This is a genomic window from Microbacterium sp. KUDC0406 (assembly GCF_021582875.1).
In the GTDB taxonomy this organism is placed as follows: Bacteria; Actinomycetota; Actinomycetes; order Actinomycetales; family Microbacteriaceae; genus Microbacterium.
Window position 1 is genome coordinate 2441049 of the sequence record NZ_CP091138.1, and the last position, 55758, is coordinate 2496806.

Annotated in this window: 54 protein-coding genes and 4 pseudogenes (1 of these 58 cut by a window edge); 25 read left to right on the forward strand and 33 right to left on the reverse strand. The window is 69.2% G+C overall.

Features of this window, described 5'->3' with window-relative positions; all coding sequences use genetic code 11:
• Together L2X99_RS12185 and L2X99_RS12190 are read left to right on the forward strand one after the other, a co-directional pair.
• Positions 1-227: the end of an Rv2578c family radical SAM protein gene (locus L2X99_RS12185; RefSeq protein WP_236126501.1), read on the forward strand. Its footprint begins 817 nt before the window's first position; 227 of the gene's 1044 nt are visible here — the last part of the coding sequence; its start codon lies off the left edge, out of view; it ends in the stop codon at positions 225-227.
• Between the two features lie 19 nt (positions 228-246).
• Positions 247-786 carry a YaeQ family protein gene (locus L2X99_RS12190; RefSeq protein WP_236126500.1) on the forward strand — a complete coding sequence of 180 codons (540 nt, stop codon included), beginning with the start codon at positions 247-249 and terminating at the stop codon, positions 784-786.
• 212 nt (positions 787-998) lie between these two features.
• Here the strand turns inward: L2X99_RS12190 and L2X99_RS12195 are convergent, their stop codons facing one another.
• On the reverse strand, positions 999-2588 hold the full coding sequence (locus tag L2X99_RS12195; RefSeq protein WP_236135173.1) for a DEAD/DEAH box helicase: 1590 nt from the start codon (positions 2586-2588) through the stop codon (positions 999-1001).
• Positions 2585-2941: a hypothetical protein gene (locus tag L2X99_RS12200; protein WP_236135174.1), complete on the reverse strand. Its 357-nt coding sequence runs from the start codon at positions 2939-2941 to the stop codon at positions 2585-2587. Before L2X99_RS12200 ends, L2X99_RS12195 begins: the two co-directional genes overlap by 4 nt.
• Positions 2942-3808: 867 nt before the next feature.
• On the opposite strand from L2X99_RS12200, the gene L2X99_RS12205 reads away from it, so the two are divergent.
• On the forward strand, positions 3809-4711 hold the full coding sequence (locus L2X99_RS12205; RefSeq protein ID WP_236126499.1) for an aldose 1-epimerase family protein: 903 nt from the start codon (positions 3809-3811) through the stop codon (positions 4709-4711).
• Positions 4712-5174: 463 nt separating this feature from the next.
• Here the strand turns inward: L2X99_RS12205 and L2X99_RS12210 are convergent, their stop codons facing one another.
• From L2X99_RS12210 to L2X99_RS12225, 4 genes are all read right to left on the reverse strand, one after another.
• Positions 5175-8687, reverse strand: a complete 3513-nt coding sequence (locus tag L2X99_RS12210) for an efflux RND transporter permease subunit (protein WP_236135175.1) — start codon at positions 8685-8687, stop codon at positions 5175-5177.
• Between the two features lie 15 nt (positions 8688-8702).
• Positions 8703-9257 (reverse strand): TetR/AcrR family transcriptional regulator, encoded by a 555-nt coding sequence (locus L2X99_RS12215; protein WP_236126497.1) that lies wholly within the window; start codon positions 9255-9257, stop codon positions 8703-8705.
• Between the two features lie 159 nt (positions 9258-9416).
• On the reverse strand, positions 9417-9779 hold the full coding sequence (locus L2X99_RS12220) for a fluoride efflux transporter FluC (protein WP_236126496.1): 363 nt from the start codon (positions 9777-9779) through the stop codon (positions 9417-9419).
• The gene (locus L2X99_RS12225) at positions 9776-10147 is read right to left on the reverse strand and encodes a fluoride efflux transporter FluC (RefSeq protein ID WP_236126495.1); all 372 of its coding nucleotides are present in this window, start codon (positions 10145-10147) and stop codon (positions 9776-9778) included. The genes L2X99_RS12220 and L2X99_RS12225 overlap by 4 nt, the downstream gene beginning before the upstream one ends.
• Positions 10148-10228: 81 nt before the next feature.
• Here L2X99_RS12225 and L2X99_RS12230 point away from each other — a divergent pair, with 81 nt between their 5' ends.
• Positions 10229-10867, forward strand: coding sequence for a Pr6Pr family membrane protein (locus L2X99_RS12230; RefSeq protein WP_236135176.1), 639 nt, complete (start codon positions 10229-10231; stop codon positions 10865-10867).
• 75 nt (positions 10868-10942) lie between these two features.
• On the opposite strand, the gene L2X99_RS17930 is transcribed toward L2X99_RS12230, so the two are convergent.
• The 7 genes from L2X99_RS17930 to L2X99_RS12260 are packed head-to-tail and all read right to left on the reverse strand — an operon-like array spanning position 10943 to position 19254.
• Positions 10943-11068, reverse strand: coding sequence for a hypothetical protein (locus tag L2X99_RS17930; RefSeq protein WP_268928511.1), 126 nt, complete (start codon positions 11066-11068; stop codon positions 10943-10945).
• Positions 11032-12339: a flavin monoamine oxidase family protein gene (locus L2X99_RS12235; RefSeq protein ID WP_236126493.1), complete on the reverse strand. Its 1308-nt coding sequence runs from the start codon at positions 12337-12339 to the stop codon at positions 11032-11034. Before L2X99_RS12235 ends, L2X99_RS17930 begins: the two co-directional genes overlap by 37 nt.
• 42 nt (positions 12340-12381) lie before the next feature.
• On the reverse strand, positions 12382-13830 hold the full coding sequence (locus L2X99_RS12240) for an alpha-L-fucosidase (RefSeq protein WP_236135177.1): 1449 nt from the start codon (positions 13828-13830) through the stop codon (positions 12382-12384).
• 10 nt (positions 13831-13840) lie between these two features.
• Positions 13841-15775, reverse strand: a complete 1935-nt coding sequence (locus L2X99_RS12245; protein ID WP_236135178.1) for a DUF2264 domain-containing protein — start codon at positions 15773-15775, stop codon at positions 13841-13843.
• The gene (locus L2X99_RS12250; protein ID WP_236126491.1) at positions 15772-17403 is read right to left on the reverse strand and encodes an extracellular solute-binding protein; all 1632 of its coding nucleotides are present in this window, start codon (positions 17401-17403) and stop codon (positions 15772-15774) included. The genes L2X99_RS12245 and L2X99_RS12250 overlap by 4 nt, the downstream gene beginning before the upstream one ends.
• A gap of 38 nt (positions 17404-17441) precedes the next feature.
• Positions 17442-18386 (reverse strand): carbohydrate ABC transporter permease, encoded by a 945-nt coding sequence (locus L2X99_RS12255; RefSeq protein WP_236135179.1) that lies wholly within the window; start codon positions 18384-18386, stop codon positions 17442-17444.
• On the reverse strand, positions 18376-19254 hold the full coding sequence (locus tag L2X99_RS12260; protein WP_236135180.1) for an ABC transporter permease: 879 nt from the start codon (positions 19252-19254) through the stop codon (positions 18376-18378). The genes L2X99_RS12255 and L2X99_RS12260 overlap by 11 nt, the downstream gene beginning before the upstream one ends.
• 372 nt (positions 19255-19626) lie before the next feature.
• Between L2X99_RS12260 and L2X99_RS12265 the strand changes: the two genes are divergently transcribed.
• Positions 19627-20604 (forward strand): hydroxyacid dehydrogenase, encoded by a 978-nt coding sequence (locus L2X99_RS12265; RefSeq protein ID WP_236126489.1) that lies wholly within the window; start codon positions 19627-19629, stop codon positions 20602-20604.
• Between the two features lie 15 nt (positions 20605-20619).
• Positions 20620-21705 carry a LacI family DNA-binding transcriptional regulator gene (locus L2X99_RS12270; protein ID WP_236126488.1) on the forward strand — a complete coding sequence of 362 codons (1086 nt, stop codon included), beginning with the start codon at positions 20620-20622 and terminating at the stop codon, positions 21703-21705.
• Here L2X99_RS12270 and L2X99_RS12275 read toward each other — a convergent pair.
• Positions 21660-22505, reverse strand: coding sequence for a hypothetical protein (locus L2X99_RS12275; RefSeq protein WP_236135181.1), 846 nt, complete (start codon positions 22503-22505; stop codon positions 21660-21662). The two genes, L2X99_RS12270 and L2X99_RS12275, sit on opposite strands and share 46 nt — an antisense overlap.
• Positions 22506-22664: 159 nt before the next feature.
• On the opposite strand from L2X99_RS12275, the gene L2X99_RS12280 reads away from it, so the two are divergent.
• From L2X99_RS12280 to L2X99_RS18655, 3 genes are read left to right on the forward strand one after another with little or no spacing between them, the layout of a single operon-like run.
• Positions 22665-23846, forward strand: a complete 1182-nt coding sequence (locus L2X99_RS12280; RefSeq protein ID WP_236126486.1) for a sensor histidine kinase — start codon at positions 22665-22667, stop codon at positions 23844-23846.
• Positions 23843-24346, forward strand: a complete 504-nt coding sequence (locus tag L2X99_RS12285) for a response regulator (protein ID WP_442923445.1) — start codon at positions 23843-23845, stop codon at positions 24344-24346. Before L2X99_RS12280 ends, L2X99_RS12285 begins: the two co-directional genes overlap by 4 nt.
• A complete protein-coding gene (locus tag L2X99_RS18655; RefSeq protein WP_442923446.1) occupies positions 24319-24495 on the forward strand; it encodes a response regulator transcription factor in 177 nt (58 codons plus the stop codon). The genes L2X99_RS12285 and L2X99_RS18655 overlap by 28 nt, the downstream gene beginning before the upstream one ends.
• Positions 24496-24602: 107 nt before the next feature.
• On the opposite strand, the gene L2X99_RS12290 is transcribed toward L2X99_RS18655, so the two are convergent.
• Both L2X99_RS12290 and L2X99_RS12295 read right to left on the reverse strand, forming a co-directional pair.
• Positions 24603-25400, reverse strand: a complete 798-nt coding sequence (locus L2X99_RS12290) for a MerR family transcriptional regulator (protein ID WP_236135182.1) — start codon at positions 25398-25400, stop codon at positions 24603-24605.
• 61 nt (positions 25401-25461) lie between these two features.
• Complete coding sequence (locus L2X99_RS12295) at positions 25462-25977, reverse strand: hypothetical protein (RefSeq protein WP_236126485.1); 516 nt, start codon at positions 25975-25977, stop codon at positions 25462-25464.
• A gap of 41 nt (positions 25978-26018) precedes the next feature.
• Here L2X99_RS12295 and L2X99_RS12300 point away from each other — a divergent pair, with 41 nt between their 5' ends.
• The 3 genes from L2X99_RS12300 to L2X99_RS12310 all read left to right on the forward strand — a co-directional run bounded on the left by L2X99_RS12300 (position 26019) and on the right by L2X99_RS12310 (position 30092).
• Positions 26019-28430, forward strand: a complete 2412-nt coding sequence (locus L2X99_RS12300; RefSeq protein ID WP_236135183.1) for a glycogen/starch/alpha-glucan phosphorylase — start codon at positions 26019-26021, stop codon at positions 28428-28430.
• Between the two features lie 190 nt (positions 28431-28620).
• The gene (locus L2X99_RS12305; RefSeq protein ID WP_236126483.1) at positions 28621-29466 is read left to right on the forward strand and encodes a DUF4097 family beta strand repeat-containing protein; all 846 of its coding nucleotides are present in this window, start codon (positions 28621-28623) and stop codon (positions 29464-29466) included.
• Positions 29463-30092: a PadR family transcriptional regulator gene (locus L2X99_RS12310; RefSeq protein ID WP_236126482.1), complete on the forward strand. Its 630-nt coding sequence runs from the start codon at positions 29463-29465 to the stop codon at positions 30090-30092. The genes L2X99_RS12305 and L2X99_RS12310 overlap by 4 nt, the downstream gene beginning before the upstream one ends.
• A 119-nt stretch (positions 30093-30211) precedes the next feature.
• Here the strand turns inward: L2X99_RS12310 and L2X99_RS12315 are convergent, their stop codons facing one another.
• Complete coding sequence (locus tag L2X99_RS12315; RefSeq protein ID WP_236126481.1) at positions 30212-30757, reverse strand: universal stress protein; 546 nt, start codon at positions 30755-30757, stop codon at positions 30212-30214.
• A 154-nt stretch (positions 30758-30911) separates the two neighbouring features.
• Between L2X99_RS12315 and L2X99_RS12320 the strand changes: the two genes are divergently transcribed.
• Positions 30912-31100: a DUF3073 domain-containing protein gene (locus L2X99_RS12320; protein ID WP_236126480.1), complete on the forward strand. Its 189-nt coding sequence runs from the start codon at positions 30912-30914 to the stop codon at positions 31098-31100.
• 81 nt (positions 31101-31181) lie between these two features.
• On the opposite strand, the gene L2X99_RS12325 is transcribed toward L2X99_RS12320, so the two are convergent.
• A complete protein-coding gene (locus L2X99_RS12325; RefSeq protein ID WP_236135184.1) occupies positions 31182-32204 on the reverse strand; it encodes a LacI family DNA-binding transcriptional regulator in 1023 nt (340 codons plus the stop codon).
• Between the two features lie 108 nt (positions 32205-32312).
• Here L2X99_RS12325 and L2X99_RS12330 point away from each other — a divergent pair, with 108 nt between their 5' ends.
• From L2X99_RS12330 to L2X99_RS12345, 4 genes are all read left to right on the forward strand, one after another.
• Positions 32313-33221: a carbohydrate ABC transporter permease gene (locus tag L2X99_RS12330; protein ID WP_236126479.1), complete on the forward strand. Its 909-nt coding sequence runs from the start codon at positions 32313-32315 to the stop codon at positions 33219-33221.
• Positions 33221-34084, forward strand: coding sequence for a carbohydrate ABC transporter permease (locus L2X99_RS12335; protein WP_236126478.1), 864 nt, complete (start codon positions 33221-33223; stop codon positions 34082-34084). The genes L2X99_RS12330 and L2X99_RS12335 overlap by 1 nt, the downstream gene beginning before the upstream one ends.
• A gap of 50 nt (positions 34085-34134) precedes the next feature.
• Positions 34135-35490: an ABC transporter substrate-binding protein gene (locus L2X99_RS12340; protein ID WP_236135185.1), complete on the forward strand. Its 1356-nt coding sequence runs from the start codon at positions 34135-34137 to the stop codon at positions 35488-35490.
• A gap of 67 nt (positions 35491-35557) precedes the next feature.
• Entirely contained in the window at positions 35558-37264 is a 1707-nt protein-coding gene (locus L2X99_RS12345; RefSeq protein WP_236126477.1) for a glycoside hydrolase family 35 protein, read from the forward strand.
• Between the two features lie 7 nt (positions 37265-37271).
• Here the strand turns inward: L2X99_RS12345 and L2X99_RS12350 are convergent, their stop codons facing one another.
• Both L2X99_RS12350 and L2X99_RS12355 read right to left on the reverse strand, forming a co-directional pair.
• Entirely contained in the window at positions 37272-37622 is a 351-nt protein-coding gene (locus L2X99_RS12350) for an antitoxin (protein WP_236135186.1), read from the reverse strand.
• Positions 37619-38086 (reverse strand): XRE family transcriptional regulator, encoded by a 468-nt coding sequence (locus tag L2X99_RS12355; RefSeq protein ID WP_236126475.1) that lies wholly within the window; start codon positions 38084-38086, stop codon positions 37619-37621. Before L2X99_RS12355 ends, L2X99_RS12350 begins: the two co-directional genes overlap by 4 nt.
• A 51-nt stretch (positions 38087-38137) precedes the next feature.
• On the opposite strand from L2X99_RS12355, the pseudogene L2X99_RS12360 reads away from it, so the two are divergent.
• Positions 38138-38194, forward strand: a pseudogene (locus L2X99_RS12360) (hypothetical protein); the annotation flags it as partial.
• A complete protein-coding gene (locus tag L2X99_RS12365) occupies positions 38194-38976 on the forward strand; it encodes an MOSC domain-containing protein (RefSeq protein ID WP_236126474.1) in 783 nt (260 codons plus the stop codon). The pseudogene L2X99_RS12360 and the gene L2X99_RS12365, both read left to right, overlap by 1 nt.
• A gap of 88 nt (positions 38977-39064) precedes the next feature.
• Here L2X99_RS12365 and L2X99_RS12370 read toward each other — a convergent pair whose 3' ends face one another.
• Both L2X99_RS12370 and L2X99_RS12375 read right to left on the reverse strand, forming a co-directional pair.
• Positions 39065-39697 carry a hypothetical protein gene (locus L2X99_RS12370; RefSeq protein ID WP_236126473.1) on the reverse strand — a complete coding sequence of 211 codons (633 nt, stop codon included), beginning with the start codon at positions 39695-39697 and terminating at the stop codon, positions 39065-39067.
• A 7-nt stretch (positions 39698-39704) separates the two neighbouring features.
• Positions 39705-40262, reverse strand: a complete 558-nt coding sequence (locus L2X99_RS12375) for a hypothetical protein (protein ID WP_236126472.1) — start codon at positions 40260-40262, stop codon at positions 39705-39707.
• Positions 40263-40424: 162 nt separating this feature from the next.
• On the opposite strand from L2X99_RS12375, the gene L2X99_RS12380 reads away from it, so the two are divergent.
• On the forward strand, positions 40425-41420 hold the full coding sequence (locus L2X99_RS12380; RefSeq protein ID WP_236126471.1) for an RNA polymerase sigma factor: 996 nt from the start codon (positions 40425-40427) through the stop codon (positions 41418-41420).
• A gap of 92 nt (positions 41421-41512) precedes the next feature.
• On the opposite strand, the gene L2X99_RS12385 is transcribed toward L2X99_RS12380, so the two are convergent.
• The 3 genes and pseudogenes from L2X99_RS12385 to purM all read right to left on the reverse strand — a co-directional run bounded on the left by L2X99_RS12385 (position 41513) and on the right by purM (position 45468).
• Complete coding sequence (locus tag L2X99_RS12385; protein WP_236135187.1) at positions 41513-42865, reverse strand: MFS transporter; 1353 nt, start codon at positions 42863-42865, stop codon at positions 41513-41515.
• Between the two features lie 13 nt (positions 42866-42878).
• A pseudogene (gene purF, locus L2X99_RS12390) lies at positions 42879-44346 on the reverse strand (amidophosphoribosyltransferase).
• Between the two features lie 6 nt (positions 44347-44352).
• Positions 44353-45468 carry a phosphoribosylformylglycinamidine cyclo-ligase gene (gene purM / locus L2X99_RS12395; RefSeq protein WP_236126467.1) on the reverse strand — a complete coding sequence of 372 codons (1116 nt, stop codon included), beginning with the start codon at positions 45466-45468 and terminating at the stop codon, positions 44353-44355.
• 135 nt (positions 45469-45603) lie between these two features.
• On the opposite strand from purM, the gene L2X99_RS12400 reads away from it, so the two are divergent.
• Positions 45604-46203, forward strand: a complete 600-nt coding sequence (locus L2X99_RS12400) for a zinc-binding alcohol dehydrogenase (protein WP_236126466.1) — start codon at positions 45604-45606, stop codon at positions 46201-46203.
• Here L2X99_RS12400 and L2X99_RS12405 read toward each other — a convergent pair.
• Entirely contained in the window at positions 46200-46361 is a 162-nt protein-coding gene (locus tag L2X99_RS12405) for a hypothetical protein (protein ID WP_236126465.1), read from the reverse strand. The genes L2X99_RS12400 and L2X99_RS12405 overlap by 4 nt on opposite strands.
• Before the next feature lie 390 nt (positions 46362-46751).
• Between L2X99_RS12405 and L2X99_RS12410 the strand changes: the two genes are divergently transcribed.
• Complete coding sequence (locus L2X99_RS12410) at positions 46752-47096, forward strand: nuclear transport factor 2 family protein (RefSeq protein ID WP_236126464.1); 345 nt, start codon at positions 46752-46754, stop codon at positions 47094-47096.
• 221 nt (positions 47097-47317) lie between these two features.
• Here L2X99_RS12410 and L2X99_RS12415 read toward each other — a convergent pair whose 3' ends face one another.
• The 3 genes from L2X99_RS12415 to L2X99_RS17940 all read right to left on the reverse strand — a co-directional run bounded on the left by L2X99_RS12415 (position 47318) and on the right by L2X99_RS17940 (position 49526).
• Positions 47318-47800, reverse strand: coding sequence for a YciE/YciF ferroxidase family protein (locus tag L2X99_RS12415; protein ID WP_236126463.1), 483 nt, complete (start codon positions 47798-47800; stop codon positions 47318-47320).
• A gap of 191 nt (positions 47801-47991) precedes the next feature.
• Complete coding sequence (locus L2X99_RS17935) at positions 47992-48945, reverse strand: trehalase family glycosidase (RefSeq protein WP_442923447.1); 954 nt, start codon at positions 48943-48945, stop codon at positions 47992-47994.
• The gene (locus L2X99_RS17940; RefSeq protein ID WP_268928513.1) at positions 48855-49526 is read right to left on the reverse strand and encodes a trehalase family glycosidase; all 672 of its coding nucleotides are present in this window, start codon (positions 49524-49526) and stop codon (positions 48855-48857) included. Before L2X99_RS17940 ends, L2X99_RS17935 begins: the two co-directional genes overlap by 91 nt.
• Positions 49527-49772: 246 nt before the next feature.
• Here L2X99_RS17940 and L2X99_RS18660 point away from each other — a divergent pair.
• Positions 49773-49890, forward strand: a pseudogene (locus L2X99_RS18660) (ATP-binding cassette domain-containing protein); the annotation flags it as partial.
• A gap of 34 nt (positions 49891-49924) precedes the next feature.
• Here L2X99_RS18660 and L2X99_RS12425 read toward each other — a convergent pair.
• On the reverse strand, positions 49925-50281 hold the full coding sequence (locus tag L2X99_RS12425) for a sterol carrier family protein (protein WP_236135188.1): 357 nt from the start codon (positions 50279-50281) through the stop codon (positions 49925-49927).
• A 405-nt stretch (positions 50282-50686) separates the two neighbouring features.
• Between L2X99_RS12425 and L2X99_RS12430 the strand changes: the two genes are divergently transcribed.
• Positions 50687-51364: an NUDIX hydrolase gene (locus L2X99_RS12430; protein WP_236126461.1), complete on the forward strand. Its 678-nt coding sequence runs from the start codon at positions 50687-50689 to the stop codon at positions 51362-51364.
• A gap of 136 nt (positions 51365-51500) precedes the next feature.
• Entirely contained in the window at positions 51501-52778 is a 1278-nt protein-coding gene (gene purD, locus L2X99_RS12435) for a phosphoribosylamine--glycine ligase (RefSeq protein ID WP_236135189.1), read from the forward strand.
• 129 nt (positions 52779-52907) lie between these two features.
• Here purD and L2X99_RS12440 read toward each other — a convergent pair.
• The 3 genes and pseudogenes from L2X99_RS12440 to L2X99_RS12450 all read right to left on the reverse strand — a co-directional run bounded on the left by L2X99_RS12440 (position 52908) and on the right by L2X99_RS12450 (position 55732).
• Positions 52908-54322 (reverse strand): annotated as a pseudogene (locus L2X99_RS12440) (DHA2 family efflux MFS transporter permease subunit).
• 138 nt (positions 54323-54460) lie between these two features.
• Positions 54461-55087 (reverse strand): PadR family transcriptional regulator, encoded by a 627-nt coding sequence (locus tag L2X99_RS12445; protein WP_236126460.1) that lies wholly within the window; start codon positions 55085-55087, stop codon positions 54461-54463.
• An 81-nt stretch (positions 55088-55168) separates the two neighbouring features.
• Entirely contained in the window at positions 55169-55732 is a 564-nt protein-coding gene (locus tag L2X99_RS12450; RefSeq protein ID WP_236126459.1) for a GNAT family N-acetyltransferase, read from the reverse strand.
• Between the last annotated feature and the right edge of the window lie 26 nt (positions 55733-55758).

Sequence of the window (55758 nt, forward strand, 5' to 3'; positions counted from 1 at the left end):
AGCAGTACCGGCCCGATCTCGTCTCGTCGTACCGCGCGCTGTATCCCGGTGTCGCGGCGGAGGCCCCGAAGGACTACAAGAAGTGGCTCGCGAGGCGGATGCGGCCGCTCATCCGCTCGCACGGGCTGTACGCCGAAGCAGAGGACGACGAGCGGATGCGGGGCATCATGCGCGACCGCACCGCGCCCACGGCCCCGAAGCCGGCTGCCGCCGAGATGCTGTTCTGACCCCCGTAGGCTTTTCACCATGGCAATCGGCTCGACCATGCACACCTTCGACGTGCAGCTCGCGGACATGGACCGCGGCGTCTACGACGACTTCTCGCTGCGGGTCGCGCGGCATCCGTCCGAGACCGACGCGTTCATGCTCACCCGCGTGCTCGCCTACGGGCTGGAGTATGCCGAGGGCATCGCGTTCGGCGGCAGCGTCTCATCCACCGAGGAGCCCGCGGTGCTCGTGCGCGACCTGACCGGCGCGATCACCGTCTGGATCGAGGTCGGCGCCCCTGACGCCGAGCGCCTGCACTATGGCAGCCGCATGGCCGAGCGCACCGTCGTCTACACGCACCGCGACCCCGCGAAGGTCATGGCGCCGTGGGCCGACAAGCGCATCCACCGCGCCGAGGACATCCGGGTCTACAGCTTCGACCCCGGCTTCATCGAATCGGCGACCCCGCTGATCGAGCGCCGCAACACCATGACTCTCACCGTCACCGAGCAGGTGCTCTATCTCGACCTCAACGGCACGACGCTCACGACCGCGGTGCACGAGCACCGGCTGAGCTGAGCTCAGCCGGCATCCTTCCGGAACGATTCGCGCATCACGAGCCATCCGCACCTGCAACGAGCCACCCGGCGCCGGAGCGGGCGACTGCCGCCGAACCACCCGCCGAAGCACGAACCTGCCGAACGCGCAACGAATCACTTGGTGCAGCGTGAACCGCCTGCAAGAGGCAGGCGGTTCACGCTGGAACGGGTGGTTCGCCGGCCTGGCCAGCTTCAGGCGGTCAGCTCGGCATCCGTCGGGATACGGCCGGCGAGCTCCTCGACGATGTCGTCGCCTGGGGCGGCCTGCTCGAACGGCGCGTCGATCTCGGCGCGCTCGAGCAGCTCCTCCATTCGGCGACGGCGGTGCCGGGTGATCAGCGTCACCACGGTGCCGGAACGGCCGGCACGGCCGGTGCGCCCGGCACGGTGCAGGTACGTCTTGTACTCGTCCGGAGCGTCGGCCTGCACGACCAGGTCGATGTCGTCGACGTGGATGCCGCGGGCGGCGACATCCGTCGCCACCAGCACGTTCACCTTGCCGCGCGTCAGCTTCTCCAGGTTGCGGGTGCGCTTCGCCTGGTTCAGGTCGCCGTGCAGCGAGACGGCCGGGATGCCGGCATCCTCGAACTGCTCGGCGAGCATCTCGGCGAACGCGCGGGTGCGGCTGAACACCAGGGTGCGACCGTCGCGGTCGACGAGCGACGAGAGGATGTCGGCTTTGTCGCGGTGCTCGACGACCAGCACGCGGTGGTCGATCGTGCCGGAGTCCTGCGTCTCACCGGCGACCTCGAAGACGGCCGGGTCGACGAGGAACTCGTCGACCAGCGACGCGACCTCGCGGTCGAGGGTCGCCGAGAACAGCAGCTTCTGCGAGGACGCACCGTTCTCCAGAGCAGTGCCGGTGTGGCGCAGGATGCGCTGCACCGGCTCGACGAAGCCCAGCTCGCACATGTGGTCGGCCTCGTCGAGCACGGCGATGCGCACCTCGGAGAGGTCGAGCTTGCCCTGGTTGATCAGGTCCTCGATACGGCCGGGGGTGCCGATCACGATGTCGACGCCCTTCTTCAGCGCACCCACCTGGCGGGCCTGCGGCACGCCACCGTAGATCTGCGTGGTGAACAGGCCGACGCTGCGGGCGATCGGCTGCACGGTGCGGTCGATCTGCAGGGCGAGCTCGCGGGTCGGCGCGAGGATGATCGCGCGCGGTGCACGGGCGAACTCGCGCTTCTTGCCCTTCTGCGAGAGCAGGATGCTCTCGACCAGCGGCGCGCCGAAGGCGATGGTCTTGCCCGAGCCGGTGCGGCCTCGGGCCAGCACGTCGCGGCCCTCGAGCACGGCGGGTACCGACGCGGCCTGGATCGGGAACGGCTTCTCGGCCCCCATGTTCGCCAGCACCTCGACGATGTTCGAACCGAGGCCCAGGTCGCCGAAGGTCACATCGGCGACTTCCTCTGCCTGCACGGTCTGCGCCTCGAGGCGCTCATGCACGACGTCGTCGACCTGCTGCTGCGCGGCGACGGTGGCCGGACGGTTCCAGTCGCTGCGGGTCGGGCGGGAATCGCGCTCGCGACGCTCGTCGCGCGACGGGCGCGTCTCGCGCGACGGGCGGGATGCTCCGCCGCGGCGGTCGTCCGAGTAGCGCGGGCGCTCGGTGCGGTCACCGTACGACGGGCGGCCGCCGCCGGTCGTCGCGGCGAGCGCCGTCTCGGCCGCCGTACGAACCGGACGAACGACGGTCATCACGATCGCCGTAGGAGCGACGCTGGTCACGGTCACCGTAGGACGGACGGCCGCCGCGGTCGTCACGACGGGCGTCGTCACGCGACGAGTTGCGGTCGAAGCCGCGGTCGCCGAGGAGTTCCGGTCGTTCCGGTCGCCGTAGGAACGACGGTCATCACGATCGCCGTACGACCGACGCTGGTCACGGTCACCGTACGAGCCGGACGAACGACGGTCATCACGATCGCCGTACGACGGACGGCCGCCGCGGTCGTCACGACGAGCACCGTCACGCGACGAGTTCCGGTCGTAACCGCGGTCGTCCGAGGGGCGGCGGTCGCCGTGCGAACCGCGCCGGTCACCGTGCGAGCCGGAGGAACGACGGTCGTCACGGTCGCCGTACGAGCGACGCTGGTCGCGATCGCCGTACGACGGACGGCCGCCGCGGTCGTCACGACGAGCACCGTCGCGCGAGGAGTTCCGGTCGTTCCGGTCGCCATACGAGCCCGACGACCGGTGGTCGTCCTCGTACCGACGGGTGCCGTACCCCGAGCGGTCACCACTGTAACGGTCGCTGCGCGGTGCCCGGTCGTCCGACCGACGGTCGTGGTGCGGAGCCTCGCGGCGTCCGGACTCCGCACGGTTGCGGATGCCGCGGGCCTCGTCGCGGCCCGCGCGCTCGGATGCCCCCAGCGCTGCTTCGGGGCGCCCTCGGACTCGGGGCGGTAGCCGCGGTGCTTCGGCGAACGGCTGCCGGGGCCGCTCGGGGTGCGCCGCTCGCCGGCATCCGATCGCTCGTCACGACCGGTGGGACGACCGCCGGCGTGACGGTCGCGGTACGACGTCTTCTTGGCGTAGCGGGGCTCGAAGTTGGCCGACGGGCGGCCGCCCTTGGGCTTGTGATTCTTGGGCACGGGGAGTTTCCTACTCTGTCTCGAACACGAGAACAGCGTCCGCTCCGCGCAGCGCGCGGCGGACATACCCGGGCAGTCGTCGGCCGGGGGCCATTCATGTGATGGTGATGAACCATCGGCCCCTGGGCTACACATTCAGAACACGATCCGCGATACGCGGTTGCCCGAAGCCGACACGTTCAGTCTACCCGGCTCACCTGAGAGACCACCGGCGGATGCCCGCACCGCGCAGAGCCCAGCCCCGGATGCTCACGCTGCATCTCTCGGCTCACGCGGCGCGAATACGCGCAGCGCGAGGCCCGAGATGCAGCGCGAACCAGGTGAACGCCGAAAACGGTCGCGCGTGCCGAGAACAGCAGCGCGCACGGACGGGCAACGCCCGGTCCGCGCCAGCCGTACGATGACCAGGTGACCTCCCCCACCGGCATCCAGCATCATCTCCGTCGCGGCGACGTGACCGCGCAGATCGCCCAGGTCGGCGCCTCGCTGCGCCACCTCACCGTCAGCGGCGTCGACATCGTCCCGCCGTACCCCGAGGACCAGCCGGCGCCGATGTGCTCCGGCGTCGTGCTCGTGCCGTGGCCGAACCGCATCCGCGACGGCCTCTGGCAGGACGGCGGCACCGAGCGCGCCCTGGCGGTCACCGAGCCGAAGCTGCGCAACGCCAGTCACGGGCTGCTGCGGTTCACCGCCTATGAGACGGCCGAGGCGTCAGACGACAGGCTCGCGCTGCGCGCGACGATCGTGCCGCAGACCGGGTACCCGTACCTGATCGAGACCTCGGTGACGTACGCCCTGACGGATGCCGGGATCGACGTCGAGCACACGCTCGTGAACCGCTCGGAGGCTCCGGCGGCTGTCGCGCTGGGCACGCATCCGTATCTGACGATCGGCGACGTCGATGCGCGAGATCTCGTGCTGCGCGTACCCGCCGAGACCTTCTTCGAGACCGACGACCGGATGCTGCCGATCGGCGAGTCCCCGGTGTCCGGCGGCACCGACCTGCGGGAGGGCCAGCGGCTGGGCGACGTCGAGCTGGACACCGGCTTCGCGACCCTGCTGCGCGATGCCGACGGTGCGGTGCGCACGTCGCTGACGGCCCCCGACGGCCGTCGCGCCGAGCTCTGGCAGGGCGAGGGCTTCGACTACGTGCAGGTGTACACCTCGGAGCGCTATCCCGGGCAGGTGCTGGCCGTCGCGATCGAGCCGATGACCGCGCCGGCCGAGGCGTTCAACTCCGGCCGTGGGGTGCGCCGCCTCGCCCCCGGAGAGAGCTGGACACTGCGCTGGGGCATCCACTTCTCGGGCTGAGCCCGGGGCTCCGCTCCGCCCAGGTCGCAATTCGCGTCGCTCTCGCGCGCCGAGAGCGGCACGAAGTGCGACCCGGGCGCCGTGGGACGTGCCGAAGGCGTGACGGTTCGCGCGGCGCTTCCTCGCTCACGCGGCGCTGATATGCGCCGCGTGGGCCAGGAACTGCAGCGCGAACTGTACGGCGACCCCGACTCAGCGCCAGACGCCGTCCCAGTCGTAGAGCGGCGCCGTGGTCTGGTATTCGCGCAGATCGACGATTCAGAGTGCGAACGGAGCGAAAGAAGCTCAGGCAGAGCGAGAGCGTCTGCGACCTGGGCGAGCAGACGGGCCCGCGCTGGAACGCGAGAGCCGTCCGGGGTCCCGACGCCTTGCGGCACCCGGGACCGGACGGCTCTCAGCGCAGGTCAGCCGTGGTTCACGTCGTTCGCCGACGGCATGCCGCGGCCGCGCAGCTCGCGACGGGTCAGCGCCTGCTCCTCCTGGCTCGCGTTCGCGGCCACGATCGCGGATGCCGACGGCAGCAGCTGCGGCCGCAGCGGCGGCGGATGCCGACGGCCGCAGCCGCCATCGCTGACGAAGAGGCCGCGCTCGGTGCCGGAGCGGCCGGAGCGTCATACACCGTCGGGTGCGCGGCAGGCTGCTGCCGGGCAACATCCGCCGCTGCGGTCTCGGACGCCGAGGACGCTGCATCCTGGGCCGGTGCCTCCGCTGCGGGTGCCACCGGCACGTGTCCGATCGGCCTGGATGCGCCCCGCGCTCCACCGTCCACCGGGGCATCCGAAGCCGAGGCTCCTGATCCAGCCGCGGCGCCGACCAGCGCCGGCACGGCGGCATCCGCCGCGGACACGGCTGCTGCCGCAGAGCTCGGCCCACCGGCATCCGGACCGGCGTCCGGCTTCGGAGCCGAACCGGCGTCTCCGCCGCGAGCAGCGCGACGCGCGGCGCGACGGTCGCGGGCACCCTCGACGAGGTTGTACAGCGTCGGCAGCACGATCAGCGTCAGCACGGTCGACGACACCAGGCCACCGATCACGACGATCGCCAGCGGCTGCGAGATGAACCCGCCGTGCCCGGTGATGCCGAGCGCCATCGGCGTGAGCGCGAAGATCGTCGCGAGCGCCGTCATCAGGATCGGCCGCAGACGCTTCTCGCCACCGGCGAGCACCGCCTCCGGCACGGACAGCCCCTTCTCGCGGTACTGGTTCACCAGGTCGACGAGCACGATCGCGTTGGTCACCACGATGCCGATCAGCATCAGCACGCCGATCAGCGAGGCGACGCCGAGCGGAACGCCCGTGACGATCTGCAGCAGGATCGCACCGGTGGCCGCGAACGGCACCGAGACCAGCAGCAGCAGCGGCTGCCGCAGCGACTTGAAGGTCGCCACCATCACCACGTAGACGATCAGGATCGCCGCGAGCATCGCGAGTCCGAGCTGCGAGAACGAGTCGGCCTGCTGCGAGGCGACGCCGCCGATCTCGGCGCTCGCGCCGGCAGGCAGATCGACCTTCTCGATCGCGGTGTTGACCGACGCCGTCGCGACGGCCAGGTCGTCGGATGCCGGGGGCACAGTGACCGTGGCGGTGCGGCGGCCCTTCTCGGTCGTGATCGAGGTCGGGCCCTCGCGCTGCTCGACGGTGGCGACGTCCTGCAGTTCGACCGGTCCGGTCGGGGTCTGGATCGTCAGCTGCTTGAGCGACGCCTCGGTGGTCGGCGGCTCGGGGTCGGCGAGGTACACGGTCAGCGCCGTGTCGTCGATCTCGATCGAGCCGATCTGCTTCGGCTGCATGGCGTTCGACACCATGGTGCCGACGGCCACCTCGGTCAGCCCGTGCTGCGCCGCCTTGTCCTTGTCCACGACGACGGCGATGTACGGCAGCGAGGCGGCGAGGTTGTCGGTGACCTGCCCGACGCCGTCGCGACCGTCGATCTCCTTCACGAGCGCGTCGGTCGCGGTCTGCAGGTCGTCCGAGTCGTTCGCCGTGATCGTCACCTCGATGTCGCTGGAGCCGAAGCCCTGCGAGCCGGCGACGCTGATGTCGCCGACGTCGTCCAGCCCGTCGACGGCGTCCTGCACGTCGTCACGCAACTGCTCCTGATCGGCATCGGCGTCGGTGAGGATCGAGTAGGTGATGCCCGCGCCACCCGAGAACGCGTCGCGCAGCGACGATCCGCTCGAACCGATCGACACCTGCACGTGCTGGATCCCGTCGACATCGTCGAGGGCGTCCTCCACCTTCGCCGCGGCATCCGATTGCGCCTGCAGGCTGGCCGTCGGGCCGAGATCCTGTGTCACGGTCATGGTGTTCTGGCCGGAGTCGCTGAGGAAGTTCACCTTCATCAGCGGCGCCATCGCCAGCGTCCCGATCAGCACCACGGCGGCGAGCGCGACCGTCGTGAGCGAGTGCTTCAGCGTCCACGACAGGATCGGACGGTAGATCTTCTGCAGCGGGGTCGGCGGAGCCGCCGGGTCCTCGGGGTCGATGCGGTTGCCGTGCTCGTCCAGCAGCGGCTTGCCCGGCCGCAGGAACCAGTAGGCCAGCACCGGCACGATCGTCAGCGCGACGAACAGCGATGCGGCCATCGCGATCGTGACGGTCATCGCGAACGGGCGGAACAGCTCGCCGACCATGTCGCCGACGAAGGCGATCGGCAGGAACACCGCGACCGTGGTGATCGTCGAGGCGGTGACGGCCGACGCCACCTCCTTCACGGCCAGGCGGATGGCCTCGCCCTTGTCGGCGCCCTCGACGTAGTGCCTCTTGATGTTCTCGATCACGACGATGGAGTCGTCGACCACGCGCCCGATCGCGATCGTCAGCGCGCCGAGGGTCAGGATGTTCAGCGAGTACCCGAACGCCTGCAGACCGATGAACGTGATCAGCACCGACGTGGGGATCGAGATCGCGGTGACCAGCGTCGAGCGGATCGACAGCAGGAAGACGAGGATGACGATCACGGCGAACACGAGGCCGAGAAGGCCCTCGGTCGCGAGTGAGTCGATGGACTGCTGGATGAATGGAGCCTGGTCGAAGACCACGGTGAACGTCGCCCCGGGGAACGACTTCTCCAGGTCGTCGAGCACGTCGGTCACGCCGGTGGACACCTCGACGGTGTTGGCGGCGGGCAGCTTCGTGACGGCGATCGTCAGCGCGTCCTCGCCGTCCACGCGCGAGATCGACGTGACCGGGTCGTTCTCCTGCTTCACCGTGGCGATGTCGCCGATGGTGACATCCGTCCCGACGATCGGCAGCGCGGCGATCTCGTCCGTCGTCGTCAGCTTGGCGCCGGTCTGCACGGTGTAGGTGCTGTCGCCCTCGGTGATCGAGCCGCCCGGGAACAGCATGCCGTTCTGCTGCAGCGTCTGCGAGATCTGGTCCGGGCTCACCCGGTGCTCGGCGAGCTTCGCGTCATCCGGGGTGATCGTGACGCGCTGACCGGTGCCGCCCACGATCTCGGCGGCGTTGACCCCGTCGACCTCCTCGATCTTGGGGATGGCGATGCTCTCCAGGTCGGCCTGCGCGGTCTCGGCGTCATCGAAGCCTGTCACGGCGACCTGGATCACGGGGAAGTCGTCGATCGACACCGAGAGCACCTGGGGCTCGACGGCGTCGGGCAGCTGCTGCGAGATGCGGTTGATCGCCTGCTGCATCTTCTGCTCGGCGGTCGCGAGGTTGGTGCCGTAGGTGAAGGTCGCCTGCACGATCGACGCGTTGGTGGTGCTGGTCGCGGTGGTCGACTCCAGTCCGGGCACACCCTGGATGGCGGTCTCGATCGGGGTGGACACGTCGTTCTCGACGACCTCGGGCGAGGCGCCGGGGTAGTTGGACATCACCACCAGCGCCGGGAGCTCGAGCGAGGGGATCAGTTCCTGCTTGAGGTTGGTCAGCGCGAGGCCGCCGAAGACGGCCGCGACGATCGTGATCAGCGCGATCAGTGCGCGGTTGCGCAGGCTGAGGACGGAGAGCTTCCACATATGGGGTTCCCTTGGTCAGGGGCGGACGAGGATGCCGGAGAGGGCGGATTCGATGATGTGCTGCGGCAGCGGATCATCGTTGATCTGCGTGTACCAGAGAATGCCGTCGATGAAGACGGATGCGGCGAGGGCCCGTTCCGGACCGTGCTCGGGTTCGAGGAAGGAGGCCACCAGGCCCGACCACTGGCGGGCCATCCGGCGCAGCTGCGGGTCGCGGACCGCCGCGGTCACCACTGCACGATCGGTCTGCACCGCGACCGCGTCGACCAGGGCGGCATGGATGATCGCGGCGAGCACGGCCGGGGATGCCCCGCGCTCGGCGATCTCGTTGCGCAGGACCGCCATCTGCTGATCGACGTGATCGACCATCAGCTGCAGCGCGGCGGCACGCAGGTCGTCGAGCGTGTCGAAGTACTGGGTGGTGGCACCGAGCGGGACACCGGCGCGGGCGGCGATCATGCGGTGGGTCACGGCGTCGACGCCGACCTCCGTGATCAGCTCGGCGGTCGCCTCGATGATCGCGCGACGGCGAGCCTCGGGGTCGCGCCTGCGGCGCTCGCTTTCCTGCATCCGGTCCTCCTGGACATCAGTACATGTACGTTTGTACATTTCGCGGCTGTGCCCTCGCTGGGAGCCCTCCTGGTCGTTGAGCGAGCGGAGCGAGACGAAACGGGGTGACGTGTTCTGGGAAGCATGGCGCGTTTCGTCTCGGTCGCTTCGCTCCCTCGCTCAACGCCCGAGGGAGCCCAGGGCGAGGCCGGCGAAAGCGGCGACGAGGCCGAGCAGCAGCATGCCGATCGCGTTGAAGGCGGATGCCCGGCGCTCGCCGTCGCGCCACAGTGCGACGGTGTCGAGCATCGCGGTGCTGAACGTCGTGTAGCCGCCGAGGAAGCCGGTGCCCACGATGAACGAGGCATCCGGCAGACCTGCCACGATCAGCCCGAGGGCGAACGATCCGGTCAGGTTGATCAGGAACACGCCCCACGGGTATCGCGTGCCGGTGAGCCTCGCGATGCCGACATCGACGAGGTACCGCACCGCGGCGCCGAGACCCCCCGCGAGCGCGGCGAGCAGGAACACCAGCGGCGTCATCGCACGCTCCCCTGCTCCCGGCGGAACAGGTGCAGCCCCACCGCGGCCGCGGCGATGCCGAGCACGAGACTGCCCAGCGCGTAGCCCGCGGCGAGCAGCGGGGACGAGGCCCAGAGCCCCACCGCCCCCACCGTGAACGCGCTGTAGGTGGTGAACCCGCCCAGCACGCCGGTGCCCAGGAACAGGCGCCTCTTCGTGGCCGGCAGGCGGGCGGTGAGCACGCCGATCAGGAACGACCCGATCACATTGGCCGTGAGCACGGAGACCGGGACGCCCCCGGCGTCGGGGATCGCCATGCCCAGCAGCATCCGCAGCGCGACCCCCAGCGCGCCGCCCGCGGCGACGATGAGGGCGCGGACGAGGATCACCCCGCAACTCTACGCGCGGCGGTTCCGTAGACTCGGCCGGGTGACGTTCCCGCCGACCCGGACGAGGAGGGCGACGCGCGAGTGACTCTGCGAACGGTCTTCGGATGGTCGCGCCTGCTGGCCGCGACCCTCTGCGGGGTCGCCCTCGTGCACCGGATGTTCTGGGGGCTGGGCTCTCAGACCATCGCCGGGCAGAACTTCTTCGCATACCTCACGATCGAGTCGAACATCGCGTTCACCGTCCTCGCCGTCATCGCCGGGGTCATCGCGCTGCGGATGCCGCAGGATCCGCCCTGGCTCACCACGGCCCGTGCCATCGTGCTGAGCTGGACCATCACCGCCGGACTCGCCTTCGCCCTGATCGTCTGGCAGGCGGGCATCCGCGGCATCCCGATCACCGTGCCGTGGTCCGACATCGTGCTGCACTTCGTGCTGCCGACATGGACGATCGTCGCGTGGATCTTCGGGCCGGGACGCAGCGCCGCATCGTGGCGAATCGTGCCCTACGTGCTGCTGTACCCCGTGATCTGGGGACTGTTCACGATCTGGCGCGGCGGGATCATCGGCTGGTACCCGTACTACTTCCTCGACCCGCGGCAGGTGTCCGGGATTCTCGAGATGGTGCTGACCTGCATGATCGCCCTGGGGATCTTCGCCATCGTCGCGTGCGGACTGGTCCTGCTGAGCCGGATGCACACCACCGAGGCCTCCTCCCTCTGAGACTGCACGCCCGCGCCGAGACAGCGGCGCTGCGCCCCCGTCTCGGCGCGGGCGTGCAGTCTCGAAGGGCCAAGGTCAGGGGGTCGACGTCGGCGTGGGAGTCGCGGTCGCCGCGACGAAGGGCATCAGCGACTCGCGGGCGGTGGCCTCGGCGTCGCGGTCGTTCAGCTTCGCGAACGCCTCGGCGTCGGGTCCGCCCACGAGCCCGACCAGCACCGGCTCACCGGTCGCCGGCTCGAGATTGAGCCAGGTGCGGATGGACCCGCTGCCGCCGATGACGTGCCAGATCTCGGCATCGACGTTCCAGAACGACTCGTCGAACCGCAGCCACACCGTCTCGACGAAGCCCGAGCCGAGCGCGGCGATCGCTCCGCGGTGCGCGAACGGCAGAGCGGGGAGAACTCGATGGCCTGCTTCTGCAGCACGCCGAGCGGGACGGTGACGATCACGCGGTCGAAGGACAGCGATTCCCCGGTGCCGAGGCGCAGGCTCACGCCGGAGTCGTCGTAGGCGATGCGCATCACCGGCGACGCCTGGGTGACCTTCAGTCCCTTCAGCGCCTGTTCGACGATCTCTCCGACGTCACCGGTCGCGCCGGCCAGCGAGTCCTGCGCGAAGACGGGCGGAAACCAGCTGGACGCCTTCGAGACGTCGACGCCGGAGGTCGCCGAGAGCCAGGCCAGCGCCGCGGCGAGCGCGGGATCCGACGGATCGGCGCCGTCGTCCTTCAGCGCGTCCGCGATCGACAGATCGGTGGGGCTGCCGGCCGCCCGCTTCACGGCATCGGCGATCGGCGCACCGTCGACGGTCGGCTCCGCGCCGTTCTCGGACCACCCCGTCGCGGTGTCGAATTCGATGTCGTCCACCCCCAGCGCGGCGAGCCGGTCGCGCAGCGACACCGCATCGTCGGTCGCCGACAGCCAGGCCCCGAGCTGAACCGGAACCGGCCAGTCCTCGTCGGTGATCGACTGGATGCGTCCGCCGAGACGATCGCGCGCCTCGAAGATCGTCACGTCGCGGCCGGCGTCGGCGAGCGTCCTCGCGGCGACCGCTCCCGCCGCCCCCGCGCCGATCACGGCGATGCGCTCGCCCTCGCTCGCGGCCGAGGATGCTGCGACGGCGGCTCGCCGCCCGGAGTCGATGGCGCCGAGCACGGTGCCGGGACGTTCGGGGTCCATGGCCTCCCCGGCCAGGAAGACGCGGTCGCCGATCGGCTCGGCGAGGTCGGCGCGGTGCTGCGGCGTCGCCCCGGCCGGCAGGTAGCTCATCGCGCCGTGGGAGTACGGGTCGGTCGACCAGGTGCTGCGCTTCCAGTCCGCGGGCATCGGCACGCCGCCGGTCGGGATGGTCGGCCTCGCGGTGGGCGCGGGCGTCGTCGGCGTGGGCTCGGGCTCCGGCGTGCATGCGGCGAGAAGCACGGCGACGGCGCCGGTCCCGGCACCGACGAGAAGAGTGCGACGCGTGATCTCCATCGTGATGTCAGCCTATCCGCCTCGCGGTTCCGCCGGACTGCGTCACATGTAGGCGTCGATGCGCTCCGCCGCGGGGTCGACCGCGTCGCCCAGGGTCAGCTCGATCACGAACGCCCTCGTACTCACGAAGTCGGACGGGATCGCGATGTCGCAGTAGGTCGCGGCATCCAGGTCGAAGCCGATGTCGGTGCGGCGCAGCTCGAGACCCTGCCCGGATGCCAGCAGGCGGGCCGACACCGGCACTCGTGACGCATCAGCGGGGACGCGCAGCCGCGCGATGCCCGTGACCGGGCGGTTCACGACGGTCAGGAACACCCGCTCGTCGTCTCCGGTCAGCCATCCCATCCCTGTGGGATCGAGGTCGACGTGCCCGCCGTCGTAAACGGCCTCCGCGTTCGCGGCGACCCACGCGCCGAGCTGCTCGGCGATCTCGCCCTCGTACGGCGTCATCCGGCCATCGCCGTCCGGGCCGAAGTTGACCACGAGATTGCCGCCCATCGAGCGGCACCTCATGAGCAGGTCGATGAGGTCATCGGCGGTCTTCTGGTACTGGTCGCCGGTGTGCCTCATATACCCCCAGGCGTTCGGCCCGATCGTCATCACGCCGTCCCAGTCGTGGCCGTCGAGCATGGCATGATCAGCGGGCAGCTTGCGCTCCCAGCCCTGCTCGTAGTCGCCGAGCAGCCTGCCGTTCGAGTCGAAATGACGCGCCCCGTGCTCGTCGTTGCGGAACCGCGACCCGATGATGAGCCCCGGCCGGCGCGCGCGCAGCTCCTGCTCGAGGCGGTGCGTGAACTCGTACGACGCCACCCACGAGGCATCCCAGGTGCCGTCGAACCACAGACCGCGCGCGGCCGGGTAGCGCTCCAGCAGCTCGAGCAGCTGCGCCCGGGTGTAGTCCAGGAAGTCCTGCCAGCCGGCCCGGCCGGCGTCGTCCGCCGGCACCGAGGTCGTGTAACCGGGGTGATGCCAGTCGAGCACGGAGAAGTAGAGGAACACGTCGATGCCCTCGGCCGTGTACGCGTCGACCACCTCGCCGACGAGGTCGCGTCCGCACGGCGACTGCGCGACCGTGTAGTCGGAGTGCGCCGAGGGCCACAGGGCGAAGCCGTCATGATGCTTGGTCGTGAAGATCACGTACCGCGCGCCCATCCGCTTCGCCTGCCGCGCCCACTCCCCGGCGTCCAGTCCGGTCGGGTCGAACACCTCGTTCAGGCGGTCGTAGGTCCCTGCCCAGTCCTCGGGCGCGGACGGCCCGCGCCAGGCGCGGATCCACTCCGGCGCGGCGGCGCCCTCGCTCGCGCTGACCCCGTTCCACTCGTTCCCCGGGATCGAGTACAGCCCGAAGTGGATGAACTGGCCGAGGCCGTAGCGGCGGAAGCGCCGCATGCCCTCGTCGTCGCGGCGGGCGACGAGCGGTCCGTAGCGCACGTCGACGGGATCGTCAGCGGTGCGGCTGCGGGTGGTCCAGGGATTCGTGATGGCGGTCATGGTGCTCCGATCAGACGCGGCGGCCACCGGGCCTGCCGGGCTGGCCGTCCCATTCCACCACCGTGCGCAGGTCGAGTTCGACGTGGATGCCGTCGTCCGGCCAGTCCACGACGAGCCTGGTGCCGTCGACCTCGACCCGCGGATCCGCGCCGGCGTCGCCGCCCTCGCGCAGCAGCCGATGCAGCGCCACGTGCACGGTCTCGTCCGCGGCGCGCGCAGCCGTGAGGACCGGGATCGCCGAGTGCTCGCCCATCGCGTTGGACCCGCGATGGGCGACGGTGTCCGCGGCATCCCACCCGTGCAGGCCGGTGAGCACGGCGCGGTGCGCGCCGTTCGAGACCTCCGCCTGCAGCCCGTCTGCCGTGGCGCCCGGTGCCGTGGCGCCGGCCAGCGCGAAGGACCCCTCCCGGATCCGGTCGTGCGATGCCGGCGCCATCACCAGGTGCGCACGCACCTCGGTGCCGCGGTTCACGACGGATGCCGTGACGATGCAGGCTCCGACGAGCAGCTTCCCGTCGATCTGCGGATAGTGCACGGAGGCGCTCATCGGGCCGTCCGCGATCTGCCCGCGCAGCTTCACGCGCCGACTCGGCCTCCCGGCGTCGTCGAACAGCGAGACGTGTCCGTCGACGGCCTCCAGCCAGCCGTCGCCCACCTCCGGCGCGGTGTGGGTGGAGTAGGCGAACGACGCGTAGTGCGGATCGTCCGGGTCGGGGATGCCGTGCGGCTGCACCGCGAGCTCGGCATGATCCGAGCCGTGGTTCACCAGGATGACCGGAGCCTCGCCGCCGGCGGAGCTCAGCGTGATGCCGGCGTCCGCGAACGAGCGGGTGAACGCCGGCCGATCCGCCGGCGCGGCCTCCTCGGTCCACACCCGATGCCCCGCGTCGAGCGACAGCCCGAGGAATCCGATGCCGGCGAGATAGGGCGACCCGAAGCCGCTGTAGTCCTGCATGGCGGGCAGGTACTCGTCGTACCAGCCCAGGCCGAGCTGTCCGTCGGTGCCGACGCCGTGTCGCACGAAGCCGTCCAGCACCGACGTGGCGACCTCGCGGGTGTGCGCCGGCGACAGCGGGCTGACGCCCGAGATCTCCGCGCACCACAGCGGCGCGAGGGCCGCCGTGCGGTAGGTCAGCGAGCGGCCGAAGTGCAGCAGCGCCCCGTCGGATGCCACGAACGAGGGCAGCCCGTCGACGAAGGCGGCAAGACGCTCGAGGTGCCGCTGCCCCTCGAGGGTCTCCGTGCGGTCGGTCATCCGGTACCACGCCCAGAGGTAGGGATGGATGGCCCACGCGTTGTAGTAGTCGATCGCGTGCTCGGGGCCGTCGGTGTACCAGCCGTCGCCGAGGTACCAGCCCTCGACCCTGGCCACATTGCGCTCGCCGCGCAGCCCGGATGCGTCGCCGTCGACATGCCGGATGAACGCCTCGGCCATCGCCGGGAACAGCTGCCAGTTGTTCTGCCACACCTCGCGCTGCGCGTGGTGTCGCAGCCAGGCGAGCACCTGGCGCTGCTGCCGGGCATCCAGTCTCGTCCAGAACCGGTCGCCCGCGGTGTAGAGCCCGAACGCGAGGTTCGCCCCCTCCACGATCGAGTTGGTGATGCCGGTGAGCGGCGTGCGGCAGGTCACGCCCAGCGGCCAGCGCGACGGATGCGCAGGGTCCGTGCCGTCCACGATGGCCTGCGCGTAGAACTCCACCAGCGCGTCCGCGTCGGCGTCATCCGCCGCCGCGCCGGCGATGCGGGAGGACGCGAGCAGGAAGCTGCGGCCGATGGTCTCCATCGACTCGCGACGCACGCCGTCGCCGGTCACCCGGCCGGGGAGCACGACCCCGGCCGGGTCGCCCGCGCCGTGCTCGCGCACGGCGCGGAGCCACCGGTCGGCGGTCTCCGTCCAGAAGCTGCGGGCGGAAGGGCCGGCTGCGGGGTCGTGCTCGGAGGTCACTTGTCCAGCGCCTTCTCGTACTCCTTGCGGATCTTGTCTCCACCGGCCGAGCGCCAGGTCTTGATCGCTGCCTTGACGTCGTCGAGACTCTTGCGGCCCGCGATGAAGTCCTGCGCCGCGTCGCTGACCGGCTGCTTGATCGTGTTGCCCTTGGAGGCGTTGGTCGGGCTGAACAGCGTGGCCGTGGGGTCCTCGACGCCGATCGGGATCAGGTTCGAGTATGTGGCGTGGGTCTTGCGGATGATCTCCTCCTGACCCGGAAGGTACAGCACCGGGCTGGGCGCCGCGATGTACTTCCACGGAACCGTGGTGTCGCCGGCTGCGGCCGGCGTGGGAAGCGGGTTGCCCTTGTCGTCGAGCGTGTAGTCGGCACCCTCGACGCCGTAGTTGATCAGCAGGTACTCCTCGCTGCCGAACGGTGCTGCCAGCAGATTCGCGATGCCGAGCAGCTTCTTGATGGCGGCCTTGTCGTTCTTCTTGAACATCGTCGTCGCGAAGACGATGTTGTCCAGCCATGCGCTCGGCTTGCCGCCGTTCGCGGCGAACGGCAGGAACGGCGCCGAGTCCGGCACGGTGGGTCCGTAGCCGTCGGACTTGAAGAAGGCGGGCAGGCCGTCATAGATCTGCGCGACCTGGCCGTTGGTGAAGGCGTTCACCATCTGCGACTTCGTCCACGCGTCACTGCCCGGCACGATGTATCCGGCAGCCGCCGCCTTCTGCACGAACGAGATCGACTCGAGGTACTCGTCGGTCTCGAAGGAGTAGGTCAGCTTGCCGTCGTCGTCGCGCCACTGGTTCGGCACCCCGAACAATTGGTGGAACGTGCTCAGACCGAACGCCGTCGAGCCGAACGCCCAGCGGTTCGCCTTGGCGTTCGTGAGCTCCTTCATGACCGACAGGTACTCGTCGGCGTCCTTGATCTTCGAGGTGTCGGTGACACCGGCGGCGCTGAACTGCTTGGCGTTGTAGAAGCCGAGGCCTGCCGCGCCGCCGCGCGGGATCGGCAGGAAGTAGATCTTGCCGTCGCGCACCGTCTGCCGCCAGTACAGCTCCGGGATCGCGGCGAGGTTCGGGTAGTCCTTGATCGCATCGCCGGAGAGGAACGGAGTGAGGTCCTGACACTTGGCCTGCAGGAACCCGATGATGTCGGGGATCGAGGCTCCGTCGTTCAGCATCATGTCGGGGATGTCGTTTCCGGCGACGGTGGTGTTGAACTTCGTGGTGAAGTCATCGGCGGACACCGCCGTGATGTCGAGCTTGCCGCCCAGGCGCTTCTCGATCTCCTGCCAGGCCGGGTTCTTCTCACGCGCGTTCGGCGGCGGACCGAAGATGTTCGTGATCGCCGTGAACGTCTCGCCCTTCAGCGGCGGAGTCGTGACCGTGCGCACCGGGTTGGCCGGGTAGTTGAAGTACGCCGCAGGAACGCCCTCCGCGGTGCCGGCGAGGTCGGGGGTGAAGCCCTCCGCCTTGAGGAAGGTCGGCAGCTTGACCGAGTTGGAGTCCGAGACGACGAGCTCCTGCTTCGTGCCGCAGCCGGCGAGCGAGCCGACGGCAGCGACGCTCAGCAGCCCGAAGCCGGCGACTTTCAGGAACGTACGACGATCAGCAGCGATCTCGTTGATGGACATTGCAGGTCCTCTCTTGATGGGGGTGGGACGTGGGCCTTTCAGCCCTTGACGGCGCCGGTGAGGACGCCCTTGGTGAAGTACTTCTGCAGGAACGGGTAGACGAGCAGGATGGGCACCAGGCTGATGACCACCACGGCCATCTGGATGGCCTGCGTGGGCGCCGCGATCTCGCCCACCGCGCTCTGATCGAGCGACGAGCCGAGCAGCACGTACTGCCGCAGCACCATGGCCAGCGGCCACTTGTCGCTGTTGACGTAGAGCATCGCGTTGAAGAACGCGTTCCAGTACCCGACTGCGTAGAACAGGCCTACGACGGCGATCACCGCCTTCGACAGCGGCAGCATCACGTGCCAGAGGATCCGCAGATCGCCGGCGCCGTCGAGGCGGGCCGCCTCGACGAGCTCGGTGGGGATGCCCTTGAAGAACGACCGGACGATCACGAGGTTGAAGGCCGACAGTGCGGTGGGCAGGATCAGCGCGGCATAGGTGTTCAGCAGTCCCAGCTCCTTCACCACCAGGAAGGTCGGGATGATGCCCGGCGTGAAGAGCATGGTCAGCAGCGCCGTCATCAGGAAGAAGTTGCCGCCCATCACCCCCTTGCGGCTCAGCCCGTAGGCCATCATCACCGTGAGCGCGACCGACAGCGCGGTGCCCACGAGGGTGATGCCGATGCTGCGGATCAGCGCATCGGTGACGATGCCGCCGGAGAGGATCGTCTTGTACGCGTCGAGGGTCGGATGCTGCGGGAAGAGCACGAATCCGTTGTTGGCCGCGATCTCCTGCTGCGTCGACAGACTGGTGCCGATGACGGTGAGGAACGGATAGATCACCGCGATGCAGACGGCCAGAAGCACCAGTCCCTTGAGGCCCTGCATCGGAATGCTGGGCTTCTCCATCCAGACCGGGCGCCGGGCCTTCAGCCGACGCGCGCCCTTCGTTCCGAGCCGCATGACCGTGGTCGGCGCATTCATCTCAACGCTCACGGGAGTACACCCCATCCTGTCCGAACAGATGGGCGAGCTTGTTGGCGCCGAGCACCAGGAACAAGCCGACCACACCCTTCACGAGCCCGACGGCGGCCGCCGTGCCCCATTGGCCATCGACGATGCCGTGGTAGTAGACGTAGGTGTCGAGCACCTCACCGGCCTGGGCGCCGACGTTGTTGCGCTGCAGAATGATCTGCTCGAAGCCGACGGAGAGTGCCGAACCGAGATTCAGGATCAGCAGCAGCACGATGATCGGCATCATTCCGGGGATCGTGACGGCCCAGGTCCGTCGCCAGGGGCCGGCCCCGTCGATGGCGGCTGCCTCGTAGAGATCGTTGTCGATGCTCGCCAGCGCCGCGAGGAACATGATCGTGCCCCAGCCCGCGTCCTTCCAGATCGTCTGCACTGTGACCAGCAGCGGGAAGGTGTCGGGGTTGGTCATCGGGCTGATGCTCGGCAGACCGAGCGACTCGAACAGGTTCGGGATCACACCGGTGGGCCCCAGAAGCTGGGTGAAGATGGAGATGATGATGACCCAGCCCAGGAAGTGCGGCAGGTAGATCACGCTCTGCACGAACTTCTTCAGCCCGGGGGACATGATGCTGTTCAGCAGGAGCGCCAGCATGATCGGCACCGGGAAGAACAGGATCAGCTGCATGAGCGTGATCACCAGCGTGTTGCGCAGCGCGAACCAGAACGCCTGATCCGAGAACGCCGCCGCGAAGTTGTCGAGCCCGACCCAGACGCTGTCGATGAAGCCCAGGTAGGGCTGGTAGTCCTCGAAGGCGATGATGTTGCCCGGGATCGGCAGCCAGTGGAACACGACGAAATACAGGAAGCCGGGCAGGATCAGCAGGAGCATCATCCGGTCGCGACGGAACCGCGCGCCGAACGACAGCTTCCGCGCGCCGTGCCGGTCGGTCCGTCGGCGCCTTCCTGGCATGTTTGCGCGGCGGCTCGGGCTCGACCGCTTGGGGCCTGCTCGCGACGGGTGCTGATGTCACCGCATCCTCCGAACGTCTTTGGTGACGGATGGTCGATCGCTAGTAAGCGATTTCTACAGAAGGTAACCCATCGCTCTCCAAGCTGTCAACGAGAGATCCGATGTGTTGCGTCATTACCGAGAATTTCGCGCTCACGGCTGGCGCGCCGATGCAGTACCGTGATAGTAATCGCTTACTGACTTTCGATTCGACGGAGAGCACGAATGAGCTGGCACCCCCGCGTAGCCTTCGCTATGGACGTGGACGCGCACACCGCCGCCTTCCCGCCCGCGGTCCTCGCCGCACTGCGCGCGAGCGCCGACATCGTCGACCCCGCACCGCTGTCGGAGCTGGACTCCCCGCACGCGCTGCGGGTGCTCGCCGAGACCGAGGTCCTCATCACGGGGTGGGGCACGCCTCGGGTCGACACGACCATCCTCGAGAAGGCTCCGGCGCTGCGGGCGATCGTGCACGCCGCCGGCACCGTGCGCCTGTTCCTCGACCCGGCGGTCTTCGCCCGCGGCATCCGGGTGAGCAGCTGCGCGAGCGCCAACGCGATCCCCGTGGCGGAGTTCGCTCTCGCCAGCACGGTCTTCGGGCTCAAGCGCGCGAGCCGCTTCGCGGCCCAGCTGCGCGAGACGAAGGGCATCCGCGACGCGCGCAGCATGCCGCCGATCGGCACGTACCGGGTCGTGGTCGGCGTGGTCGGCGCCTCCCGCGTGGGCCGCGAGATGCTCAGGATGCTGCGCACCATCGACGCCGACGTGCTGTTGTACGACCCGTTCATCTCCGCCGTCCAGGCCGCCGAACTGGGTGGGGAGCTGGTCGACCTCGCGGATCTCTGCCGGCGTAGCGACGCCGTGACCGTGCACGCGCCGCTGACCGACGAGACCGTCGGAATGATCGGCGCCGCCGAGCTCGGGCTGATGCGGGACGGCACGGTCATCGTGAACACCGCCCGCGGCGCCCTGATCGACACGCAGGCGCTCACGCCCGAGCTCGTGTCCGGCCGTCTCGACGCCTACCTCGATGTGGTTCACCCCGAACCGCTGCCCGCCGACTCGCCGCTCTACCGCCTGCCCAACGTCGTCATCACCCCGCACATCGCGGGCGCCCTCGGCAACGAGATCGCGCGCCTCGGCGAACTCGCCGTCGCCGAGGTCGGCCGATTCGCGGCGGATGGTACGTTCGACCATGAAGTGCGCCCGGCGGACTTCGCGATCATGGCATAGCCGCCGAGGGGGATCGTGTCTTCGACTTCTGACCACGCGTCGCGCCCGGCGCTGCGGCGAGCGGCGACGATCAGCGACGTCGCCGAGCTCGCATCCGTCTCGACCGCGACGGTGTCGCGCGTGCTGAACGCCAACTACCCCGTCGCGGCGGGCACGCGCGACCGCGTGCTGCGGGCCGTCGCCAAACTCGGCTACGCCGCGAACGCGAACGCGAGAGCACTCGCCCGCTCGGACACCCGCACGATCGGCATCATCGTGCCCGAGCTCGTCGATCCGTTCTTCGGGTACATGGTCCGCGGGCTCGAGCAGGCCGCCCAGGCGTCCGGCCGGCTCGCGATCATCGCGACCACCGGTTCCCGCGCAGGACACGAGATGACGCTGATCGATCTCATGCGCGAGCGCCGTGTCGACGCCGTCATCCTCGTCAGCGGCACCCACGTCGACCTGCCGTACCAGCGTCAGCTGGTGCAGCGCGCCGAGGCCCTGGAGGCCATGGGCAGCCGGCTGGTGCTGTGCGCGCACCCGGCGCTGACGATCCCCTCGGTCACCCGATCGGTCGCGTACGACAACGAGGGCGGGGCGTTCGCCGTCACCGAGCACCTGATCGCGAACGGGCATCGGCGCATCGCGTTCATCGGCGGCGAGCGCGAGATCCCGTCGATCTCGCGTCGCCTGGACGGCTACCTGCGTGCCCTCGGCTCACGCGGGATCGAGATCGATGAGACGATCATCCGCACCGAGGGGTTCGGCCGCGCCGCAGGGCGGGCCTCGACACAGGCGCTGCTCGAGAAGGCACCGGATGCGACGGCGATCTTCGCGGTGAACGACACGATCGCGGCGGGAGTCTACGACGCGCTGCGCGATGCCGGGGTGAGCATCCCGCAGGACATGTCCGTGGTCGCCTACGACGACACTCCGCTGGCGGTGGATCTGTCTCCCAAGCTCACGACGGTGCACGTGCCGCTCGAGCAGATGGGTCGCGAGGCGCTGCGCGCCGCGCTGTCAGAGCACGACGCCTTCGCCCGCACCCCGGAGGACGACCTCATCCTGGGCACCTACCTCGTGCACCGGGAGTCGGTCGCCCCGCCTCGCGCCCGTTGATCCACGCCCGCCGATCCATGCCCGCTGATCCATGGCCGCGAGGGTTTCCCGCGGGTGGGAGCGGAGATCAGGACTGCGGTGCGGCGATCAGCGCGCGCCGCCCGCGGGGAGGCAGTGCGTGCGGATGCCGGCGCCGATGCCATCCCCAGCCAGGCCTCGCGGCTTCCCCGCGCGAGCCGGACGGCGGCCAGCGCGCACACCGCGAGCAGCAGCACATCCGCGATCAGAGTGCCGATCATCGTACCGAGCACGGCGTTGACCGCCGCTCCCACGATGACGATCACGATCGTCCAGATGGGCATTATCCGCGCCCTGATCAGACCGGCGATCACGAGCAGGATGCCGATCTGCCCGAGCATCTCGAGCACCGTCCCCACGGTGCCCACGATGCCGGAGATGTCGCTGGACATGAGTGAGGTGGCCGTCGCGAAAGCGGCGTCCCGATCCGGCAGCTGGGCCAGTTCGGCCAGGGTGAAGCCGTTCGCGTTCGAGAAGCTGAATCCGACGATCCCCAGGACCGCCAGGACCGCACCCCACGTGCCCAGCGCACCGCCGCGGCTGCGCAGTGCGTGTGCAGCGCCGGCCACGGACGCCAGCACGATCGTGAAGCCGATCGTCTCCAGCAGCGCCTCAGCGACGATCAGCCCCGGCCTGGCGGCCATCGCATCGAAGTCGGCCCGCATCGATTCCCCCGGCGCCGTGAGGTTGATGGCGACCGACAGCACGAGCAGCACCGGTCCGAGCAGCAGACCGGTGACGACGATCACTCGTCGCGCCGCATCCGTTCGTGTCCAGTTCATGGTTTCCTCCTGAGGTCCGGGATCGGAATCGCATCAGAGTATGCGCGCCGCAGCGCCGCGCGCCTCCGCCGGCGGGCCGGCGAGCATCCCTCGAACGACCAGGCCTTTCTCTGTCGCAAGACGGATGCGCGCCCGACGGCACCGCACTACCGTGGTGGCATGCCGGACCAGCAGCAGCGGTGGTGGCGGGAGCACTGGCGCCACGTGGTCTTCGACGCCGCGCCGCCGATCGTGCTGGCCGGGCTCGGCATGCTCGACGCCTACACCGGCATGTTCACCGAGCCGATCGGCACCGCCCCCGCCATCACGGCGCTGATCCCGGGTACCATCGCCTGCCTCGCGCTGCTGCTGCGGCGGTATCACCCGCTCCTCACGCTGGTGATCGTGCTCGTGGTGCTCATCGTGCCGGCGCTGATCCTGCCCACGAGCCTGACCTACTGGGACGAGTTCATGGTGTGGGTGGTCGCGCTGTACTCCTGCGGCCGGCACGTGGCCCGCCCGCTCGCGTACACGGCTCTCGTCATGAGCGCCGCCGGGATGGCCGTGCTGCCGCTCGTGTTCCCCGCCATGCGCGACCCGGGCGGGATCCTGTTCAACTCCGCGCTGCTGATCGCGGGCTTCGCGATCGGAGTGCTGGCGCGCAGCGGTGCCGGCTATCGGGACCGTCTCGTGCGCACGGCCGCTGAGCAGGCCGTCGCCGAGGAGCGCGCGAGTCAGCAGGAGCGGGCCCGCATCGCGCGGGAGCTGCACGACGTCATCTCGCACACGATCACGGTGATCGTGATGCAGGCCGGAGGCGCTCGCCTGGCATCGACGCACGATCCGGATGCCGCCGTCGCAGCGCTCGCGCGCATCGAGACCCTCGGTCAGGACTCGCTGCGCGAGCTGCGCACGATGCTGACCGTGCTCGGCGACGTGGCGGCGGGTGACCCGGAACTGACCCCGCAGCCCACGCTGGCCGACATCCCTGCGCTCTGCGACCGGATGCGGGAGCTCGGCCTGCCCGTGCGCCTGCGGCTCGCCGACGACCTTCCGCCGATCGCTGCGAGCGCCCAGCTGGCGTGCTACCGCGTCGTACAGGAGGGGCTGACGAACGCCCTGAAGCACTCCGGGCAGACCGAGACCGATGTGTCGATCGCCCGAGAGCGCCACGACACGGTGCGCGTCGAGGTGGCCAACGGCAGCGGCGATGCCCCGACGGCGCTGCACGGCAGTGGCAGAGGGCTCATCGGACTGCGCGAGCGGGTCGCCGCGCTGCGCGGCACGCTGGAGGCCGGGCCGCGACCGGACGGCGGATTCGTCGTCACCGCCGTACTGCCCCTTGCGGAGGAGATGTCATGATCTCCGTGGCGATCGTCGACGATCAGCCGCTGATCCGCGCCGGACTGCGGATGATCGTCGATTCGCAGCCGGACCTCGTCCTCGCCGGGGAAGGCGGGGACGGCGCCGAGGCCGTCGAGCTCGCCCGCGCCCACCGTCCCGAGGTGATGCTGCTGGATGTGCGGATGCCCGGAACGGACGGGATAGCGGCCGTTCCCGGCATCCTCGCCGCGAGCGGGGCGACGCGGGTGCTCATGCTGACGACGTTCGACCTCGACGAGTACGTGTACGGCGCGCTGCGCGCGGGGGCCGCCGGGTTCCTTCTCAAAGACGCAGGCCCGGAGCAGATCCTCGCCGCGATCCACGCGATCGCCGCGGGCGACGTGCTTCTCGCGCCGACGCTGACGCGGCGCCTCGTCGAGCAGTACGTGGCACGGCCGCCACGGGCATCGGCCGACGGCCCGCTCACCCCCTCACCGACCGGGAGCGAGAGGTGCTGGTCGCGATCTCCGACGGCCTGAGCAACGTCGAGATCGGCCACCGTCTGCACGTCTCGGAGGGCACCGTCAAGACGCACGTCAGCAGCATCCTCGCCAAGCTCGGGCTGCGCGATCGCGTTCAGGCCGTCATCGCGGCGTACGAGTCCGGGCTGGTCGTGCCGGGCGGCTGACTGGCGGCAGGAGGCTCCGGTCGGCTCCCGGAGAGACCACGTCCCGTCGCACTTCTCGTCGTCTCGACGAGGTCGTCGACGACAGAGAGTGCGACGGGAGCGGATCTTCACAGGTTCGCGTCGGCGTAGACGCGCAGGGCGTCGCGGACGAACGCGGCGCCTTCTGCGCCGCCGTAGTTCGCGCCGAAGCGCGGGTCGGCGACGTACATCTCGCCGAGACCGATCACGTATCCCTTGACGTCTGGGTCGGGTCCCTGAGCCTGTCGAAGGGCGGCCGGGGTGCCGGGCACCGAGGTCAGCCACTCGACGTGACGGCGGGCAAGCGCCTGCGCCTCGTCGGATGCCGGGTCGGCGCCGCTCTCGGCGGCGGCGATCCAGTCACGTCCGAGGTCCGAGACGCGCTGCTTCCAGGCATCCTGCTCGGCCGCAGTCATGCCGCGCCACCAGCGGTCGGAGTCGGCGTACGCCTTCTCGCCCCAGCGCTCTTCGACCTCTTCCTTGTACTGCGTGTGATCGAACCCGTCGAACATGTTCTCAGCCATGAGGGTTCCTCCTTCTCTCAATGCGGTGATGGTGTCTTCGACAGAGGTGATCTGCCGCGCGAGCCGGTCCTGCTCCTGCCTCAGCAGTGCGAGGTGCGTCTTGAGGGCGGATGCCTCGGCCTGGCGCTTCGACAGGCTCAGCGACCCATCGATGTTCAGCACATCGGCCACCTGCGGCAGCCCGAGTCCGAGCTCGCGCAGCAGCAGGATGCGCTGCAGCCGCACCAGGGCGGCCTCGTCGTAGTGGCGATAGCCGTTGGATGCGATGCGCGTGGGCGTCAGCAGGCCGATGTCGTCGTAGTGCCGCAGCGTTCTGCTGGTGGTGCCCGCGAGCCGGGCGATCTCCTGGATCGACCAGTCCATGGCGTCCTCCTTCCGTCGATGTCTCCACGGTAGAAGTTGACGTTGCGTCAATGTCAAGCGGTCAGTGGATGAGCGCCTTGGCGAGGATGATGACGACGCCGAACGCCGCCGTGGTCAGCGCTCCGAGCAGCCGGATGGGCCACGGCGCGCCGCGCCGCCGGAACGCGAGGTAGCCGAGCACGGCCAGCACCGCGACGCAGGTCCACAGCGCCAGCCAGATCGTGACCCTGTCGTCGATCAGGCGCCCGGCGCCCAGCAGCAGGATCAGCAGCGGGATGAACGACGACAGCAGCAGACCGAGCGACCGTCGCAGCGCGTGCCGGAACGACTCCCCCAGGCCCACGATGCGGTCGTGGTCCAGGCCGTGCCCCGCGACGGTCCCCGCGTAGAGGTGCGCCAGCCAGAACACGACGACGGTGACCAGCACGGTCGCGAAGACCTGCAGCGAGGTGGAGCCGTGAGCTCCCGAGACGGCGATCATCCCGGCCACGAGGATCACGCCGTAGACGGCCTCTTCCGTGGCGAAGCTGGCACGCAGCAGCCGCGCCGCAGGGGATTCCGGAGTCGGTCCTGGCACGCACCCAAGAATACGAGCCGAACCCGGGTTACGGTCATAGGGTGACCGCATCCGAGAGCCCTCTCCCGACGCATCCGCTCGCCCTCGCGAATGTGATCGCGCCGCCGGCGACCGTCGACGGTTTCGTCGCCGAATTCCTGCTCAACCTCGCGCAGGACCGCAGCGTCGCACTCCAGGACTCCACGACCGCTGACCGCTATCTCGCCCTGGTGCGCACGGTGCGCGGCCACCTCGCCGCGCGCAGGCTCGAGACGGAGCGCACGGCGAGGCCGGGGAAGACGATCTGCTATCTCTCCGCCGAGTACCTGCTGGGCCGGCAGCTCGACAACAGCCTGCTCGCGACCGGCCTCGCGGATGTCGCGGCCGAGGCGCTCGCCGCCTGCGGCGTCGACCTCGACGAACTGCGCGCACACGAGATCGAGCCGGGCCTCGGCAACGGCGGCCTGGGCCGGCTGGCCGCCTGCTTCGTCGACTCGATGGCCACACTCGGCGTGCCGAGCGTCGGCTACGGCATCCGCTACGAGTACGGCATCTTCCGGCAGACCTTCGAGGACGGGCAGCAGGTCGAGCATCCGGATGCCTGGATGCGCGGCGGCTCGCCCTGGGAGTTCCCCCGCCCGGAGCGGGCGCGCACGATCCGGTTCGGCGACTCCGAGACCGGCTGGGCGGTGCGCGCGGTGCCGTACGACTTCGTCGTGCCCGGATACCGCAGCGGCGCCGGCATCCTGCGGCTGTGGAGCGCGGAGGCGCTCGAGCCGCTCGACCTGCCCGCCTTCAACGCCGGCGACTACGAGCGCGCGGTGCGCGCGAAGACGTTCGCCGAGAACATCTCGAAGGTGCTCTACCCCGACGACTCCACGCCGCAGGGCACGGAGCTCCGGCTGCAGCAGCAGTACTTCTTCGCGGCGGCGTCGGTGGGCGATGTCGTGGACGACCTGCTCACCGGCGGAGGCACCCTCGAAGATCTGCCCGACCGGGCGATCTTCCAGCTCAACGACACCCATCCCGTGATCGCCGTGCCCGAGCTGATGCGGCTGCTCGTCGACGAGCACGGCACGGACTGGGACGACGCATGGGCGATCGCGCAGCGCTGCTTCGCCTACACCTGCCACACCCTGCTTCCCGAGGCGCTCGAGGTGTGGCCCGTCGACCTGCTGGGACGGCTGCTGCCCCGGCACCTCGAGATCGTCTACCGGATCAACGAGGAGTTCCTGGCCGCCGTGCGCGAGCACCTCGGCGAGGAGCGCGTCGCCGCGATGTCGATCATCGCGGAGGGGCCGGTGCGATCGGTGCGCATGGCGCATCTCGCCACCGTCGCCGGGGCCAAGGTCAACGGCGTCGCCGAGCTGCACTCGCAGCTGCTGCGCGAGAGCGTGCTGCCCGACTTCGCGGAGTTCTTCCCGCGGAAGTTCACGAACGTCACCAACGGCGTGACGCCGCGCCGGTTCCTGCGGCTGGCGAATCCCGCCCTGTCGGCGCTGATCACCGAGGCGATCGGCGACGACTGGGTCACCGACCTGGAGCGACTGCGCGAACTCGAGCCGTTCGCCGAGGATGCCGACTTCCGCACCGCGTTCGCGCAGGTGAAGGCCGGGAACAAGCGGAGCGTCGACGCCGTGCTGCGGGCGCGCGACGGCGCCGGCGTCGACGAGGACCATCTGCTCGACGTGATGGTCAAGCGGCTGCACGAGTACAAGAGACAGCTCCTGAAGGTGCTGCACCTCGTGGACGCCTACGAGGGCGTGCTGTCGGGCCGCGTCGCGGCATCCGCTCTGCAGCCGCGCACTGTGCTGTTCGGCGCGAAGGCGGCGCCGGGATATGCGATGGCGAAGCGCATCATCCACCTGATCAATGCGGTCGCCGCAGCGGTGAACGCGGACGAGCGGCTCGAGGGTCGGCTGCGCGTGCTGTTCCCCGCGAACTACGACGTCACGCTGGCCGAGAGCGTGATCCCCGCCGCCGACCTGTCCGAGCAGATCTCGCAGGCCGGCAAGGAGGCCTCCGGCACCGGCAACATGAAGCTCGCGCTGAACGGCGCGCTGACGATCGGCACCGACGACGGCGCGAACGTCGAGATCCGCGAACGTGTCGGCGACGAGAACTTCTTCCTGTTCGGCCTGACCGAGCCCGAGGTGGCGGCGCTCGCGCCCGTCTACCGGCCGGGCGAGGCCGTGGATGCCGGGGCGCAGCGCGCCCTCGACCTCATCTCCTCCGGGGTGTTCTCGGGCGGCGACCGAGCCGCCTTCGAGCCGATCGTGTCGAACCTGCTCACCGAGGACCGGTACATGGTGCTCGCCGACTACCGCGCCTACGCCGATGCGCAGGACCGCGTGGAGGCCGCATACGCGGACCAGGACGCCTGGACGCGCTCCGCCATCCTGAACGTCGCGCGCAGCGGCTTCTTCTCCTCCGACCGCGCCATTCGCGACTACCAGGAGCGCATCTGGGCCTGAGGCCGTTCGGTCCTTGAGCGAGCGAAGCGAGACGAAACGCTCCAAGGTCCGCTGAAGGCGTTTCGTCTCGGTCGCTGCGCTCCCTCGCTCAACGACCGGAAGGGGGACTTGACAAAGTCGAGATATATCGTGTTATCCTCGTATCACGCGATATATCTCGATATCGCCGCTCACATCAGGAGAAACTCACATGACCGAGAAGTGGCTCATCGCCCCGGGCGAGGAACGCGTCATCGACATCGCCTCGGCGTCCCGTCTCAAGGTCGGCCTCGTCGGCGGCCAAGTCGACATCGTCGCGCACGACGAACCGGGCATCCGCATCGAAGTGCACGGCGTCACCATCAAGGACCTCCGGATCGAATCCGACGGAACCCAGGTCGAGATCGACCACCCGCAGCTGGGCTGGGACAACTTCCTCGAGGTGTTCCGCAACTTCGGCGCGGGAGGCCCCAAGGCCGAGATCAGCGTCGCAGTCCCCCGCGCCATCGCCCTGAACCTGGGCGTCGTCAGCGCAGGAGCGCTGGTCTCGGGCATCCAGAACGATGCCCGCCTGAACACCGTGTCGGGCGACATCATCGTCGACACGCTCGCCGGCGACCTGACCGTCAACTCGGTCTCGGGCGACGTGCAGATCCGCAGCCTCACCGGCACCCTCAACGCCAACAGCGTCTCGGGCGACGTCGCCGTCACCGGCAGCGTGCGCAAGGCGACCATCGACACCGTCTCCGGTGCGGTGCTGGTCGACGCGTCGGGCAACGTCAACACCATCAACCTCAACACCGTGTCGGGCGCCACGACGATCCGCCTCGACGAGACCCTGCCCGCCAACTACGTGCTGCGCTCGATGAGCGGACGCATGACCGTCGACGGCGTGCAGCGCTCGCAGAGCGGTCCGAGCAACTTCACCGGATCCACCGGAGAGCTCGCCGGCAGCTTCGTCGACGTGCGGGCCAACACCGTCTCGGGCGGCATCACCGTGCTGCGCAAGCCGCTGACGACCGTCGCCGACGACCCGGAATGGGAGGAGGGGGCATGAGTCCCGCAGTCTTCTCACACGGCGACCTGCGACTGTACCTGCTGTCGCTGCTCGCCGAGTCGCCGCAGCACGGCTACGGCATCATCCAGGCCCTCACCGACCGCACCGGCGGCACGTACACACCCAGCGCCGGCACGATCTACCCCCGTCTCGCCAAGCTCGAGGAGGAGGGCCTGGTCAGCAAGACGGTCGACGGCCGCACCACGATCTACGCCATCACGGATGCCGGCCGTGCAGAGCTCGCCGCGCGCGAGGAGGATCTCGCCGGCATCGAGGACGGCCTCGCCGACTCGGTGCGCCTGATCGCGAACGAGGTGCGACAGAGCGTGCAGGAGGCGATGAAGAGCCTGCGGGCCGACCTCGCCGCCGCCGCGCAGGACGAGCGCCGAACGGCGAAGTCCGAGCCGGACCGGTCGGCCGGGTACGACGATGAGCGGGTGATCGCGCGCGAGAACCTGCAGCGTGCGGATGCCTCGATCAATGCCTTCCGCGCCCGGGTGCGCAGCGACCTGCGCACGCACGTCGCCCGCGGCGGCGCACTGCCGACGACGGTCGTCACCGACCTCGAATCGGCCATGGATGCCGCGGCGAGGGCCGTGACGAACGCGCTCTCCACCGGTCGTTGAGCGAGCGACGAAGGTGGTCGTCGAGCGGAGCGACGAAGGAGCGAAGACGAAACGCTCTCAGGCCAACTGAAAGCGTTTCGTCTCGGTCGCAGGCTCCCTCGCTCAACGACCGGTGAGGGTCACTCCTCGGGCCAGAGGTCCTTGTTCTCCTTGCCGGACTCCTCCTCCTGAGGGATCACGAGGATGTTCCGGTGCTGGCGGTGCGCGAGGCGCGCGGCCACCGAACCGGTGAAGAACTCTCGGACCGATTCGCCGAACCCGCGCCTGCGGGTTCCGATCACGATCAGCTGAGCGTCGAGCTTGTCGGCGAGCTGCTTGATGGCCAGCGCCGGGTCGCCGACGAGCTGCCGTGCGGCCCAGGTGATGCCGGCATCCTTCAGCGCGGCATCCGCGACCTTCTGCACCTCCTCGAACTCGGCGGCGCCGAGGTCGACGTTCAGATCGATGGGGGCGGAGTGCACGTAGCCGTCGGGGTCCTCGTAGGTGACGAACCTGCTGACGTCGACGTGCACCACGGCGAGCGGTGATCCGAGCAGCTTCGCGTACCGGACGGCTTCGTCCAGCACATGCCCCGGCTGCCCGGGCTGCAGACCGACGATGACCGCCTTCTGCAGCGCGTCGTTCGGGACGCTTTCGCCCTGTGGGGTGGAGGTGGGTTCTGTCATGGCGATCTCTCCCTTCACCGGTGTCGCGCACCGGGCTGGTGCCCTGGCGTGCGTGCTATCCTGAATGCTACTCTTACCGGCCTCGAGCCGGTGCCGTGGATAAGACATCGGGCCCCGCACAGCCCGTTGCTGAACTCGTAAGGGGGTCTCGCGCATGGGCCGTGGCCGTCAGAAGGCGAAACACACGAAGATCGCTCGCGAACTCAAGGCATACAGTCCTGAGGTCAACTACTCCGCACTGGAGCGTGAACTCGGACATCCCAGTTCCGACGAAGACCAGTACGTCGACAAGTGGGCCGACGAGTACGCCGACGAAGACGAGGACGAGCTCGAGAAAGCCTGAGCTCTCCGCTCTTCGTCACGACTGCAGCCCCGGCTGGACAGGATGCTGTCCCTCCGGGGCTTCATCGTGCGCCGAGGTCGATCAGGCCCCGGGCGCTCCGGTGCTGCCCCTGATCACGAGTTCGGTGCCGATGAGCACCTGATCGACCGGGTCTCCACCGTCCAGTTCGGTGAGCAGTGCGTCGACGGCGCGCTGCCCGACCTGTTCGAAGGGCTGCCGGACGGTCGTCAGCGGCGGCCACACGTATGCCGCATCCGGAACGTCGTCGAAGCCGGCGACGCTGACGCGGCCCGGCAGGGCGATGCCGGCCTCATGGAACGCACGCATGGCGCCGATCGCCATCTCGTCGTTCGCCGCGAACACGGCCGTCACAGCCGGGTCGCGCCGGAGGACGCAGCCGGCCTCGTAGCCGGAACGCGCGGACCAGTCGCCGACCTGCGGGTCCGCCGGCGCTCGCCCCTGTGCCGAGAGCGTCGATCGCCACGCCTCCCTGCGGCGCTCGGCGGCATATGACTCCGGCGGACCGGCGATGTGGTGCACAGTCTCATGTCCGAGCCCCAGCAGGTGCTCGGTGATCTGTCTCGCACCCTGCGCCTGGTCGATGTCGACGAAGGGATGCTCGTACCGCTTGTTCGAGTCGATCACGACGATCGGCATTCCGGCGGGGATGTCGATCTCTGAGCCGTCCAGCTCGTGCGCCTCGATGAGGATGATGATGCCGTCGACCGCGTGCTCCGCCAGCCGGCTGAACGCCCCTCGCACCGTGGACTGGTTGGTGCGATCCACCGGGATGAGGGTCAGCGAGTAGCCGGCCTGCGCCGCGCGGACCGCGATCGCGTCGAGGGTGCGGTGGTTGCCGTAGGTGGCGAGCGTGAACACGATGACCCCGAGGGTGCGGAAGCGGCCGGAGCGCAGCGCTCGGGCCGCGGAGTTCGGCCGGTAGCCGAGGCTCGCCATCGCAGCGGTGACCTTCTCGCGAGTGGCGGCGCCGACGTAGCCGCGACCGTTCACCACACGCGACACGGTCTGTCCGGAGACTCCTGCCTCACGCGCGACGTCCTCCAGCGAGGGCCCGCGACGAGGATGCGAGGAGTGGGATGCCACGGCAGCCACCTTTCAATGTGTTGACGTTGACACACTAGCGGAGCATCGCATATGTTGACGTTGACACATTCCGGAGAGCCCTCCGGTACCGCGCTGAAGAGGAAGTCAATGACGACGATGTCCGCACCGCCGCAGTTCGCGCACCGGCGCGACCGGCGCGACTGGCGAGGGTGGGCCTTCGTCGCGCCCTTCATGGTCGTGTTCGCCCTGGTCTTCCTCGCTCCCCTGGCCTATGCCCTCTATCTGAGCCTGTTCCGCCAGCAGCTCGTCGGCGGCAACGCCTTCGTGGGACTGGACAACTACGTGGCGGCGCTCACCGACCCGCAGTTCTGGGAGGCGTTCGGCCGGGTGCTGCTGTTCCTGGTCGTCCAGGTGCCGATCATGCTGGCGCTCGCCCTCGGCGCGGCGCTGGCGATCGACAGCGGACGACTGCGCGGAGCACCCTTCTTCCGCATCCTGGTGTTCCTGCCCTACGCCGTGCCGGCCGTCGTCGCGGTGCTCATGTGGGGGTACATCTACGGCGACCAGTTCGGCCTCACCGCGAACATCAACGAAGTGCTCGGCTTCGAGCTGATCACCCCGTTCGCCCGGGAATGGATGCTGGTCTCGATCGGCAACATCGTCACCTGGGAGTTCGTCGGCTACAACATGCTGATCTTCTACTCCTCGCTGAAGACGATCCCCTCCGAGCTCTACGAGGCCGCCGCGATCGACGGCGCCGGCCAGTGGCGGATCGTCAGCGCGATCAAGATCCCCGCCATCCGCGGCGCCCTGGTGATCGCGACGATCTTCTCGATCATCGGCAGCTTCCAGCTGTTCAACGAGCCCAACATCCTGCGGCCGCTCGCCCCGAACGTGATCACGACCTTCTACACGCCGAACATGTACGCGTACACCCTGTCCTTCGCCGGCCAGCAGTTCAACTACGCCGCCACGATCGCCATCATCATGGGCGCGATCACGGCGATCATCGCCTACGTCGTGCAGCTGCGCGGCTCGCGGGCGGAGGTGCGCTGATGGCCATCGCGACCTCGACCAGCCCCCGCCGCTCGAAGACCCTGCTGATCGTCATGGTCGTCTACGCGATCTACACGATCGTGCCGCTGGCCTGGCTGCTGTTCAGCTCGACGAAGACCCAGGCGGGGCTGTTCAGCTCGTTCGGCCTCTGGTTCGCCGGCGACAACGCCTTCTGGGACAACCTGGTGCAGACCCTCACCTACCGCGACGGCATCTTCGTGCGCTGGCTGGGCAACACTCTGCTCTACGTCGTGCTCGGCGCCGGCGGCGCGACCCTGCTCGCCACGCTCGCCGGCTACGGCCTGGCGAAGTACCGGTTTCCCGGCCGTCGCGCCGTGTTCGCGATCGTGCTCGGCGCCGTCGCGGTTCCCGGCACCGCGCTCGCCGTCCCCACCTTCCTGCTGTTCAGCGAGATGGGGCTGACGAACACCCCCTGGGCGGTCATCATCCCCTCGCTGATCAGTCCGTTCGGCCTCTATCTGATCTGGACGTTCGCGTCGGATGCCGTCCCCGCCGAGCTCCTCGAGGCGGCGCGCATCGACGGCGCCGGCGAGTTCCGCACCTTCTTCACGATCTCGCTGCGCCTGCTGGTGCCGGGCATCGTGACGGTCGTGCTGTTCACGGTCGTCGCCACCTGGAACAACTACTTCCTGCCCCTGATCATGCTCTCCGAGCCCGACTGGTACCCACTCACCGTGGGACTGACCCAGTGGAGCGCACAGGCGATCGGCGCAGGCTCGCAGCCCATCTACAACCTCGTGATCATGGGGTCGCTCCTCACGATCATCCCCATCGTCGTCGCGTTCCTGCTGCTGCAGCGGTTCTGGCAGTCCGGCCTCGCCGCAGGCAGCGTCAAGCAGTGACGCGCAACACCGTCGCCCGCCCGGGCGACCCGACCGAAGGAAACACAGCAATGACGCACCTCACCTCCCGCGCTCGGCGCATCGGCGCCGTCGCCGCGGTCGGCACCGTGGCCGCCCTCGTGCTCGCCGGCTGCGGTGGCGGAGCCGACACCGGCGGCGACAGCCCGGCGGCATCCGGCTCGCTCGACTCGATCAAGGCAGCCCTCGAGAAGGGCGGCGAGATCACCTACTGGTCGTGGACCCCGTCTGCCGAGGCCCAGGTCGCCGCCTTCGAGAAGGCCTACCCGAACGTCAAGGTCAAGCTCGCCAACGTCGGCACCGGCAACGACGAGTACACCAAGCTGCAGAACGCGATCAAGGCGGGTTCCGGTGCACCGGACGTCGTGCAGGTCGAGTACTACGCCTTCCCGCAGTTCACGCTGACCGACTCGCTCGCCGACCTGTCGGTGTACGGCTTCGGCGACCTGGAGGAGGACTACACGGCATCCACCTGGAACTCCGTCACCAGCGGCGACAAGGTCTTCGGTCTGCCGCAGGACTCGGGTCCGATGGCACTGTTCTACAACAAGAACGTCTTCGATGCCGCCGGCGTCGAGATCCCGACCACCTGGGACGAGTACTACGAGGCGGCGAAGAAGATCCACGCCGCCGACCCGAAGGCGTACATCACGAACGACGCCGGCGACGCCGGCTTCGCGACCTCGATGATCTGGCAGGCGGGCGGAAAGCCGTTCACCGCCGAGGGCACCGACGTCACGATCGACCTGCAGGATGCCGGCAGCAAGAAGTGGGCCGACAACTGGAACCGCCTCGTCGGCGAGGGCCTGGTCGCCCCGTACGGCAGCTGGAGCGATGAGTGGTTCCAGGGTCTCGGCAACGGCAAGCTCGCCTCGCTCGTGATCGGTGCGTGGATGCCGGGCAACCTGATGTCCGGTGCTCCTGATGCCTCCGGTGACTGGCGCGTCGCGCCGATGCCGAGCTACGACGGCCAGCCCGCCAGCGCCGAGAACGGCGGCGGCGGCCAGGCGGTCACCAAGCAGAGTGAGAACCCCGAGCTCGCGGCGGGTTTCCTGTGGTGGCTGAACAACAGCGACGAGAGCATCGAGATCTTCCTGAAGAGCGGCGGCTTCCCGTCGACGAACGCGCAGCTGAGCGACCCGGAGTTCCTCGGAGACACCCCGGAGTACTTCGGCGGCCAGGAGATCAACAAGGTGCTGGCGGATGCTGCGAAGAACGTGGTGCCCGGATGGCAGTACCTGCCGTACCAGGTGTACGCGAACAGCATCTTCGGCGACACCGTCGGGCAGGCGTACCAGAGCAGGAGCGACCTGAACGAAGGCCTCTCGGCCTGGCAGGACGCACTGGTGCAGTACGGCAACGACCAGGGCTTCTCCGTCAACAAGTGATCCGCCCGTGCGCGGGGAGGGCGGCGCACGCTGCCCTCCCCGCCACCGGCTGCAGTCTGGAGCATCCGTGACCACCTTCTCGATCGGCGAGACCGACTTCCGGCGCGACGGCGCACCCCACCGCGTACTCTCGGGTGCGGTCCACTACTTCCGGGTGCACCCGGATCAGTGGGCGGACCGCATCCGCAAGGCGCGGCTGATGGGGCTGAACACCGTCGAGACCTACGTGGCGTGGAACGCGCACGAGCCCGTCAGGGGCGAGTGGGATGCCACCGGTGCGAACGACCTGGGCCGGTTCCTCGACCTCATCGCTGCGGAGGGCATGGACGCCATCGTGCGGCCCGGCCCGTACATCTGCGCGGAGTGGCACAACGGCGGCCTGCCGGTCTGGCTGCCGCACACCGGGCTGCGCTCCTCCGATGCGGCGTACCTCGACGAGGTGCGAACCTACCTGCGGCGCGTGTACGAGATCGTCGCGCCGCGGCAGATCGATCGCGGCGGACCGGTCAGCCTCGTGCAGATCGAGAACGAGTACGGCGCCTACGGCGCCGACAAGGAGTACCTGCGCGAGCTGGTGCGCGCGACGAGGGATGCCGGGATCACGGTGCCCCTCACGACCGTCGATCAGCCGATCGGGAAGATGCTCACCGACGGCTCTCTGGACGAGTTGCACCGCACCGGCTCGTTCGGCTCCCGCGTTCCGGAGCGGCTGGCCGCACTGCGCGCGGCGCAGCCCACGGGGCCGCTGATGTGCTCGGAGTTCTGGGACGGCTGGTTCGACTGGTGGGGCGGTGCGCACCACGCGACGGATGCCGCGACTGCCGCATCCGCTCTCGACGAACTGCTGGCAGCGGGGGCCTCGGTCAACGTGTACATGTTCCACGGCGGCACGAACTTCGGCGCCACAGGCGGCGCCAACCACAAGGGGCGGTATCTGCCGCTGGTGACGTCGTACGACTACGACGCCCCGCTCGACGAGTCCGGCGGGCTGACGCCGAAGTTCCACGCCTTCCGCGAAGTCATCGCGAAGTATGCGACTGTGCCGCCGCTCGATCTGGCTGATGCTGGGCCCGCTCCGGCGTTCGACGTGTCACTGGTGGCGCGAGGATCGTGGGCCGCCGGGGCCGGGGCCGCCGCACACGACGAGCCGCCGACGTTCGACGCGCTGGGAGTGCTCACTCCGATGGTTCGGTACGACGCACCCCTGCACGGCCGCGGCGGACTGCTCGTCTTCGGCGAGGTGCGCGACCTCGCCTGGGTCCGTGTCGACGGTGTCCCCGTCGGGCGCTTGTCGCGCACGCTCGGCGAGCGGTCGCTGGCGATTCCGACGGGTGAGACCGTGAGCGTGCTCGTCGAGGAGCAGGGCAGGGTCAATTACGGCCGCCTGCTCGGCGAGGCGAAGGGCCTCATCGCCCCCGCGACGCTCGACGGGGCTGTGCTGACGGGATGGACGGCGACCCCTGTGGAGGTCTCGGCGGACACCGCGACCGCGCCGGTCCGCTCGGGCGCTCCGACGGTCTTCGACGGCTCGTTCTCGCTGGATCGGTCCGCCGACCTGTTCCTCGACACGACCGCCTGGGGCAAGGGGTTCGCGTTCGTGAACGGATTCCCGCTCGGCCGTTACTGGCGCAGCGGACCGCAGCGCACGCTGTACGTGCCCGCACCGGTGACCAGTGCAGGCGAGAACACGGTGACCGTGCTCGAGATCGAGCATGTGATCAGCCCCGTGGCATCCTTCCTCGCATCCGCTGTGCTCGGTCCTATCGAGGAGTGAGCAGCACCTACAGTCCGTTTTCGTCACGCAGCTTCGCGATGAATGCGGGCATGTCGACGGTCACGGTCTGCCAGAAAAGTTCGTCGTCCATGGCTGCGTATCCCCGATGCGCCGCGATGTTGCGGGTGTGCGCGATGCCGATCCGCTCACGGGGTGTGGCCGCCGAGAGCAGTTCTCCGTAGCGCGCACCGTCTTCGAACAGCGCGGCCAGCCGGACGATCGCCACAACCGCATGATCGTAGGAAGCCGAGCCGTCGAAGAACGCGTCCCGCCCGTCTGCAGTTGTGTGGCGGATGCGCGAGGAGATCTTGTCAAGCTCGTCAGAGAGCAGATCCCGTGGGCTCGGCCGCCGGCTCACAGCGGAACCGCCGTCTCACGGATGTGCGCGAGCCCCGGCCGCTCCCCTCGGTCGACGACCACGTCGACTCCGAAGCCGAGCATCTCCTCGGATTCGCCGGCGAATACCCCGAGCCGGAACGGGATGCTGCTGGGCTGCAGATCGACGAGCAGATCGATGTCGGAGGAGTGACGGTCCTCGCCGCGCGCGACCGAGCCGAAGACGCGTATGTTGGCGATGCCGAGTTCCGCGCCCAGTGCTTTCAATGCGTCGACGTGCGCGGCGAGAGACAGTGAGGGCCGATAACCGGCTGCGATCAGGATGCGTTCCAGCATCTCGCGGGACACCGGCCTGGTGCCGGCCTCGATCGCGGCGATGTTCGACTGACGCAGCCCGACGGCCTCGGCGAGGGCGCGCTGCGTCAGACCGGCATCCTCTCGTGCTGTGCGCACGAGACCCGGAGCTGCACCGACGTCCACCTTCATGTCAACATGATACCAGCGCTGGTATAACTGCGACCTGAAAGGATAGGTCGTATGCCCCGCGTCGTCGCCCTGTACCGCTATCCCGTCAAGGGGTTCACCCCGGAGCAGTGCGAGGAGCTGACCGTGCAGGCGGACGGCCGGATCGCCGGGGACCGCGTGCTGGCGTTCCGGTTCGCGGATGCCGCGACCCCGAGCTCGACGACGACGGGCTGCACTACTGGCCGAAGTCGAAGGGGCTCGCGCTGGAGTCGTTCCCCGCCCTGGCCGCGCTGCGGCTGCGCTACGACCACGAGGCGCTGCGCGTGCAGATGAGCCATGACGACGCGGTGCTGGTCGAGGCCGGTCTCGACGATGACGGCCGCGCCGAGCTCGTCGAGACCCTGACCGAGTACGTGCTCGCCACCGCAGACGGCAAGCGGCTCGGCCGCCCGGGCCGGCTGCCGCTCGCGCTGGTCGGTGACGGCGCTCGATCGCGGTTCCAGGACCGACCGCGCGGCTACGTTTCGGTGCACAGCACGGCCAGCGTCGCCGCGCTCGGCGACGCTCTCGAGATGGGCATCGATGACCGGCGATTCCGCTCCAACATCGTGATCGACGGCGTGGATGCCTGGGACGAGCTGCGCTGGAGCGGCGAGGTGCGCATCGGCGAGGTGCGCCTGAAGACTCAGGGGCCGATCGTGCGCTGCCTCGCCACGCATGCGAATCCCGACACCGGCGAGCGCGATGCGAAGGTGCTCACCACGCTCACCAGGCGCGTGGGCCAGGCCGAGCCGACGCTCGGACGCCTGCTGCTGCTGCAGGGCGAGTCCGGCGTGGTCAGCGGCGACGTCGACGACCTCAGCGGCCGCGGCGGGGTGATCCGCGTGGGCGACGAGGTCGTCGTCGGCTGAGGAGCAACGTCTATGGGACATTGCCTCGCATTCATCCGTTCGTCACTCTCAGTTGTCGCTTCGACAAGCTCAGCGACCCGAGCACCGTTCACTTCACCAGCGCAGCGGCATCCGTCGACGTGAGGCTCTCGAAGGGCGCGGCATCCGTCTGCACGGCGCGGTAGGAGCCGTCGCCGACGGCGACGTACATCCCCGCGGAGCCGCCGAGGATCACGTACGTCCTGTCGAAGCCGTCCCTCGCGAACAGCAGGTAGTGCTCGGACTCCTGCAGCGGCGGTTCGGATGAGGAGCCGTCGGTCTGAACGATCACGACCTCGTCGCCGACGGCGGCCTGTCCCCGATGCGCAGCAGTGACCTCGAGCGTCACCGCCGTCGCGGGGACGCCGCCCTCGTCCATGGCCCGCTTCTTCTCGTCATCCGAGAGCCCGAGCAGCGGGTTCTCCTTGGCAGAGTCGCCCTCGTGGCGCGGCGTCAGCACGACTTTCTCCGTCGCGACGGGCGTGCCCTCGATCACCAGGATCGACGCCTCGACGAGAGACTGCTCATCGTAGGCCGGGTAGTCACCGGCGGACTGCGAGGGCACGACCGAGGTGCACCCGACGAGCGCCATGACGACGATCGCGAGTGCGACAGAGACTCGACCTGCCCCGGTGCGCATCTTGAGGCGCGCGTAGCGCTTCGACAGGCTCAGCGACCCAACCTGACCAGACCAGGTCAGCACCCGTGACTCACTGCCAGCGGACCGAAGAGGCGCGGTTGCGCCACGAACCCGCATCCGAGACGTTCGTGTAATAGCCGTAGGCAGCGCTGCCGGCGAAGTTCGTGGCGTCCCAGAGCTTGGTCATGCAGCCCGCGAAGCTCTTGAACGAGTCGATGTCGTTGTTCCAGCCGATCAGAGACAGGTCGCGGTAGTTGTAGGCACCGCCGGAGCTGCACGGCGTCGAGCCGGTGATCGTGCGCGAGCTGCCGCCGTAGTTCGGGTACGAGTAGATCGTGGCGATCACGTACGTCGCCGCCGGGCTCACCGCCGCCCGGGCCAGCGTGCCGTTCTGCTGATAGACGAGCACCTTCCCGGTCTCGTCGTAGACGGTCTCGGCGAGCTGGTCCTCGGATGCCGCACAGACCAGACTGCCGGTGTCGATGTTCTGCGCGCAGTGCTGTTCGGGCTTCGTGTCCGGTGCGGCATCCGCCTGCACGGTTCCCGCTCCCGCACCCGGCGCCGATGCGAGCAGCATCGCCACTCCGAACACCGCCGCCGCCGACGCTGTGATTCCCTTGCGCTTCATCGCATCCCTCTTCCCTGCCGTGTGTCCTCTCAGCGTGCCGTGTGCGGGGCGCTTCGACAAGCTCAGCGACCCGAGTTCGTCCGACGGGAAGCCATTTTCCGGAGTTACGGCGACAATAGAGGAGATGGAGGGCACACCCGAGAACTCCGCCCCGCCGACCTCGTGACCGATCGCACCCTGGTGGCGGCGTTCCGTCATGGCGACGCGGATGCCTTCCAGACCCTGTTCCACCGCCATGTGCCGGCGGTGCACGCGCTCATCCGCTCCCGTCTCGCCGACCCGGACGACGTCGACGAGGTGCTGCAGGAGGTGTTCACCCTCGCCTGGGAACGGCTCGACGTGCGCCGTATGCCGGGGCGCTCGGCGCTGCCGTGGATGCTGTCGATCGCCCAGGAGCGGGTCGCGAGCGCGAACCTCGCCAGGACCGCCGCACAGCCCGCCTCCGTGCCGGCGGGAACTCCGGGCACCGACACCGACCCTGTTGCGAATGACGACCTGACCGCTACGCTCGAAGCCGCGGTCGCCCGCCTCGGCGCGGTCGACCGGGAGATCATCGGCCAGTGCCTCACGCACGGGCTCACATACAGGCAGGCCGTGCGGAGGGCGCGGCCGAACTGCGGCATGCTCCGTGACTGGCTGACTCGCCTGCGCGGAGGGACTGCCGCGCTGAGGGGGACGGCGATGGCTGAGGTCGAGGAGTACTACGCGGCTCAGTTCGAAGAGATCCGCAAACGGATCTCTGTCAAGGATGCGGTGCGCCGCAGGCAGGCGCGCATCACGACCCTCGCCGGCAGCACCCTCGCCGCGGTGCTGCTCACCGGCGGAGCCCTCGCCGTCGTGCAGGCCACCGACACCGAGAAGTCCGGCTCGGTCTGCTATCAGGCCGCGGACACGTCCTCGGCGTTCTCCGACGTCGCCGACGCTCCCACGGACGGCATCATCGGCCCGCTGCCCGGCATGACCGAGCGCGTCACCGCCGCCGAGGCGCAGTGCGGCGCCGCCTGGCGGGCCGGCGTGTTCAGCCTGACCGGCCCGAAGGACGGCGGCGACTACCGCGTGCCCGAGCTGTTCACCTGCGTACTCGCAGACGGCCGGCTCGGCGTGTTCCCCGCGGACGGCGAGACGGACTGCCTGACCCTGCGACTCGCCCAGCCCTGACGCTTCGCAGCCCTGACGCTTCGCAGCCCTGACGCTTCGACGAGCTCAGCGACCCACGCCCTCAGTGACCCACCAGCTCAGCGCCCCACGGGTCACCACTTCCCGTGGCGGCGCGTCCACGCATCCTCGACCGTCATCGGACGTGCGATCATGACGCCCGCCGGCACAGCGGCCACGAGCAGCGCGACCATCATCAGCAGCGGAACCTGCCATCCGCCGGTCGCGCCGTGCAGCACGCCGAACAGGATCGGGAAGACCGCGGCGAAGGCGTAGCCGAGACTCTGCACGAATCCGCTCAGCGCGACCGCGCTCTCGTGCGTGCGGGCGCGGATGCTGAGCAGCGCCAGGCTCATCGGGAACATGATGCCGGTCAGGCCGTACAGCACGACCCAGCCGTACAGGAACGCCTGCGGCGCGAGCACCAGGCCGAGCAGGCCGATCGATCCGGTCACCACCGAGGTGAGCAGCAGCATCGGCGTCGCCCAGGCGAACTTCACGGTGAGTCCGGGGACCACGAGCGAGCACGGCAGCGCCATCACCGAGAACACGCCGAGCAGGAAGCCCGCCTCCGCGGCGGACACGCCGCCGACATCCGCGATCACCTGCGGCAGCCATCCGAACGACACGTACGCCATCGACGCCGAGACGCCGAACACGAACGTCATCGCCCACGCGAGCGGCAGCCGCGGCAGACGATGCAGGATGCGGGAATCGGCTGGCGCGACGGCGACGGGGCCGGTGACGGACTCGAATTCTTGGTCGCCCCGCGAAGGGAGCGAAGCGACCGGAGACGAAACGTCTTCGCCTGGGTCCTGGAGCGTTTCGTCTCGCTTCGCTCGCTCAACGACCCGGGACTTGTCCCGCAGCATCAGCACGATCCACGGGATCATCGACGCCACCGCGAACACCGCCCACTCCGCGAGCGAGATGCGCCAGCCCGCTGCATCCGCCACCGGCACGGCGACCAGAGGCGGCAGGAACGTCGAGGTCGCCATCGCCACCGAGTACACGGTCATCATCAGGCCGAGCCGGTCGGGGAAGTACTTCTTCACCAGCGGCGGCAGCAGGATGTTGCCGGCGCCGACGCCTGCGAACACCAGCGCCGTCGCCGCGATCAGGGTGACCGAGTCGACCGCGAAGCCGCGCGCCACGAGTCCCGCGGTGATGAGCGCCGACGCGAGGACCGTCAGCCGCTCGAGCCCGAGCCGCTGCTCCAGCCAGGGCGTCGCCAGGCCGAACACGGCGTAGCAGACCGGCGGAGCCGCGCCGATGAGACCGAGCACGACCGGCGGCACCGGGAAGTCCGCCGCGATCAGGTCGACGACCGGCGAGAGCGACGCGACCGCCGAGCGCAGCGAGAACGCCAGCAGCACGATGCCGAGCACCGCGAGGGTGCGCCCGTGCCAGAGCGGGCGACCCTTCGACGGGCTCAGGGACCCAGTCATAGAAGACCGGACGTCACGAGGTCTGCGACCTCTCCACCCAGTCCAGGTACTCGTCGGTGACCGTGCCGGTGACGTAGCGGCCGTCGAAGCAGCTCATGTCGAGATCGGCCAGCTCGGTGCCCTCGGTGATCGCCGCTTTGAGATCGTCGACCTCCTGGAAGACGATGTGGTCGCAGCCCAGCTCGTCGGCGATCTCGGGGATCGTACGGCCGTGGGCGATGAGCTCGTGCTTAGACGGCATGTTGATGCCGTACACGTGCGGGTAGCGCACCGGAGGCGCCGCCGACGCGAAGGTCACCGACAGCGCACCGGCATCCCGCGCCATCTGGATGATCTGCTTGCTCGTGGTGCCGCGCACGATCGAGTCGTCGATGAGCAGCACGTTCTTGCCCTGGAACTCGGTCGACATGGCGTTCAGCTTCTGCCGCACGCTCTTCTTGCGCACCGCCTGACCGGGCATGATGAACGTGCGTCCCACGTAGCGGTTCTTGTAGAAGCCCTCGCGGTACTCGATGCCGAGCTTGCGGGCGACCTCCATCGCGGCGGGGCGCGACGAGTCGGGGATCGGCATGACCACGTCGATCTCGTCGCGCGGCACGTGCTTGGCGATGGTGTCGGCGAGCTTCTCGCCCATCCTCAGCCGCGACTCGTACACCGAGACGCCGTTCATCACCGAGTCGGGGCGCGCGAGGTACACGTACTCGAACGCACAGGGGGTGAGCACGGGGTTCTCCGAGCACTGCTTCGAGAACATCTCGCCGTCGTTGCTGATGAAGACGGCCTCGCCGGGGGCGACCTCGCGCACGATCTCGTAGTCGGCGTTCTCGAGCACCAGCGACTCGCTGGTGACGACCCACTCGTCGGAGTCGCCCGGGTCGGCCGTCGTGCGGCGTCCGAGGATCAGCGGCCGGATGCCGAACGGGTCGCGGAACGCGAGCAGACCGTAGCCGGCGATGATGGCGATCACCGCATAGGCCCCCTCGATGCGCTTGTGGGTGTTGGCCACGGCCTCGAAGATGCGCTCGGGTTCGAGATCGACCGGCGAGGTGGTGGTCTGCAGCTCGTGCGCCAGCACGTTCAGCAGCAGCTCGGTGTCGCTCGACGAGTTGAGGTGCCGGCGGTCGCGCTGCTCCATCTCGGCGGTGAGCTCGCGCGTGTTGGTGAGGTTGCCGTTGTGGATGAGCACGATGCCGTACGGCGAGTTCACGTAGAACGGCTGCATCTCCTCCTCACTGGAGGCGGTGCCCTTCGTCGCGTAGCGCACGTGACCGAGGCCCACGCTGCCCAGCAGCGCGCGCATGTCGCGGGTGCGGAACGACTCGCGCACCATGCCCTGCGCCTTCGCCGTGTGCATGACGCCGGTCGACTCCGGCGGTGGCGATGCCGGTGGCATCCTGCCCGCGGTGCTGCAGCAGCAGGAGAGCGTCGTAGATGTCCTGGTTGACCGGTCCGTTGCCGACCATTCCGACGATGCCGCACATGGGGTGTTACTTCGCTCCGTCCCGGTAAGCGCCCACCAGGCGCACCGCTCCGCCGTCGACGCCCTTGGCGCCGATCTCGAATTCTCCGGCCGGACGCGCACCGATGTGCACCGTGCCGGCACGCCAGGCGGCGATGCCCTGCGCCTCGACGGCCGCGATCGCGGCATCCGCCTGCGCGCCGTCGACGATCGCGAGGAAGCCGATGCCCAGGTTCCAGGTGCCCTCGGTCTGCTCCAGCGGAGTGCCGGCGATGTCGGCCAGCACGCGGAACACCGGGTCGGGCGACCAGGTGGCACGGTCGACCTCGGCCCAGCTGCCCTGAGGCAGCACGCGGGCGAGGTTGGCGGCGATGCCGCCGCCGGTGACGTGACTGAGGGAGTGCACGGCGCCGGGAAGCTGGTCGATGAGCTTCAGCAGCGGCAGCGTGTACAGGCGGGTCGGCTCGAGGAGCGCCTCGCCCCACGTGGCTCCGAGGTCTGAGGCCTCATCCTGGTACCCGATGCCGGCGCCGGTGAGGATGTGCCGCACCAGCGAGAAGCCGTTGGAGTGCAGTCCGCTCGAGGCCAGCGCGATGACGGCGTCGCCGTCGCGCACGAGCTCGGCGCCGAGCACGGCATCCTTCTCGACGACGCCCGTCGCGGCGCCGGCGACGTCGTAGTCGTCGGGACCGAGCAGACCGGGGTGCTCGGCGGTCTCGCCGCCGACGAGCGCGGTGCCGGTGGCCGTGCAGGCGTCCGCGATGCCTCGCACGATGTCGGCGATGCGGTTCGGCACGACCTTGCCGCAGGCGATGTAGTCGGTCATGAACAGCGGCTTCGCACCGACCACGACGATGTCGTCCACGACCATGCCGACCAGGTCCTGCCCGATCGTGTCGTGCTTGTCGATCGCCTGCGCGATCGCGACTTTCGTGCCGACGCCGTCGGTGCTGGTCGCGAGCAGCGGATGCCGGTGGTCGCGCAGCGCGCTCGCGTCGAAGAGGCCCGCGAATCCGCCGACGCCGCCGAGGACCTCGGGGCCGTGCGTCGCGCGCACGGAGGACTTCATGAGTTCGACGGCGAGATCGCCGGCAGCCGTGTCGACGCCGGCTGCTGCGTAGGGATTGGTGGTGGAGTCTGCCACCAGAACAGCCTACCGGCTCGATGACTGGGGAAGTTCCGGGCGTCCGGGCATCGAACGGTCGGAAATCGTCGGGTTCCAAGGCGCGGATGCCGCAGATCTTGACCCCTCAGGAAAGGTGTCTCCTACGATGGGGCCATGAGCGAGAAGCCGCAGTGGCTGATCCGCGAGGACGCGGGCACACCGGTGCTCATCGCGCTCGCACTGCGACAGCTCCTGGGCGTGCGTGAACCGGAGGAGATGCCCGCCCTGCGCGGACTCGAGGTGCGCGCACCGGATGCCCCTGAGGCCGACGACGCGGTCGAGGAGCAGTGGCGCGCGTACTGGGACATGACCGTCGAACCCCGGGCGCATCGCAGCGATGTGCCCCTGGAGCTGGTCGACGGATTCGACACGATGGTGGCACTGCCGGCGACCGGCGCCGAGGAGCTGCGCACGGCGATAGCGCCGCATGCCGACACCGCCCTGAGGTTCGCTCACGACGCCCACCGCCGGTACGTGGCGACGGTGAACTCATCGGGTGACTCGTACCGCGCCTATGCGAGCGCCATCGCGGAGTTCGAGCGCGAGATCGGACGGCGTGCGCACTCGTTCGAGCTGAACGTGCAGGTGCTGCCGCTCTCGCAGCGCGGCATCTGGTGGATCGGCGCGTTGACCGTGGCCGTCACCGACGGGCTGCGCCGCGACGTCGTCGCGTTCGATTCGGCGATCAGGCCGGTGATCGGCGAATTGGCCTAGGCCTCCGGCTTGACGTGCTCGTGCTGCACCCGCACGACGCGGGCGTGGCGGCGGGCACGACGGTCGAGCACCAGCGCGACCACACCGCCGAGGGCGACCCCGATCGGCGCGGTCCACAGCAGCATGAAGCCGAACACCTGACCGGCGGGGTACGACACCCGACGGCCTCTGAGGGCTCGTAGCTGCCCACGGCGGTGAGGATCAGGGCGACGATGACGCCGAGCACGGCGCCGAGGCCCATGAACACGCCGTAGCGCGGCACGGGGCGGACCCTCGCCTCGACGGTCTCACGGGATGCGTTGCGTGCCATGCATCCATTGTCCCACGGTCATACGGATGCGGATCGCCCTCCCCCGAGGGCGATCCGCACGGTCTCAGACGTCCGCGCCGGTCGTCTCCGCCCGAGCCCCCGCACCGCGGCGACGTGCGATCAGCAGGCCGCCGCCCACACCGGCGCCCGCGGCCACCAGCCGCCTCGTGGCCGTCGGCTCCTGTCAAGCCCCTGCAGACAGCAGGCGTGCACGTGCAGTATCGAGTGAGGTGATCTGATGCGAACGACAACCGAAGTGGTCCACGACCACCTGATGCGGCGCTTGGAGGGTGACCTCGACGCGGACTTGCGCAACTACGCCTCCGATATCGTCCTGCTCACAGGATCCGGGGTTTATCGCGGCCATGAGGGCGTGCGCGCATGCGCCGCAGAACTGGACCGGCTCGTCGGTTCTGGCACGTTCACCTACGCCGAAACGGTGATCGACGGCGACTACGGGTTCCTGGAATGGACTGCCGATCACGAAGACAGCATGGTGCGCGACGGTGCCGACAGCTTCGTCATACAGAACGGGGCAATCGTCATGCAGAGCATCCACTACACGGTCCGTTCACGAGAATGATAAAGCGTCGATCGCTGCTGCGGACCAACGCGGTCGTCGCGTGATCGGGTCGGAGCGCCAACGCACAGGCCCGCGCACGTCGGCATTGTGCTTGTTATGCCGGTGTGGACGCTGAGGGTCAGTCCCCTGCGGAAGTCGTTTCGACCTGGTTGCCGGGCCGATGAAGAATCTCGTTCGCCGCGCGGTCGCATGTTCGATGACCGGTGTCGCGGATGGGGCCATTACGCGACGATCTTCTCCAGCGTTTTGCGGAGCTCCTCGCTGGTGTGCGTCTCCTGCTCGAGGTTCGCGGTCAGCGGGGTTACGACATCAGACAGACCCATGGTCCGCGCTGGCAGGATGAGGCCCTGATATGCGGAGATCTCGTAGTGCTCGTTGCCGAGTGCACAGGAGACGGCGACCTGGTCGCGCAGCTTCGTGCTGCTGCGCTCGAGCAGGGACGCCGCTTGCTTGGAGATTCCCTTGGTGCTTGGGGAGGGCGCGGTCGTCTGCTTGTACTCGAGTTGAGCGAAGATCTTCTCGAGATTCGCGAGCTGCTCGCGAGTCTCGTCAGCGTGATGACGAAACAGCTTCTTCACCTCCGCGCTCTTGGCGGCTCCGGCCAGCTCGCCGAGCGCGGCGAGCGAGTCGTTCTCCATCGTCACCGCTGTGCGCAACTGGAAGTGCAGCAAGTCTGTCGGGGTGTCGAGGGTCTGCTGGACCATGGTTCCTCCTTGACGGCGGGAGTCGTCCGGGCGGACGACAACGTGCCTCACCTTCCGCGACGTGCCCGCGTCTCGCCAGGGGCTTGCCACCCGCACTCGATCATGCTTGCCGTGGTCCTGTGATCCGGTCGACGTGGCGCCGTTCGCACGCTGGTTGCTTCTGCTCGGGCCATGGATGAAGGCGTGACGCCCTACTTCGCTGCATCTTTGAGCAGCGCCGCGACAACTCCGTTGGTCCAGCCGAAGCCGTCCTGCAACGGGTACTCACCTCCACCACCGCCTTCTGTCGCTTCCGGCGCATGCAGCATGGCGTATTTCTCGACGAGCTTCTGCTGCTTCTCATACACAGCCCGCACGCCACGCAGCCAACGCTCGGCGATCTCGCCGGCAAGCGGCTGGTTGTAGCGTTCGAGACCCTTGACCGCGATCCACTGGAGAGGCGCCCACCCATTGGGTCGATCCCACTGCTGGCCGGTGGCGTGTTCGCTGGTGCCGAGTCCTCCCGGACGCAGCAATCGCTTCCTGACCGTCGCTGCCGTTCGTTCCGCTTGCTGATCAGAGGCAACACCGACCCACAATGGGGCAACGCATGCAGCAGTGAGGGAGGTTCGTCTCTCGTTGACGGACAGATCGAGGTCGCAGTAGGCACCGTCGGCCGTATCCCACAACCAGGTGTTGATAGCGGCCTTCCGGTCTGCCGCGCGCTCGTGGAAGAACGCCGCGTCTGCGTCGTCGCCGGCGCGGTCGGCGAGTCCGGCGATGACGTGCTCGAGTTCGTAGAGAAAGCTGTTGAGGTCCACCGGCGCGATCCGCGTCGTCACAGTCGTGGCAAGCTCATCCGGTGACTCGCACCATCGAGAGCTGAAGTCCCACCCGGACGCGGCCGCCGCACGCAGATCCCGATAGACCTCGTGCGCCGGGCGCGACGAACGCTGGGCCGTGGTCACATCCTCGATGAAGGACTCCTCCCGCGGCGTATCCCGGTCGTCCCAGTAGCGGTTCAAGACGGCACCATCAGGCAGGCGAACGCAATGCCGATGAGCCTGCCCCTCCCTCAGATCGTCGACACCATCCATCCACCAGCTGTACTCCTGCCGCAGCTGGTCGTAGTACTCCTCCCCGTCGTCGCTCCGATCCCGACGCACAGGTGCACCATGAACACGAACAGCGGCGGCTGGGACCGGCTCGAATAGTAGCTGCGGTTCGCGTTCGGTACGTGCCCGTAGCTATCGATGAGGTCGGCGAAGTTGTCGGTCATCCCCTTGACGAGATCGGTGAGACCGCGTGCGGCCAGCCCCAGCATCGTGAAGTACGAATCCCAGTAGTAGAGCTCACGGAACCGGCCTCCCGGTACGACGTACGGATGCTCAAGCGGGAGCAGCGATCCTCCGCCTCGCGGCGGTGCAGGCTCCCGAAGCAGCACGTTCCACAGACGTCGAATGTGATCGACCATGGTCTCGCCATGGATGGCGGTGAAGCCGGCCGCCGGCAGGTCGGGCAGTTCGAAGTGCTCGTGCACGAACCGGTCCAGTTGGAAGCCGGCCTTCTTGTTCTCGCGCCGGTAAGCACTGAGAATCGTTCGTGGGTCGCCGGTCGGAACGCAGTCGACAAATGTCTTGCTGTCTGCGAAGACGCGTCCCTTTTGCACCGCAGTGAACAGTTCCTGATATCGATCGGCGGGACTCAGCGGATCCGCCTCAGGGCCAGCAGAGACGTCCCGGCTCACCACTCGCATCCACTTCGCTTCGGAAGCTGCCGCGCTTCAGGGGCGCACCGAGGGTGATGTCGGCTTCTACGCTCGACTCGGAGACCTGGAAAGAGCCCTCGGATTCGGTGGGTGACCATTGGGGCACGATACGAGGACGGCTGCGTCGACCGCACGGGCCTTGACGCTCCACGTGATTGGTCATATCACGGGGAGTCGCGCCATCCTCGAAGAGGCATCCATCGACGTACGCTCCGGTGAGAGTCGTCCCTGTCCGGCGGGGAGCGGGCGCGCGTCGCCCTGGCGCGTACTGGCCCAGCGCGCCGGAATCCTGCTGCTCGACGAACCCACCGACGCGCTCGACCTCAAGCATCACGAGGATGTCGCGCCTCGGCGCTGACAGGCGCCGGCCCGCCCGGTCAGGGGCGCAGCGGCAGCAGTGCGTCGATGTCTGCGCGGATGCCGGATGCCACGATGCGGCCGGCGGCGAGGGCATCCGCCCAGTGCTCGGCCCCGGTGGCCACGGAGACCCAGGTGGCGGCATCCATCTCGACGACGTTCGGCGGGGTGCCGCCGGTGTGCCGCGGACCCTGCACGACCTGGACGGCGCCGAACGGGGGCACGCGCACCTCGACGCTGTTGCCCGGCGCCTTCTCCTCGAGCAGCTGCAGCAGGTAGCGCACCGCTGCCGCCGTCTGCGGGCGGTCGGCGTCGCCGTTCGTGACCGCGGCGAGCGCCGCGCGTCCGTCTGCGGTGTCGATCCTGCGCGCTGCCATGCGTTTCAGCGTACGCGTGGTCGCCGATGTCGATGCCCCTGGTCGCGATTCGTTCCGGTTTCGCTGCGCCGAAGAGCGGGCTGAGCACGCGCGGCGGTATCGTGCACACGCTGCAGTTTCGTGCACACGCTGCGGTTCTCCACTGGGCGGCGCGTTCGCGCGGCACTTCGTCGGCCGCGCGGCGCAGATACGCGCCGCGCGAGCAGACAACGACAGCGCGAATGCATGCGCGGCACTTCTCGGCGCGGGCTGCACTTCTCGGCGCGCGCGGCACTTCTCGGCGCGCGCTGCACATCCTGGCATGCGCGGCACTTCTCTGGCACGCGAACCCGGATCGGCAGCGCGAACCCGAGTCGGCGCTGCGACGCCGAGCCGGTGGCCGCGGACCGGGCATAGGCTCGACGGGTGACTTCGCAGAAGACGGTGACCGGCGCCCGCGCCGAGCTGATCGCCGCGGTCGAGCACGGCGCCGACTGGGCGGCGAAGTACCCGCAGAGCATCCGGCACGCGCATCCGGCATCCGTCCTCGTCCTGTTCGGCAGGCTGGACAGCATTCCCGCCGCCTCCGATCAGGCCACGATCGCCGCCGATCTCGACGTGCTGCTGCAGCGGCGCGCCGCGACACTCTCGTCGCATCCGGGACAGGTGTCCTTTCCCGGTGGCAAGCGCGAGACGCAGGACGCCGACGCGACAGCCACGGCGCTGCGCGAGGCCGAGGAGGAGACCGGCCTCGACCCCGCCGGCGTCGAGGTGCTCGCGACGCTTCCCGAGCTGCCACTGGCTGCGAGCAGTCACATGGTCACCCCTGTGCTCGCCTGGTGGCGGGCACCGTCACGGGTCGCCGCCGTCGATCACGCCGAGACCGTCGAGGTGTTCCGGGTGCCGGTCGCGCAGCTGCTCGATCCGGCGACGCGCTTCACCTCGGTGCTCAGCCGCGCAGGCATGACGTTCCGCGGTCCGGCGTTCGACGTGGACGGCACGATCGTGTGGGGCTTCACGGCGATGGTGCTCGACGGCCTGTTCGACGCCGCCGGCTGGACCGTCCCGTGGGATGCCGCCGACGAGCGGCCGATCGAGCTCTGACGGGTACAGCTGCACGGGCCGGGAACACCCGCACGGTCTGAGCGGCGATCGGATCGTGCATCCGTTGCCTGGTCGTGCGCCTGTTCCCGGCGTCACCGAGAGGAGCGCCGCGCGACCCCGCCGGTAGGCTGGCGGCATGAAGATCCTCGTCCTCGGCTCCGGTGCGCGTGAGCACGCGATCATCCTCTCCCTGCGCTCCGAGGACGCCCCGCACGAGATCTACGCCGCCCCCGGCAACGCCGGAATCGCCCAGGATGCGACGCTCGTCGACCTGGACGTGCTGTCCGGCTCGGCCGTCGAGGCGTTCGCCAACGAGAACGGCATCGACCTCGTCGTCGTGGGTCCCGAGGCCCCGCTGGTCGCCGGTGTCGCCGACGTGCTGCGCGAGCGCGGCATCCCGGTGTTCGGCCCCGGAAAGGCGGCCGCGCAGATGGAGGGATCGAAGGCGTTCGCGAAGCGGATCATGGATGCCGCGGGCGTGCCGACTGGCCGCGCGGTGCGCGCCGCGACGGTCGCCGAGGTCGAGCAGGCGTTCGACGACCTGGGCGCCCCACACGTGGTCAAGGCCGACGGGCTCGCCGCGGGCAAGGGCGTCATCGTGACCGGCGACCGCGCCGAGGCGCTCGCGCACGCCGAGCACTACCTGCCGCACGGGCCGGTGCTGATCGAGGAGTTCCTCTCGGGCGAAGAGGTCTCGCTGTTCTTCCTCAGCGACGGCGACACGGTGCGCGCGCTCAGCCCCGCGCAGGACTTCAAGCGCGCCTACGACGGCGACGCCGGCCCGAACACGGGTGGCATGGGCGCGTACTCGCCGCTGCCGTGGCTGGACGAGCGCTTCGGGAGCGAAGAGGCGTTCGTCGCTCAGGTGACCGACGAGGTCGCACTGCCCGTCATCCGCCAGCTCGATGCCGAGGGCACCCCGTTCATCGGCCTGCTCTACGCCGGGCTGATCCTCACCGACGCCGGCGTGAAGGTCATCGAGTTCAACGCCCGCTTCGGCGACCCGGAGACCCAGGTCGTGCTGCCCCGCCTGCGCACGCCGCTGTCGCGGCTGCTGCTGGCCGCGGCATCCGGCACCCTCGAGGACGAGCCGCAGCCGGAGTTCGCCGGCGACGTCGCGATCACCGTCGTGCTCGCGAGCGAGGGCTACCCCGAGGCGCCGCAGACCGGCCGGCTTCTCGAGGGGCTGGCGGACGCAGCCGCCGTGGAGGGCGTCCGGCTCGTGCACGCCGCGACAGCCGGCCCGGATGCTCCCGGCGGAGCCCTCGTGGCATCCGGCGGCCGCGTGCTGAACGTCGTCGCCACCGCAGCCGATTTCCGCACGGCCCGCGCCCGCGCGTACGACGCGCTGGGTCGCATCACGCTCGACGGCGGGCACTTCCGCCACGACATCGCGGCGCGCGTCGCGGAGTAGGCCGGCGCTGCGCCGCATCATCGCGGAGAAATGCAGAATGTCGGAGGGATCTCGAGGATCTCCTCCGACATTCTGTATTTCTCCGATGCGTTGTCGCGCCGGTTGCCGCGCCGGTTGTCGCGCAGCGGGTCAGCGCAGCTCGTCCTCGGGCTTCGGCGTGTACTTGCCGAGGAAGAGCGATGCCACCAGGGCCACCGCCATGATCGCCGCGGGCAGCAGCATCGTCTGCGCCATGCCGGTGGAGAACCCCTCGGCGACGAAGTCGGGCAGCTGCCCGCCGCCGCCGATCCCGGCCGGAGCCTTGTCGAGCCCGGGCAGGTTCGCCTCGAGACGCGCCTGCATGAACGCGGCGATCGCCGACGAGCCGACCACCGAGCCGATGGTGCGGGTGGTGTTGTAGATGCCCGCGCCGGCACCCGCCTGGCGCGGGGAAGGCGGCGGGTGGCCGTGGTGGCCAGCGGCCCCCACATGCCGGCGTTGCCGATGCCCAGCAGCGCCGACGGCAGCAGGAACATCCAGATCGGGGTGTCGACGTTCATCAGCGACGCGTTCCAGAGCAGGCCGCCGGCCACGCAGAGCAGGCCGGGGATCAGGATGAGACGCGGGTCGACCTTGTCGAGCAGTGATCCGGCGAACGGCGCGAGCACGCCCGAGATGACCGCCATCGGGATCATCAGCAGCGCCGACTCGGTCGGGGTGAGTCCGCGCGCCAGCTGCAGGAAGAACATGAACGGCAGCGACATGCCCGTCACCGTGAACCCGACCGCGGCGATCGCGACGTTGGACGCCGAGAAGTTGCGGTCACGGAACAGCCCGAGCGGCACGAGCGGCTCGCTCTTGGTCTTCCACTGCTGCAGCACGAACACGATAAGCAGCACGACGCCGGCGGCGATGAGCCCCCACACGGTGATCGGACCGGTGATGACGCCCCAGTCGTACTTCTCACCCTCCTGCAGGCCGAACACGATGAGGAACAGTGCGGCGGCGCTGAGCACGACGCCCACGAGGTCGAAACGGTGCGGATGCGTCTTCAGCCGCGGCACCAGGATGACGGCGAGCACGAAGCCGATCACGCCGACCGGGATGTTGATGAAGAAGATCCACTCCCAGCCGAGGCCGTCCACGAGGAAGCCGCCGAGCAGCGGGCCGACCAGGGTCGCCACGCCGGCGGTCGCGCCCCACAGGCCCATCGCCGCGCCGCGGCGGTCGGGCGGGAAGGTGCGGGTGATCACGGCCATGGTCTGCGGAGTCATGAACGCCGCGCCGAGGCCCTGCACCGCACGGAACGCGATGAGCATCTCGAGGCTGGTGGACAGGCCGCAGGCCAGCGACGACACCGTGAAGATCACCAGGCCGATGAGGTAGATGTTCTTCGGGCCGAACCGGTCGCCGAGGCGTCCGGTGATCAGCAGCGGCACGGCGTACGCGAGCAGGTAGGCGCTGGTGACCCACACCACGTTGTCGAGGTTGTTCGTGTCGGGATCGAGGGCCGCCTTGATCGCGGGGTTCGCCACCGAGACGATCGTCGTGTCGACGAGGATCATGAAGAAGCCGATGACCAGCGCCCAGAGGGCGGGCCAGGGGCTGCGCGGCTTGTGCCCGACGGCGTAGGTGCCGGTCGTCGGTGCGCCGCTGCGAGGAGCGGATGCCGCCGGCATCCGTTCCCGGCGGATTGGTCTCTGTCATTGTCGTGCTGCCTTTCGCTCGGCCGCCTTCGCGGCGCGATGTTCAGCGGGGATCTCGTCGATCCCCCAGGCGTAGGAGGCGTCCGCGAGGGACTCGAGGAAGCCGTCGGTCCAGGTCAGTTCGGCGCGCAGCAGTGCAGCGTGCCGGTCGGTCTCGATGAGGAACTGGTGCGGCACCCTGCGCTCGGCGGCGCCGGCCAGGGCCGCGCCGATGGTGTCGCTCTCGGCGGCGAGCGCAGCTCGCCGAGAGGAGACCAGGTCGATGACCTCGGCACGCGGCAGGTTGTGCGCCTCGGCGAGCGCCACCCGGAACTCAGGCGTACTGTCGGTGCGCGCGAGCCCGGTGCGCACCCAGTTCTCCAGCACGTCGGATGCCGCTGGCTGCAGCGTGTAGGTGGTGCGCTCGGGCCTGTTGCCGTCGCGGTCGGTGCCCACCTCTGCGATGAGCCCCTCGCGCTCCAGACGGCCGACCGTGTGATAGAAGGTGCCGTTCGTCAGCTTGACCATGCGGTCGTCGCGGCGCTGTCGCAGCAGGCGCATCATCTCGTACGGATGCATGTCGCCCTCGCGCAGCAGCGCGAGTACCATCGCCCCCAGAGGCGTGAGCTTCACATCCGCAGCCATATGTCCCATCCCGATTCAGTCCAGATGGACTATATCAGGTCGATGTCGCGCCGACCTCACGCGGAAGTCGCCGAAGTTCGCTCAGCGCAGGGCGGTCTCGCGCTGAGCGTCGGACAGTGGTCGATCCGCATAGATCAACCTGATCACCGACGGATCGGGAATGCCGGCATCCGGTCCGCGATGCACGAGCGAGAGCCCGACCTTCTCGGCGACCGCGGCCGACGCCGTGTTGTGCGCGACGAGGAACGCGATGATCGGCGTCGCCGGGCGCAGGTTGCGCGCCGCGGCGATGCCGGCGCGCGAGACCTCCGTGGCGTAGCCGCGCCGATGGTGGTCGGCGGAGATCCGGTACCCGAGATTCCATACGTCCGCCGCCTCGGATGCCCCGGTCAGCAGCGTGCACCCTCCGGTGCCGATCACCTCGCCGGTGTCGCGAAGTCGCACGATCCACGACGCGAGTCCCACCTCGCCCCACCGCTCCTGCCAGCGCCTCAGCAGGTGCGCGGTGGTCGCCCGCTCGACGTGCCGCAGCGTCGGATAGTGCTCCCAGACCCGCGGATCGGAGAAGATCTCGTGGATCGCATCGATGTCGTCATCGGCCGGTCGGCGCAGGATCAGTCGCTCGGTGATTCTCTCGTCAGCCATCGGTCCCGAGCGTACGCCGGGGCACC

What these genes read in the sequence shown, in the direction of transcription:
- L2X99_RS12315 (WP_236126481.1), bottom strand. Translation starts at nt 30,757, where the DNA reads ATGACAGAACCCACCTCCACCCCACAGGGCGAAAGCGTCCCGAACGAC.
- L2X99_RS12335 (WP_236126478.1), top strand. Translation starts at nt 33,221, where the DNA reads ATGGCCATCGCGACCTCGACCAGCCCCCGCCGCTCGAAGACCCTGCTG.
- purD (WP_236135189.1), top strand. Translation starts at nt 51,501, where the DNA reads ATGAAGATCCTCGTCCTCGGCTCCGGTGCGCGTGAGCACGCGATCATC.
- L2X99_RS12415 (WP_236126463.1), bottom strand. Translation starts at nt 47,800, where the DNA reads ATGGTCCAGCAGACCCTCGACACCCCGACAGACTTGCTGCACTTCCAG.
- L2X99_RS12330 (WP_236126479.1), top strand. Translation starts at nt 32,313, where the DNA reads ATGACGACGATGTCCGCACCGCCGCAGTTCGCGCACCGGCGCGACCGG.
- L2X99_RS12450 (WP_236126459.1), bottom strand. Translation starts at nt 55,732, where the DNA reads ATGGCTGACGAGAGAATCACCGAGCGACTGATCCTGCGCCGACCGGCC.
- L2X99_RS12310 (WP_236126482.1), top strand. Translation starts at nt 29,463, where the DNA reads ATGAGTCCCGCAGTCTTCTCACACGGCGACCTGCGACTGTACCTGCTG.
- L2X99_RS12425 (WP_236135188.1), bottom strand. Translation starts at nt 50,281, where the DNA reads ATGGCAGCGCGCAGGATCGACACCGCAGACGGACGCGCGGCGCTCGCC.
- L2X99_RS12400 (WP_236126466.1), top strand. Translation starts at nt 45,604, where the DNA reads ATGAGCGAGAAGCCGCAGTGGCTGATCCGCGAGGACGCGGGCACACCG.
- L2X99_RS12320 (WP_236126480.1), top strand. Translation starts at nt 30,912, where the DNA reads ATGGGCCGTGGCCGTCAGAAGGCGAAACACACGAAGATCGCTCGCGAA.
- L2X99_RS12190 (WP_236126500.1), top strand. Translation starts at nt 247, where the DNA reads ATGGCAATCGGCTCGACCATGCACACCTTCGACGTGCAGCTCGCGGAC.
- L2X99_RS12265 (WP_236126489.1), top strand. Translation starts at nt 19,627, where the DNA reads ATGGACGTGGACGCGCACACCGCCGCCTTCCCGCCCGCGGTCCTCGCC.
- L2X99_RS12280 (WP_236126486.1), top strand. Translation starts at nt 22,665, where the DNA reads ATGCCGGACCAGCAGCAGCGGTGGTGGCGGGAGCACTGGCGCCACGTG.
- L2X99_RS12445 (WP_236126460.1), bottom strand. Translation starts at nt 55,087, where the DNA reads ATGGCTGCGGATGTGAAGCTCACGCCTCTGGGGGCGATGGTACTCGCG.
- L2X99_RS12290 (WP_236135182.1), bottom strand. Translation starts at nt 25,400, where the DNA reads ATGGACTGGTCGATCCAGGAGATCGCCCGGCTCGCGGGCACCACCAGC.
- L2X99_RS12275 (WP_236135181.1), bottom strand. Translation starts at nt 22,505, where the DNA reads ATGAACTGGACACGAACGGATGCGGCGCGACGAGTGATCGTCGTCACC.
- L2X99_RS12285 (WP_442923445.1), top strand. Translation starts at nt 23,843, where the DNA reads ATGATCTCCGTGGCGATCGTCGACGATCAGCCGCTGATCCGCGCCGGA.
- L2X99_RS12340 (WP_236135185.1), top strand. Translation starts at nt 34,135, where the DNA reads ATGACGCACCTCACCTCCCGCGCTCGGCGCATCGGCGCCGTCGCCGCG.
- L2X99_RS12240 (WP_236135177.1), bottom strand. Translation starts at nt 13,830, where the DNA reads ATGACCGCCATCACGAATCCCTGGACCACCCGCAGCCGCACCGCTGAC.
- L2X99_RS12250 (WP_236126491.1), bottom strand. Translation starts at nt 17,403, where the DNA reads ATGTCCATCAACGAGATCGCTGCTGATCGTCGTACGTTCCTGAAAGTC.
- L2X99_RS12305 (WP_236126483.1), top strand. Translation starts at nt 28,621, where the DNA reads ATGACCGAGAAGTGGCTCATCGCCCCGGGCGAGGAACGCGTCATCGAC.
- L2X99_RS12215 (WP_236126497.1), bottom strand. Translation starts at nt 9,257, where the DNA reads ATGCAGGAAAGCGAGCGCCGCAGGCGCGACCCCGAGGCTCGCCGTCGC.
- L2X99_RS12375 (WP_236126472.1), bottom strand. Translation starts at nt 40,262, where the DNA reads ATGAAGCGCAAGGGAATCACAGCGTCGGCGGCGGCGGTGTTCGGAGTG.
- L2X99_RS12385 (WP_236135187.1), bottom strand. Translation starts at nt 42,865, where the DNA reads ATGACTGGGTCCCTGAGCCCGTCGAAGGGTCGCCCGCTCTGGCACGGG.
- L2X99_RS12260 (WP_236135180.1), bottom strand. Translation starts at nt 19,254, where the DNA reads ATGATGCTCCTGCTGATCCTGCCCGGCTTCCTGTATTTCGTCGTGTTC.
- L2X99_RS12210 (WP_236135175.1), bottom strand. Translation starts at nt 8,687, where the DNA reads ATGTGGAAGCTCTCCGTCCTCAGCCTGCGCAACCGCGCACTGATCGCG.
- L2X99_RS12235 (WP_236126493.1), bottom strand. Translation starts at nt 12,339, where the DNA reads ATGGAGATCACGCGTCGCACTCTTCTCGTCGGTGCCGGGACCGGCGCC.
- L2X99_RS12220 (WP_236126496.1), bottom strand. Translation starts at nt 9,779, where the DNA reads ATGACGCCGCTGGTGTTCCTGCTCGCCGCGCTCGCGGGGGGTCTCGGC.
- L2X99_RS12355 (WP_236126475.1), bottom strand. Translation starts at nt 38,086, where the DNA reads ATGAAGGTGGACGTCGGTGCAGCTCCGGGTCTCGTGCGCACAGCACGA.
- L2X99_RS12410 (WP_236126464.1), top strand. Translation starts at nt 46,752, where the DNA reads ATGCGAACGACAACCGAAGTGGTCCACGACCACCTGATGCGGCGCTTG.